Source organism: Microvirga sp. 3-52, assembly GCF_018383585.1.
Lineage (GTDB): Bacteria > Pseudomonadota > Alphaproteobacteria > Rhizobiales > Beijerinckiaceae > Microvirga.
This window is the reverse complement of the sequence record NZ_JAHAMK010000036.1, coordinates 1-44816: the sequence shown is the minus strand read 5'-3', so window position 1 is coordinate 44816 and position 44816 is coordinate 1. Positions and strand designations below refer to the sequence as shown.

28 protein-coding genes, 1 tRNA gene and 3 pseudogenes are annotated in these 44816 nt (G+C 61.7%); 12 read left to right on the top strand and 20 right to left on the bottom strand.

What is annotated here, in order from left to right:
• Positions 1-174 precede the first annotated feature (174 nt).
• The 5 genes and pseudogenes from KHP60_RS21215 (at position 175) to KHP60_RS21195 (ending at position 7119) form a co-directional block, all read left to right on the top strand.
• A complete protein-coding gene (locus tag KHP60_RS21215) occupies positions 175-999 on the top strand; it encodes an alpha/beta fold hydrolase (protein WP_213566287.1) in 825 nt (274 codons plus the stop codon).
• Positions 1000-1182: 183 nt separating this feature from the next.
• Positions 1183-1933 (top strand): annotated as a pseudogene (locus KHP60_RS21210) (IS5 family transposase).
• A gap of 706 nt (positions 1934-2639) precedes the next feature.
• On the top strand, positions 2640-3536 hold the full coding sequence (locus KHP60_RS21205; RefSeq protein WP_213566286.1) for a calcium-binding protein: 897 nt from the start codon (positions 2640-2642) through the stop codon (positions 3534-3536).
• Between the two features lie 837 nt (positions 3537-4373).
• Positions 4374-5390: a hypothetical protein gene (locus KHP60_RS21200; RefSeq protein WP_213566285.1), complete on the top strand. Its 1017-nt coding sequence runs from the start codon at positions 4374-4376 to the stop codon at positions 5388-5390.
• 640 nt (positions 5391-6030) lie between these two features.
• Complete coding sequence (locus KHP60_RS21195) at positions 6031-7119, top strand: site-specific integrase (RefSeq protein WP_213566284.1); 1089 nt, start codon at positions 6031-6033, stop codon at positions 7117-7119.
• Positions 7120-7217: 98 nt separating this feature from the next.
• Here the strand turns inward: KHP60_RS21195 and KHP60_RS21190 are convergent, their stop codons facing one another.
• Positions 7218-7853 carry an HNH endonuclease signature motif containing protein gene (locus KHP60_RS21190; RefSeq protein WP_213566283.1) on the bottom strand — a complete coding sequence of 212 codons (636 nt, stop codon included), beginning with the start codon at positions 7851-7853 and terminating at the stop codon, positions 7218-7220.
• A gap of 1358 nt (positions 7854-9211) precedes the next feature.
• On the opposite strand from KHP60_RS21190, the gene KHP60_RS21185 reads away from it, so the two are divergent.
• From KHP60_RS21185 to KHP60_RS21165, 5 genes are all read left to right on the top strand, one after another.
• Positions 9212-10801 (top strand): hypothetical protein, encoded by a 1590-nt coding sequence (locus KHP60_RS21185; RefSeq protein ID WP_213566282.1) that lies wholly within the window; start codon positions 9212-9214, stop codon positions 10799-10801.
• A gap of 134 nt (positions 10802-10935) precedes the next feature.
• Positions 10936-11124, top strand: a complete 189-nt coding sequence (locus KHP60_RS21180) for a hypothetical protein (protein WP_213566281.1) — start codon at positions 10936-10938, stop codon at positions 11122-11124.
• A gap of 11 nt (positions 11125-11135) precedes the next feature.
• A complete protein-coding gene (locus KHP60_RS21175) occupies positions 11136-11585 on the top strand; it encodes a hypothetical protein (RefSeq protein ID WP_213566280.1) in 450 nt (149 codons plus the stop codon).
• Positions 11586-11587: 2 nt separating this feature from the next.
• The gene (locus tag KHP60_RS21170) at positions 11588-11950 is read left to right on the top strand and encodes a plasmid mobilization protein (RefSeq protein ID WP_213566279.1); all 363 of its coding nucleotides are present in this window, start codon (positions 11588-11590) and stop codon (positions 11948-11950) included.
• Complete coding sequence (locus KHP60_RS21165; RefSeq protein ID WP_213566278.1) at positions 11947-13809, top strand: hypothetical protein; 1863 nt, start codon at positions 11947-11949, stop codon at positions 13807-13809. Before KHP60_RS21170 ends, KHP60_RS21165 begins: the two co-directional genes overlap by 4 nt.
• Positions 13810-14447: 638 nt before the next feature.
• Here the strand turns inward: KHP60_RS21165 and KHP60_RS21160 are convergent.
• The 3 genes from KHP60_RS21160 to KHP60_RS21150 form a co-directional block, all read right to left on the bottom strand.
• Positions 14448-14909, bottom strand: a complete 462-nt coding sequence (locus KHP60_RS21160) for a DUF995 domain-containing protein (RefSeq protein ID WP_213566277.1) — start codon at positions 14907-14909, stop codon at positions 14448-14450.
• Positions 14910-15121: 212 nt separating this feature from the next.
• The gene (locus KHP60_RS21155) at positions 15122-17083 is read right to left on the bottom strand and encodes a hypothetical protein (RefSeq protein ID WP_213566276.1); all 1962 of its coding nucleotides are present in this window, start codon (positions 17081-17083) and stop codon (positions 15122-15124) included.
• A 934-nt stretch (positions 17084-18017) separates the two neighbouring features.
• Entirely contained in the window at positions 18018-18248 is a 231-nt protein-coding gene (locus tag KHP60_RS21150; RefSeq protein ID WP_213566275.1) for a hypothetical protein, read from the bottom strand.
• Between the two features lie 235 nt (positions 18249-18483).
• Here KHP60_RS21150 and KHP60_RS21145 point away from each other — a divergent pair, with 235 nt between their 5' ends.
• Positions 18484-19266: a restriction endonuclease gene (locus KHP60_RS21145; RefSeq protein WP_213566274.1), complete on the top strand. Its 783-nt coding sequence runs from the start codon at positions 18484-18486 to the stop codon at positions 19264-19266.
• A 60-nt stretch (positions 19267-19326) separates the two neighbouring features.
• On the top strand, positions 19327-20037 hold the full coding sequence (locus KHP60_RS21140) for a hypothetical protein (RefSeq protein WP_213566273.1): 711 nt from the start codon (positions 19327-19329) through the stop codon (positions 20035-20037).
• 187 nt (positions 20038-20224) lie between these two features.
• Here KHP60_RS21140 and KHP60_RS21135 read toward each other — a convergent pair.
• The 16 genes and pseudogenes from KHP60_RS21135 to KHP60_RS21055 all read right to left on the bottom strand — a co-directional run.
• Positions 20225-20314 (bottom strand) — tRNA-Ser (locus tag KHP60_RS21135).
• A gap of 115 nt (positions 20315-20429) precedes the next feature.
• Positions 20430-28916, bottom strand: a complete 8487-nt coding sequence (locus tag KHP60_RS21130) for an Ig-like domain-containing protein (RefSeq protein ID WP_213566272.1) — start codon at positions 28914-28916, stop codon at positions 20430-20432.
• Between the two features lie 8 nt (positions 28917-28924).
• Positions 28925-30370, bottom strand: a complete 1446-nt coding sequence (locus KHP60_RS21125) for an HlyD family type I secretion periplasmic adaptor subunit (protein WP_213566271.1) — start codon at positions 30368-30370, stop codon at positions 28925-28927.
• Positions 30367-32553: a peptidase domain-containing ABC transporter gene (locus tag KHP60_RS21120; protein WP_213566270.1), complete on the bottom strand. Its 2187-nt coding sequence runs from the start codon at positions 32551-32553 to the stop codon at positions 30367-30369. Before KHP60_RS21120 ends, KHP60_RS21125 begins: the two co-directional genes overlap by 4 nt.
• Positions 32550-34214, bottom strand: a complete 1665-nt coding sequence (locus KHP60_RS21115; protein ID WP_213566269.1) for a peptidase domain-containing ABC transporter — start codon at positions 34212-34214, stop codon at positions 32550-32552. Before KHP60_RS21115 ends, KHP60_RS21120 begins: the two co-directional genes overlap by 4 nt.
• A 455-nt stretch (positions 34215-34669) precedes the next feature.
• Positions 34670-35632 (bottom strand): catechol 2,3-dioxygenase, encoded by a 963-nt coding sequence (locus KHP60_RS21110; RefSeq protein WP_213566289.1) that lies wholly within the window; start codon positions 35630-35632, stop codon positions 34670-34672.
• Between the two features lie 65 nt (positions 35633-35697).
• The gene (locus tag KHP60_RS21105) at positions 35698-36831 is read right to left on the bottom strand and encodes a 5-methyltetrahydropteroyltriglutamate--homocysteine S-methyltransferase (RefSeq protein ID WP_213566268.1); all 1134 of its coding nucleotides are present in this window, start codon (positions 36829-36831) and stop codon (positions 35698-35700) included.
• Between the two features lie 25 nt (positions 36832-36856).
• Positions 36857-37591, bottom strand: a complete 735-nt coding sequence (locus tag KHP60_RS21100; RefSeq protein ID WP_213566267.1) for an ABC transporter ATP-binding protein — start codon at positions 37589-37591, stop codon at positions 36857-36859.
• Positions 37584-38336: an ABC transporter ATP-binding protein gene (locus KHP60_RS21095; RefSeq protein WP_213566266.1), complete on the bottom strand. Its 753-nt coding sequence runs from the start codon at positions 38334-38336 to the stop codon at positions 37584-37586. Before KHP60_RS21095 ends, KHP60_RS21100 begins: the two co-directional genes overlap by 8 nt.
• Position 38337: 1 nt before the next feature.
• Positions 38338-39375, bottom strand: coding sequence for a branched-chain amino acid ABC transporter permease (locus KHP60_RS21090; protein WP_213566265.1), 1038 nt, complete (start codon positions 39373-39375; stop codon positions 38338-38340).
• A gap of 19 nt (positions 39376-39394) precedes the next feature.
• On the bottom strand, positions 39395-40249 hold the full coding sequence (locus KHP60_RS21085; RefSeq protein ID WP_213566264.1) for a branched-chain amino acid ABC transporter permease: 855 nt from the start codon (positions 40247-40249) through the stop codon (positions 39395-39397).
• A 69-nt stretch (positions 40250-40318) separates the two neighbouring features.
• Positions 40319-41598, bottom strand: a pseudogene (locus KHP60_RS21075) (ABC transporter substrate-binding protein); the annotation flags it as partial.
• A 38-nt stretch (positions 41599-41636) separates the two neighbouring features.
• A complete protein-coding gene (locus KHP60_RS21070) occupies positions 41637-42392 on the bottom strand; it encodes a GntR family transcriptional regulator (protein ID WP_249688996.1) in 756 nt (251 codons plus the stop codon).
• Entirely contained in the window at positions 42392-43366 is a 975-nt protein-coding gene (locus KHP60_RS21065) for a PDR/VanB family oxidoreductase (protein ID WP_213566262.1), read from the bottom strand. The genes KHP60_RS21070 and KHP60_RS21065 overlap by 1 nt, the downstream gene beginning before the upstream one ends.
• An 8-nt stretch (positions 43367-43374) precedes the next feature.
• Positions 43375-44457 (bottom strand): aromatic ring-hydroxylating dioxygenase subunit alpha, encoded by a 1083-nt coding sequence (locus tag KHP60_RS21060; protein ID WP_213566261.1) that lies wholly within the window; start codon positions 44455-44457, stop codon positions 43375-43377.
• A 163-nt stretch (positions 44458-44620) separates the two neighbouring features.
• Positions 44621-44816 (bottom strand): annotated as a pseudogene (locus KHP60_RS21055) (ABC transporter substrate-binding protein); the annotation flags it as partial.

The following is a 44816-nucleotide window of genomic DNA, read 5'->3' as shown; positions in this document are numbered from 1 at the left end:
CGGCTCAAGGCAAAAGCCCCACGTAGCCTTGAAGCCTTGGAGGCAGAGCTCAAACCAGCCCTCGACACCATCAGCGCAAAGGATGCTCAAGGCTGGATCAGGCATGCCGGCTATGCTCTACACTGAGACCAAAAGCGCTTTAGGCGATCAGACAGAAATCCATAAGGAGCCGCCATGAATGAACTCCGTCGCGTCGCCCTGAACGGCGATGTATTCGAATACTTCGATGTTGGGAATGGTCGGCCGATCCTGTTCCTGCACGGAGCGCTCGGTGACCTCAGGATCTGGCAAGGACATTGCGAGGCCTTGTCACCCCGCTACCGCTGCATCGGTTACACGCAGCGGTACTTCGGCCTCACGCCCTGGCGCGATGACGGCCCCCGGTTCGGCGTCACCACGCACGCCGAGGACCTCACTGCGTTCGTGGAGGCTCTCGGCCTCGCCCCAGTGTACCTCGTCGCTTGGTCCTATTCCGGTCATGTCGCCTTCCAGGCCGCGCTGCGGCGGCCGGACCTGTTCCGACGTGTGATGGTCTACGAACCGGGCGTGCCGAGCTATGTAACCGATCCGGTGGAACTGTCCGCCTTCGGGCGGGATGCCCAGGCTATCTACGGACAGATTGCTACCGCCGTAAACAATGGTGATCTGGAAGAAGCCGCTTGCCTGATGATCGACGGCTCCGGAGGAGACGGCTATTTAGACCGCCAAAGTCCGGAATACCGGACCATCGTTCGCGACAACCTTCACTCACTGCCGCGCCTGATGGCTCAGGAGACGCCACCGAAGATCACCTGCGAGGATCTTGCGGCATTGAGGATGCCCGTCTCGATCGCCCACGGTAGTCTAACGCGACCCGTCTTCGCCATTCCATCACGCGCGGCCGCACGGTGCATTCCTCATGCCCGGCACATGGAAGTACCAGGCGTCGGACATCTTTGGCCGCGGGAGGGTGTTCACGGTTTCGCGGCCATGATCGAGGATCTCGATGGCGCGACGTGAGAGGGGTGGCAGACAGTTGGTGGACTTTGCTGCCCAATGCCGGAGGATTCCCCCCGGCAGCTCAGAGTTGTGGAGTTCCTGAACACCGCTCAATGCTGTGCTAAGGCATGTGGACATTCAGGTGCCTTTGGGATTCCCGCCGTAGAGAAAGTTTGATTCGAGGCTGCAAACTGGAGGTCAGCTTTGAATCGGTTGGTGCTTAAGGACGAACAGTGGGAGCGTGTCGCGCCATTGCTCCTGGGAAGGCCGGCGATCCGGGTCGCACAGGCTCGGACAATCGGCTGTTTCTGGAGGCGGTGTTGTGGATGGTGCGCACCGGGGCACCCTGGCGCGACCTGCCCGAGGCGTTTGGCTCCTGGAACAGCGCGTTCCGGCGCTTTCGCCGCTGGGCCCAGGCCGGGATCTTCGAGCGGCTCTTCCAACTTCTATCCGGTGATCCCGATTTCGAGTACGCGCTCATCGATGGCACGATCATCCGCGTCCACCAGCACGGGACGGGCGCTAAAGGGGGACTTGTGGTCAGGCCATCGGGCGCTCGCGTGGCGGCCTGACGACCAGGATCGTGGCCCTGGTGGATGCGCTTGGCAATCTGGCGGACTTCCTGCTTCTGCCGGGCCAGCGTCATGACAGCGTTGGAGCCGATCCCTTGCTCGAGGGGCTCGAGATTAGCGCTCTGATCGCTGACAAGGGCTTCGACACCGATGTGCTGCGCCAGGAGCTCGATGCCCGTGGTGCGACCGCGGTTATCCCGTCCAAGGCCAATCGCGCGCGCCAGATTGCGTGTGACTTCGCCATGTACCGCTGGCGTCACCTGGTCGAGAACTTCTTCTGTGACTTGAAGCAGTTCCGCCGCATCGCCACGCGCTATGACAAGACCGATCAGAGCTTTGAGGCCATGATCTTTCTCGCCGCCCGCTTCACGGCTCTCAAATGATTGTCCACACGCCTTAGCTCGTCCAGCTATGGCGTTCGCGATTTGACGCATCCTCGAGCCATATGCGCATGATTTCTACGCCAAACCGTCGAGCGTGAATGTGTGTCGGTCTTATGAAAGGCTGTCTGACAAGGGTTTCGAGATGGAGTTCGATGCTCGTGTCAGGGTTGGTAACAGATCACACGCGAGAGGATGCTGTGCGGTCCCCATGATTGGAGGCTTCACAAATTCACCATCTGAGCAACGTCACGTCTTGGCAGGGCTCTGTGTGGTTCAGGCTGTTTCCCAGCAAACCTGACATCGCTCTTCGGCTCAGTTCTGCTTCAGAATGCAAAGGGACATTCTCCTGCGAGGCAGCGGCATCTCCCTTCTTGAGACCGGCGAAATGGTCGAACTCTTCTGATCCTGCCGAACCTATAATTTGAGGCAAAAAAGCGGAGATCCCATCTAAATATTCCGTCAATAGTCCAGATGCATTGGCAGCTAGTGAAAATACCTCTTCTGAATGTCTGTCCGAATCTCTGAATTCCAGCTACGTTTGTTCAAGCATTTAGCAGAATATGACTGATGAATATTATCATTTGTCGGCGCTAAGCGCACGGTTTTACTATGGCATACATACTAATGATCAAGTAATATAAAAGGTTTTAGCGCACGGATCTGCTGACTAAAGATTACTGCCGGCTGGAATTTAAAGAGGCAAGCAATGGCATTCATCATTGGAACACGTGACAGCGACACAATCATCGGAACGGCTCTCTCTGACATACTCGACAGTGGGGCCGGCAACGACTGGCTGGATGGAGGAGATGGAAGCGACATCTTATACGGCGGGGTGGGCATCGACACGACTTACTTTTCGTCTGACGCGGCCGTGACAGTTGACCTCGCCCGCAAAACGGCTGTTGGCCAGGGCTCGGACCATCTCTTCGGGATTGAGAACGTTGTCGGCTCATTCTCGGATGACATGCTGAGGGGTGACCGTAAGGCAAATAACCTGTCCGGGGGGTATGGCAATGATACTCTGATGGGCGCCGGCGGTGATGACTTCCTGAATGGCAATGTAGGCAATGACATCGTCATCGGTGGAACCGGTAACGATACCGTCGCCGGATCGAGCGGCAATGATCACCTGTATGGCTCGGCAGGAAACGACAGGCTGGATGGCGGGGACGGAAATAACACCCTGGACGGAGGAGACGGCAATGACACCTTGGGTAGCGCGCTTGGAACAGACTGGATGATTGGCGGAAGCGGGGCCGATACCTTCAGCTTCGGGCTGTATTCGTCTGGAACGACCTCTGCGCTGGTCAGCACGATAGCCGATTGGAGCGCGGCAGCTGACCGAATTGACCTAAGTATCGACGGAACTGCCTCGAACTATGGTGAGGCTGCCACCAGTGCAACGACTGTAGAAGCTGCCCTTACGAGCGCCGAGAGCTTCTTTGACAGTGCGACAATCACCCATGCATTCCTCTACAACCCGGGCATAAACAGGGGCTATGTCTTCTCGGACCAGGATCTAGACGGCACGTTTGAGATTGGCATTGTTATTGCCCAAGCCGGAACAGCAGCGGCGATGAATTACTGGAACATCGTCTAGACGCTTCCCTTAATCTGCCGCCCTGCATTGATCTTACCGTACCCCTCTCCCTGGTTCATATCGACGTCTTGGACCAGGATACCGCACGGGGTACCCCATATGGCTCGGTTGCGAGTTTGCGTATTCAAGTAGAGGCTAACCCAGCTGGGAAGATCATATATGGAGGGCTCGCCATGACCCACTTGCTTCGACCGAGCGCGCAACCAGCTGCTATCCCCCTGACCGGAATACGACGGCTTTTTAGCAGCTTTTTGGAGATGGGCCGAATGGATGGGCCACCATACCGCGCTCCAGGTTCCAACTGGCACTATGATGACTGCGACTAGTCGGGTGGGACATCGAGCGCGCATGCCCCGCACCGCCTCATGAACGCCGATCAATCCTTGCATCATCATTCGGCCTGATCTGCTCCACTTCCATTCACGCCTCGCGCGGCAGCCTCTCCAACCAGGTCTTTTCCTCTTCGTTCGCCCGAAGGTCCGCTGTCGATGATCCATTTGCACGTCCCAATGCTGGTACGGGAGCGCTGGATGTGCTTTTGCCTTCGACAGCCATTCGATCGAGTTGCCATTCTTGTCGCGTTGCGTGCCATCCAGTTGACGTTCGCAACGTCGGCAATCTCTAGCAGATGGTCCTTTCTCGGCAAAAATACTTGAACTGTCCGACACTGAGATCTGAAGAAGGCAAGCTGTGGATTCAGTCCGCACAGTCGCTCATTCAGCTTATGACTAAAGAGACACAACATAGAACTGGAGAGATGGAAACACGTCGTGACTTGAGTTCAGGGGCCGGGTAAAGTGCCACTATTGGAAGGTCATCAATAGATCTGGATTTTGCATGAAAGAAATTAGGACTATCAAAGTCGAGCGTGTGAAGAACTCACCTTCTGATTGGGACGCATTTGCGATCAAATGTAATGCATCTCATATGGAATTGAGCGGATGGATTAGGTTTCGACAAATTCGGAGTCACATACCGTTTCGAATCTACACATATAATATTTTGCATTGCCAAACAGAGCACTCGACAAAAATTGGTCAGTTCGCTGTGGGATTCGGGCTGAACAAGAGAATCTTTGCCGGTGGACTGCATCTTCTTCCCGAGTACCATGATGCCTGGCCGACATGCATGGAAATGGCACTGAACGAATTGGGACCCGGGCAGTATGTTTACGGTTCGGATTGGAGCTTCGAACCGCCTCGGGAACATTGCTTATCCACGTTAGCCGGCGTGACGGTCACAGACGTGCAAAGATACATGACAGAAGCGGTAGATTTCGCCCGCTGGAACTCTTGGGAGGACTATCAGAAGGCGATAAGCACAAATATCAAGCGGAGCGTAAAGAAAGCAAAGGATGAGTTGGAACCGTTTAAAATAGAAATAAAATATGGGATAACGTCGGCTGCACTTTTTCACAAGGTGTACTACGCAAAATTCATGATGTTGAGACGGAAGCTACACAAACTGAGAAAGCCCAGATTTTTACATTTTCTACTTCTATTGAATCCATCATACTATTTTATCAGAATTTTACTTACAAAAAACAAAGCTTTCTCGGCCATACTGTCTAAGAACCGGCATGTAGTCGCGAGCTTCAGTGGCGTCGAGGTAGGCAATGCAAGCTACTACTTTGAGGGTGGGACGATTGAATCCAACGGAGCTGGCTGGCTTCTGAACATGTCGTTGATGCACGATTTTTATATGCGCCATCCGACTGGTCGGTTCGTGTTGGGCTGCCAAGAACGCAAGGACGATCAATTTTCCGATGGGTGGGAAAGCTCTGTGCGCTATCGCCAGCGTGCTCGTGTGTCCGGCTTTCCGTGCAGCAGGGTGACGTTTACATTCTCCCGTTAAGGGCACCGCGGCTGTCACCGAGTGCTACCCTTGCAGCTTGTTACGATCATTCATTTCCTTATCTCTGATAAGCATATAACAGCGACGGTCTGAGGAGATCTCCCGGACGTCCGGCGCGATGGCTCAGATGTTGAAAGCGCACCTGTTCATCCAGTTCTGCCGGCGGGGATCTAACCTCGCCCCCTTGCCCCGCCAAGGTTGAGCTTCAGCCTCGGAGCCCCACAATGTCAGACCAACAATGAGGCCGAGCAGCCGTCGAGCCGCGAGGAATTGCGCAGAATGGCTGCCATAGCGCCCCGGTCTTTGCCATGCGAATCAGCGGGGCACTCTAGGCGAGCGCAATGCGGCCGGCACGGCGCTGTGACGTGCGACCCGGCGCACATTTTCACAACCGTCGAAAGCAGATGTTGTCGCTGCAGATGGGAAGGCCGGCGAGGTGGCCGCCTTAACAATAAAAATTTGAACTCTGTTTCAGTGACTTAGCTGCGGGGGATGGCGGAGGGGGTGGGATTCGAACCCACGGTGGGCTTGCACCCACGGCGGTTTTCAAGACCGCTGCCAAAGGCTTAACTTACAAAGGGAATTGACTGCGTTCGAGCTCATGTTGTCTATATGTTGCCAGAAAAGGGGCAGCATCAACATGGCAAGCTTTCGGCCGCATAAAGGGCGATGGACCGTTACGGTTCGAATCCCTGCTGAATTTCAAGGTCCAGTCGCCGCGAGGTCGATCTCGGAGACATTTCCGAAGAAGCGCGAGGCCCAGACATGGGCCGACGGTATCGAGACCGGGATCAAGCTGGGAACGTGGCGCGATCCGCGCTTGGAAGATCGGAAAACGTCGGGCAGATGCGAGGACCGGCCGCTTCGGGACACCATCCAGCGGTACAAGGATACGGTTACGCCGACGAAGAAGGGCGCTGCCAAGGAAGCCACTCTCCTGGAGCGTTGGATGCGCCATGAACTGGCAGACCGGCCCACGCGCACGATCGCTCGGTCCGATATCGCAACCTATCGAGACGAGCGGGTGCGGGCCAAAAAGGCACCGCAGACGATCCGGAATGAGATCAACACGCTGTCGGCGGTGTTCGGGTACGCCAAATCCGATTGGGGCTATGATCTCGAAAACCCAGTCCGAGATTTGCTGAGCCAACGGAAGGGCGTTCTTCCCAAGGCACGACCTGGGCGCGAACGGCGCCTTGTCGGCGATGAACAAAGCCGCCTCGAGAAGGCTCTGACCGAAGGAGGAGATGGGGAAGGAATGCTCGCTCTTTGGCGCGTCCTGTTGGACACGGGAATGCGCCTAGGCGAAGCACTTGGCCTCACCGTGGCCACCGTCCGCAATGGCGAAAGGAGTCTTCTCCTGCCGGATACGAAGAATGGCACGACCCGCGAGGTCCTCCTATCGGACCAAGCTTGGACTGACCTCTGTGACCACATACGGGGCTTGGACGATGATGAACTGCTTTTCCCTGGTCAGGGGGTAGTGGACTACCGATGGAAGTTGGCACGCGCTACGGCAAAGGTATCCGGTTTTCGTATTCACGACCTTCGCCATGAGGCGCTTTCAAGAATGGCCGCCCGTGGCGTCGACATCAAGACGATGATGTCCCAGTCGGGACATAAGACTCCGGCAATGCTCATGCGGTACCTGAATCCAACCCGGGAGGAACGGCGCCTCAAGCTTTTCGGGGAAAGCTCGTCGTACTTCCAACATCAAGTCGCAGCGTGAGGACCGTCACGGGGCGGTGCCTTGAGAAGCGTTCTCATGGCACCGACCGGCGGATCTCTCGGCATGCCTCTGACTGGCTATTCCCCGGTGTCAAAACCCTAGTCACCATCGTCGAGCATTCCACAGGAGAGACATCGCGCACCGTTCCAAGGACCTTTCGAGCCGCAGTGACCACAGTAGAAGCTACTATGCGGCTTCTCCTCAGTCGGGACGTAGCCTGTCCCTAATGGAGTCTGAACGACTCTGATCGCTCCGGAAGTGTAGAGAACCTTGAAGAATGGCGTAATGCGGAACTCTGGGTCGGCCGTGCCAAAGGTTTTGAACTCGATGATGTGAGAGCTGACGCGATCCCTGAGCGCCCTCAGGGCATCGGGCCGTGCCTTGGCGAACGCAACGATCAGAGGCTCCAAATCCACCAAATTCAAGGATTCGTCCGCGACCGATCGTTCCACGACATTCAACGCTTTTGCCAATGCAGCATCCGAGATGGCCTGGGTTGCGGCCTTCCTACACTTGTCGGCTTTGGCTCTCGCCTCTTGCAAGACGATTTGGAAGATAGGGGTGGCCTCGAAAAGGGTAGACCTCTTCTTGTTGTTGCACGAACTGCATGATGGCATCCAGTTCTCGTAGGAATTCAGGTCGAAATCAGACGGTAATCCATAACTGATCAAATGCCCGACCAATTCGCTGGGACGCGACAAAAGGTATTCGGGAATGATGTGATCAACCTGCATTGATCTCAGATCAACAGGCTTGCGACACAAGTAACATCGCTCTCCATGGACCTTATATATTGCCCATTTCTCAGCGGACGAAAAAATATAATCGGACATACTATCCGTTGCTCTATGCGGTATTGGGAGAGATCTTCCAGCCAGCGGAAGCGACGTTTGAGGACGCTGCGTATCATACCTCTCGATGTGCCGCCATCCTGAGCGGCGGAGCATGTAACAGGTACCAGCTCGGAATACCGAAAGCCCATGGCGAAATCCGTTGGCTTGTAGGACAACGTGTCCGGGTCGTGCTGGCCTTGGCTAGCACGACCCGGGCATATCCAGGTCGCCCCTGCGAGGGGCGTGAGGCCCTTGGGGGCCGGAGCCGGACCTCTTGGTCCGGGGGACCAGACACCTCTCTCTTGCAAGGAGGACGCCCACTCGGCATTTTCGTGCGCTACAAAAAGTGAGCTCTGTATGGCTTCCAAGCCCAAAGTGTCCAGGCCGCGTCGCGGCCGTCCGCCGAAGAACGGGAAGAAAGCGATGTCGCCTGCGGAACGTTCAGTTCGGCGCCGGGATCGTCAGGCTGCAACTGCGGCCCAAGTGTCTCAGACACGAATTTGGGCCGAGAAGGCAGTCGCATCTCTCTCCGAACTGGAGGACGCCGTCGAGGCGGCGGCCCTTCCCCCGGGGAGCGACATCCGAAGGGCGATCTCGTCCCTCCACTGGGAACTCAGGAACATCTCTGGATTGCTTTCCGACCGGCACAACGAAGGCATCGTCAGTTGGAGGAGGCGTTGTCGAGGGGAGCCGGAGTGATCTTGGGTCGAAGACGGCCGCCCGGGTTGACCCATACGCCGCCGAAAGCCAGCCTTGAAAACAGGAGCCCCCCGGTCTTCGCGCTTGCAGGCGCTCGCGGGGGGCGTGTGAACGAGGTCCATGATGATCACCGGCATCGCACGCGTCAAACCTGCCCGTCGTTCTGACGGGTGATTGCCAGGCTGGGACATACCCCCAGCCATACGACGCCTCCCTCTGATCCGAACCGTCAACAAAATTTGCATCGCCCGGGTGCAACCTCCGAGAGCGTTGCCGCCGTGCGCGCCAGCGAGGGCTGCCTTGGAGGGGCAATAACTGTTCCGCCAGAAATGGCGGCTCCACTGGCGTTTGACCCCTCGGAGTCTGACCGCCCATCTCCGGAGCTGGACGACCTTCGTTGTGTCCGTTCCGCCCTCAAGGAGAAGAAGAAGCCGAACGCTATCTTTGAGCACGATGGTGGCCGCTGGACCCTCGCCGACCGCATCCAGGTCTCCGCGAACCGCTTCAAAGAGGACGTCCGCCTCCGCAGGTGGGTGGCCGGGCGAGAGAACCGCAAGATCATGTTCGAGCTCACGACGGAGGTCGCCGACATCCTGGAGCACATGACAGGCGAGAGCTACCGTCGGGCCTCCGACGGCGCATGCCTCGTCGACCTCGTCACCGGCAGGGTTGTTGAGCAATCGGCCGAGCGCTGGAAGCGTCGGACCATTCTCCCCGCCGCATGGCACGAGATGCGCGGGCCGATCTGCCGTGACCTCGAGGCCTACCTCAAGGGTCACCCGCGTGGGGACAACGCCCGGTACGTCGTCCTGACGGGTGGCGAGCGCGTCACCATCGAAGGGCTCGCCGACCGAATCGACGAGGTCAGGATCCGCGTGAAACGGGTGGCCGAGGCACTCCGGGACATGGGCGTCGACGTTCTCCTCCGGGCGACCGAGTTCCCTTATGACCCGATCAGCAAGACGTTCCACGTCCATGTCAATTTGGTGATCCTTGCCGACAGGCACCTGTCCAAGGACGAGTGGAGCCTCTACCTCGCCACCCTCCGCAAAGCGAACGGTGGCTTTTGGATCAGGGATTGCGGCGAGTTGGAGAAGCCTCAGGAGGCCATCAAATATTGCCTGAAGGGCGAGGACCTTGAGCACCTGATGCAAGACATCGACGCCTTCGTCGAGTTCACGGAGGTCGTCTCCGGAACTCCGAAGAAGAGGGGACCGAAACTCGTCCAGCCTCTCGGTGCCTTCAAGGCATGGCGCAGAGCACTTGGGGACGCAGACCTCCGCACCGTCTGGGACAGCGAGTCCGACTCTGTGGTCATCGTGCCGGTCCGCAAGCGCGAGGCCAAGCCCGAGGAGACTCCGCTCGTTGACCCTGAGACCGGCGAGATCCTCGAACCCGTCGAGCAGCCGGAGGAAGAGAAGGAAGCTCCTCGCAACGTGCTGCGCGGTCTCATGTGGTCCCGCACCGCAACCCCGTGGGTCACGCCCCACGCGATCGTCGTGGGCTACGACCGGCAGACGTCACTCTGGGATATGGACTCCGACCTTCGCCAGGCTCGTGAGATCGCCATGCAGATCTTCGAGGACATTCATGGCCTCAAGCCTGTACAGGTGGCCAACATCACCGACCGCGTCAACGCGGCCGCCAAGGCGTGTCTCACGGCCGCTGAGCGGCCGGAACGCCGGGCGCAGGTTCGGGCCCTCCGGCGCGGCGACATCACACCTATGGCCTTCCCTGCGATCCTGAAGGAAGTCGCAGAGGCGAGGAAGAAGGCCAAGGCGGCGCCAGCCGCCAAACCGGCGACAGCCGGGACCCTTAGAGTTCACAACGGCACGTCAAGTGACGCGCACGCGGCGCTTGACGTGGTGCCTACTAGAGACCAATCGGCCGCTTGGCCGATGCTGAATTCTCTTCTGAGAGAGTTTCCGAAAGCGAAAATCGACGTCATCAAGCCCCCCTATGATCCTCCGGACGACTGGACCGAGCGGGAACGCTACGATCTCGAATACGAGGCGATCGTCGACAGACTTCGAGCGGAGATGAAGTCCCCGAAGGAGGCCAAACTCCCGAAGAGGGCGAAACTCAAGACCGATCCGACCGACCTATGGGCGACCGCACGCCTAGGTCTGAAAGGTCGGCACGCAGCCTGAGTTTGCGCCGGCGGAATGAGCCCGCAATCGTTCCATGCAGGGGAAGCCTCGAAAGTAAGCCAGCAGCGGGCGGTAGAACCGCCCGATCTGGCCAGGGGGCAAGCCCCCGTGGACCCCCAAGACAGGAGCCTCGAATGCAAGACGTCGAAATCACCCTCACCCTTCCGGCCGACCAAGCCGAAGCGCTCGCCGAGATGGCGAAGCGCTTCTCCTGGTCGGACGCTGACCAGCTCGCCGCGGATGACCGCGAGGCTCGCCTGATCGTCAGCGCCGTGACTGCCCTGCAAGCCGCTCTCCGCGAGCGCGGCTTCGCGCCGCGCTGATGGAGGCTGCCATGACCGATAAGCCCATCAAGATCCGAGTCCATGCGCCCACAGAGGCTATCGCCCTGCGGGTCGCGGCTCGTGTTGCCGGCGTGGACCGCCGCAACCTACGTGCCCGCCCAGCCCGCGATGGCGGTGCCATGTGCTACGCGACCATCACCGAGCCGGAAGATCGATACGCCGTCTCATGGGGCGTGGACACCATGGACGATATCGGCGAGCTGCTTTGGTGCGGCGGCAATGGGTACGCCGAGGAGTGCTACCTCTACCTCGGGCGCATCCTCGCGCTCACCTACGACCGCATGAATTCTGCCGAGCGTATGGCCCTCATGCAGATGCTCGTTCCCAAGCCCGAACACGTCATGAAGGAAGATTGCAGCCTCGAGGTGTTCGAGGAGTACCTGCCGCGCCAGGTCAACAATGCCCTCTATCCCGTCGACGACGAGGACGAGGACGACTGACCATGGGCTCCGAGAACCGCCGCACGTCGAAGCTCATGACCTTCCGGCTCACGCCGGAAGAGCATGCGGCCGTCGTTGAGGCGGCGGAGGCCCGCGGCGTCGGCCCGACGGCATGGGTGCGCCGTCTCGCGCTTCACGCAGCCGAGCAGCCCCTGCCTCCCATGACCGCGAAGAAGGATCGTCTCGCGAAGTCGGTCGACACCTTCGTCGGCGCGGTGAACAAGATCGGCAACAACGCGAACCAGCTCGCCCTGAAGGCCAACGCTGCCGGCGAGATCGCCACGGCAGCCGCCGTCGATGCCCTCGTCGACGAGCTGCGCGCGCTGCGTGCCGTCGTCCGTGCGACCCTCGAGGACGTGCCGTGAGCATCGGCGGCATCGTACGTCACGGACGTACCCGCCGAGACGCCCAGAATCTGGAAGCGCACTTGCTCAAGGACGCGAGCGAGGCGGACGTTGAGATCGTCAACAGCATCGCGCCGACCTTGAACGAGCTGTTGCAGGACATGCAGGTTGCCCGCGATGGCGCGGGCGCCGATGCCGCCTTCCTCCACTTCCATATCTCGCCCTCGATCTCGATGACGATCGATCAGATGCGTCGTGCCGGCGAGATCGTCCGCCAGCATTTCGGGGCGGTCGACCATCCCTGTGCGATGGTCCCTCACCGGAAGGACCGGATAGGCGGTGATGGAGACCTGCACGGGCATTTCGCGATCCAGCGGGCCTACGGCGGCAAGGTGATCCCGTCGGGCTTCGAGATCATCAAGATGGAAACGGCGATGCGACTGGTCGAGTACGAGTTCGGCGAGAAGCCGACCCTCGGCCGCCATCACGCGTCGAGCCTGAAATGGCTGCGGGCCAACGGGCGCGAGGACGTGGCCGACTGGCTTGAGGCCGCCCACGGTGCCGATCCCGAGAGGCCCCGCTCCGCGGCGTCACCGGCAAAGCGTCAGGGACTCAAGCGCAAGGGCGTGGAGCTGCCGGAGGCCAAGGAGCTCATCGCCCGGGCGTGGACGGTCTCGGACGATGCGAAAGCGTTCCGGAACGCCCTGCGTGAGCAGGGATTCGACGTCACCCCGGGCAAGAAGGACGGGGTCTTCGTCGTGACGCAGGACGGCATCGAGATCGGCTCCGTCGACCGTCTCGTGAAGGAGAAGCGTGCGGCCGTCGCCGCTCGAATGAAAGGATTGGATGATGTCGCAGCAGCAGAATTCCTCACCGGCCAGGTCCACCAAGCCGGCCCCGAAGGCTACCGAGGCCGAGTGGAAAATCTTTCAGGAAGCGAAGGGTGCCCACCAAGCGTCGAAGCAGGTGTTGGAACTCCTGGCCCCGTCGGAGGAGGGCGAGGAAATGCCCGATCCGTTGCAGGACGTGAAGGATCTCCTGACGCAGATCGCGACTGCGTTGGGCGCGCAGGAGCAGCGGCTCCAGAGCCTAGAGAATCATCTCGTCGCGATCCGCGAAGGGAGAGGGCGGCTTGGCAAGCACGGAGGCTCGCAGCAGTAGCTGGCCTGGCTCGAATGGACATCGCGGGCCTTCGTGCGCAACTCACGGAAGCCATGCGTCCGGCCGTCGACAAGGTCACCGAGCAACTCGACGCACGCGAGCGGGAGGCCAAGAAGACGTTCGCCTTCAGCAAGTCGCCCGTGGTGGAACCGGAGACGCTCCGGGATGCTCGTGAAAATCTCGCCAAGGCGCAGGCGGCTTCGACGAAGCTCTTCTACGCCAAGGGAAAGGATAGGGACGAGGCCGCGCGCCAACTCCTCCTCCTCGGCGAGAAGCCCACCGGCTTCAAGTCATGGATCACCGGCCGCACGGCGCGCTGGAAGCGCGATGCGGCTCCGCACCGGGCCGTGATTGAGGACTACGACGGGAGGAAGGCGAAGATCGAGCAGCACATCGAGACCTACGGGAACAAGATCAAAACCCACGAGGTGTCGTTCCGGCCGCAGCTCAACGACCAGCTCAGGAAACGGGAGGATGCGGCCACCAAGGCCAAGGAGGAATTCAAGCTCCTCGACGAGGCCCGCACGGTCCTGAAGGAGCATCCCGAGCTCGCGGCCGAAGGAGTGGAAGGGGTTCTCGCCGAGACCCGTAGGCGGCTCGACAGAAAGAGTGGCATCGACGGCGCTCCCGGGGCGAACGGCCAGAGGGTGGGTTTCCTCCCAGATGCGGCCCGACGTCGAACCGTCGAGGACGAGCCAGCGGCGCCCAGATTCCGATAGGGGATCATACCAGCCGACCTGAAGATGGGCTTGTACGGCCTTGGAAATGCATCGTTTTGTGGACAGGAGGCCCGTCACCCCCTTCTTTGGGCGCCTTCAATGGGTGGGAGCTACAATGATCGTCACAGCGTCAGGCCGTCGGGGCACGATGTTGTCCGCGGTATCGTTCCAGTTTCTAGGCGTCATCGTGATCGCATGGGCGTTCCTGGTTCCTATCCCACTGACGTTCCAGGTCCTAATCGCCTTGTTGGTGACGTTTATCAGACTCGCGGTCTCGCACATCCAGACTGCGATCACGATGGCTCGGAAAGAAGCCGAGGCGAGTTCATGGTTCAATGTGCTGGTCTTCCGTATTGCTCTGAACAAGGCACTTACGAACGATCGGCGTGGCGAGGTGCTCCAGGGTCATGTTCTGGGCCTAGCGGGCCTGCCTGATCGTATTCGCTTGGTTCATGGGTGTCGCCACCGCATGACCCATGGATGTCTCCTCGGCCCCGTGCAGCAAGCCACGGAAAGTGGTCTGTCACCAAGGTGTCACTTGGGACAGCGCGGGTGGCATCAAGCCTCCTGGAGTTCGTCGTGAGGAACCTCCTGCGGTCACGCGGAGGAGGTCACTTCGTCGGCATCAGCTCGATTACTTACCCGATCGACGCTTTGAAGGCGTTCACCCGAGGCGTCACGGAGTCGCCGGGCTTCACCCTGTTGGCCTCGTCCGCAGGGTTGGGCTTGGCCTGCCGGAAAAACCACCAATCGCCCTTCTTCCCGTTGGCCCAATTCTTGTAGATCGTTCCCTCCGCCTTCGCGTGGATGAAGCATTCCTCGTGGGTTCCGCTTCCGGCCTTGTTGGTCCATGTCCCGACCATGCACATCTTGTCCGCATCGACGGTCCACTTGCCCGTGCCGTGCACCAGGTCGCCCTTGCCCGGGATGCGCCCCATCCCGATGAAGGTGCCGTCTGATGCAAAGTAGAACCCGCAGCAATCGTCTTTCTGGTTCCAAGTGTTGCCCTCGTAGAGCGCACGCACCTCGGTGGCCGACAGTTTCACGGCCTTCGCGGGAAGATCCTTCGCGATGGCTCTTGCGAATGGCGCACCACCCATGATGACAGCGCCTGCCAACGCGAAGTGTGCTAAGCGGCGGAGCCGGACAATCAACGGCCGGCAAGAAGGTGGTGGCGCATTGGTTTCCTGCTTCATTTCAGTGCTCCTTTAATACACGCCCGAAGACGACAGCGGAGGGTGCGTCCCCGAGCGACCGGAAGCCTCGACCCCAGCACGAAGCGCTTGGTCGGGGAGATCCATGAACGCCTGCGTCATAGAAATAGGTCTCCCTCGTCTGTCGCTCGCGTGCCCACGATGCTGTAGACGTAGTACTTCACGCCGCCTCTCGAGACCGCACCGTCATATTCCAGGGCTGAAAGGGCCTTGCCCTTCGTCTGTGTCATGGACACGAGGCCACCCTCCCCGGGCATGCCGGGATCACTTGGCCCACCGACACCACCGGATAGCGCGAGTTTGTTCGAGATGTCGAAATCGATGCGGTTGTCCCTGTTTGGATCCGACAGTTTCGTGGTTGTCACTAGGAGGTCTTTCCGTCCGAAATTGCTGATTACGTCGTCCCCGAGGAAAAGGTCGAGTGCGGTGTCAAAGAAGAAGATGTTCTCCTTCTTGTCCGCCTTGTCGCCGGACAGCCGATCGTTACCGATCTTGCTTTCCTTGGCCCCGGCCGGGCGCACGCTCGCGGTCGCGTAGACGAACGAGTCGTCCCAATCCTTGCCCAGAAGACGCAGCCCCTTTGTCCCGTCCACACCCTTGATCAGGACGGTGTCCTTTTGCTTCCCGCTCCCGTCGAAATCCAGCAATCCGCCCTTGCCGAACGTGACGATCCCGTCCTTGTCCTTGTCCGGCAGGGCCTTCGAGGTCGCAAGGACGTCCACCTTCTGGAAGTTCCGGATCACGTCCTTTCCCGTGATCGCGCTCACGTCGAATGAAAATGTGTTCCGGTAGGAAGGACCGGAAAGGGTTTCGCTTGATCGGGGACTGCCATTGACATCCGTGACGCTGCTTAGGTCCAGGGACTGGTGGAGGGAGTGTGCTTCATATTGCTCGATTGCAAGCGCCTTCACCTTACCGGAGATATACTGTTCATAGGTGAGATTAAGTAGGTATCCGGCCGCGATGCCAGCGAAGACTGGCCAGGCGGCTGCCACCCCCGCTCCCACGAAGAAGGTCACGGCGCCTGAAGCGAATGCCGCGGTTCCAGCCTGCAACACCGAGCCAACGGCTTTGTCCAGCGCCTGCACCATGGCATCACGATTGGCATCGTGAATGATTTTCTCACGTTGTTCCGGTGTCGTTGTCGGATCGTTGGCCTTATCGATCTTGGACCGAAGTTGGCTCACAATGGCGACGTAATCGATGGTTGCTCCCGCGAAACTGGCAAAGGCACTCAGCTTTTGCGCGTATTTTGCCGCGTCCAACGCGATCTTGCTCTCTTTCCCGTGCTTGACGACTTCCAAAGCCGCATAGATGTCAGTCACCCCAACCCAATAGGAGAGAACGCCCTCCGCCCAGGCATATCCCCTCTGTTCGTCGCCCGGCTCGAGGCCGGCGAGGACCCGGTCCTTGATGTCGAATACGAATTCTGCCTGGGATAGGGTCGTACCCGATGGGCCGGTGACTGAAAGGAGCTTGTCCGTATTTGCGTGGCGCGCGTGGATCCACAGGTTCCCGCGGGCAACCTCCGCCTCGATCTCTTCATCGCGCAGTCCGACGATCGCAGGGAGGGTGATGTCCGTAGTGCCTCTCGGCACACGGACTGTCGGCACGGCTGCGGCTTCGGACTCCCATCCCGGGGTGTTCGGCGTGATCATGAGATCAATGTCGAAATCGACGGGTTGGGACAATTTCACTCGAACGCTTCCGGGGGGCTCGCCCTCCGTGATTTCAATTCTGCCGGGATCAGCTCCGGCAGAGGTAATGCTGAGGTCCACCTTCTCGATGAGGACGCCATAGTCGTTGTCCGGATCCGTGTTGTCCTCAAGGGGATCGTCCAGGTTTCGGAGCTCGAGGGAGGATTGGGAACCCATCACGATGAAATAGGGACGCATGTAGAGATCCCCTTGATCCCCACCGTAGCTGAAGCCCAGGAACTGGAATGCGTCCCTATTGTAGAAGAGGTCTTCCGAGCCAGTTGCCGGATTGTAATCGCCTGCAATGCTGATGCGAACGATGTCGCCGTCCTTGAAACCTAGAGAGGATAAATCGACGGACAAACTTCTCGATTGAGGGTTCATCTTTATGAATGGCATTGTCACCCCTATTTGATCTGCGCGGCAGGTCGGCGACTTGCGATTTCAGGTTACGTTCGCCCGTTGGTTTGCCCCTCCCTCACGAAACCGCCTTCCGGGGCAGATTCTTCGCGAGGGCGTCAGAATTCGTTCCTCATGGGCAGTTGTTGAACACGCCGCATCATCACTAGACCGCGGAAGCGTAGGCAAATGAGCATTGGGATAACGGCCAAGCTTCCTAGGTACAACCGAGGCGGTAGCAGGTCGCGGATCGTCCAAGCTTATGCAACTCTGCCGCCCCTTGGGCCATGTCGCGGGAGCCCTCGTAGATCCAACACGAGACCATCGCTCCGGGAGGATAAAAAGGTCTTGTGGTTATTGCTACCGAATGCCAGGTACAAGGCGCGCTGAGCAAGGGCTTGGCCCCCTTCCGAGAGCCCGACAGCCGCGGACCTCGTCAGGCATGAAATGCCGCTTGATGGATTCTTTCGTACCGGCGCAAGGAACAACCCTCCCTCAGCGAACCTCATCAAGAGAGTGGCAGGAGGTGTTCATGACGAAGAAGCGCAGGCAGCCGACGTGTGGCGAGGTTGCGAGGGCTAGGGCGCAGAAGGCTCGGCAGAGATCAAGGTCGGCTGGGCGGAGCTTCCTGGAAGGCGAGATCCTGTTCGGTGTCGTGCTCGTATCGTCCCTTATGGCGGGATTGTTGATGGCCCCTTTCCCTCGAAGACGACAGATCCCGCATGACGAGGTGATCCTCATCGTCCGGAACCGTCGCGAGGAAGGTGGGGATGACCGTCCTCCGAACGAGTACGAGTTGGGGGTGCCAAGTCCCTTCCGTCGCCGGGAGTTGGGGCAAGGGCGCTACTCGTCCCGTCCGTCGTATGATCGCTTGATGAAGGACCTGAGGCGGCCTGCTTCACGGTGTGAAGCGTTGAGTATCCTCTGCCAGCGTGTCGACGATCCAGAAACCCGGGCCTGGGTGAACCGTCGTGTTCATGAGGACGACATCAACCGACTCGCGATCCACGTTCGCCCGGGTGTACCCGAGTATATGATCCTCCAGGCATGGCGAGCCGAGGTCGATGCCGACTTGGCTGCTGCCGCGGTGGCGGCGGAAGGCGTCACTGATCTGAGGCGGATCGCCCAAGCCGTCGAATCCTTGAGGGGGGACGCTGTCCCGGGAGGCCCTCCCAAGGGTACCGCGCCTTCGACCGGATTCGTTCCCGATTTGGGATGAGGGATCATACCACCTGACCCCAAACACGCGCTGTACGGGGCTGGAAATCGCTCAAAATGTTGACGGGCAGGTCAGAAGCCATCAATCAGGCTTGCCCATCCCCTTATCGGGATCGGGCCGGAACCGCCTGCACGATGAGATTTGGATGCCGCGCCTGATAACGAGTCGAACCCCTGGAACTTGGCAGGAACTTGAGACAACAGTTCGGGACATCCTCCGGGAATGTGGGATGCAGGCCGAGTGCCAAGTCACCCTGACGCTTCCTCGAGGTAGCGCCAATATCGACGTGCTCGCGGAAGATCGGGTGGAGGGAATCGTTCACAAGATCATATGCGAGTGCAAGAATTGGACTGCGGCCATCCCGCAGCATGTTGTCCATGCATTCCGGACGGTCGTCCATGAGGCAGGCGCCAACCGGGGCTATATCATATCGAAGGCGGGATTTCAGTCTGGGTCAATCGAGGCTGCGAGCTCGACGAACATTGAACTTGTGACCTTCGAAGAGTTCCAGGATATTTTCTTTGAGAGATGGCTAAAGGCCCAGTCCTGGGCGCTCGAGAACAATTACGGCGGTTTCAATACTTACTATGAGCCGTTTGGTATTCCTGGCATCCACCGGCTTGAGGACGAAACGGAGATCAGGGAGTATCAGGAGATACATCGCCATTACCTGTATCTTGGCTTAATACTACCTTCGTTTTCGCCATACAGGTGGATAACTGGCGGCGCTTGGCCCACGCTCCCGTTCGATTGCACAAGGATCGAGGCGCATGGAATTCATGTACCTGAGGATATCAAGGCGGCGACCGCATACAGGGAACTCTTCCAAGCCTTGGAGGCTCACGTAGACGAAGGATTGCGGGCACTGCGCAAGAGGAACCCTATCACTCGCAACCAGCCCTATGACTCCATTGAACGGGACGATTGACGCGGCATGTCCGCAGGCCGCGTATTACTCGGATGAGCATCCTCCACCAGGGTTCCGTGAATGAAGCATATTGACGAGTTCGTCGACGAACGACAGCAGGCTTGGTGCATTCATTGCGGCGGATGGATCGCCGAACTGGATACCAATCGGGACCACGTCCCAACAAAGACTCTCCTCCATAAGCCTTTCCCTGAGAACCTTCCAGTCGTTAAAGTCTGCAAGGATTGTAATGAAGGGTTCTCCCTAGACGAGCAGTACCTCGTGGCGTTCTTGGGAAGCGTTCTCTCAGGGACGACCGACCCCAGTGCCCAATCAAATCCGGCAGCTAGCCGAATCTTACGGACGAATGAAAGCCTTCGAGCCAGGATTGAGCAGTCGAAAACCACGTACCGGACAATAAGTGGTGAGACCCGGCACGTTTGGAAGCCGGAGCAGATGCGGATTGACCGCGTACTTCTAAAGAACGCCCGAGGCCATGCGTTTTTCGAGAACGGCGAACCCATGTTGTCAGAACCAGACATCGTGTGGTCAAGGCCGCTCGAAACACTCACCGCCGAAGGACGGGACGCCTTTGAGGATCCTGGAGACAGCGGTTTCTGGCCGGAGGTCGGAAGTCGGATGATGACGCGGATCATGACTGGCCACGACCTCTCGGGCGGCTGGGTCATCGTTCAGGAAGGGGTCTACCGATACTCCGTAACACAAGACCCTGGGATCCGCGTCAGAATGGTCCTCTCGGAATACCTAGCCGCGGAGGTCTGTTGGGACTGAGCCACGAATCAGATCAGGTCAGAAACCTGCCGAAAACGCCTCCTGACGGGAGGACATCCGCAATTCGACCTTCTGCAACAACATGTGTGTTGCTTCCATGTTGTCGCGGAAAATTGCCATGCACGCAGTGCGTGCAGAAGTTCGTTATTCGCGTCAACAAGTTTTGCATATAACAACCAAAGGGTTATGGCGGAGGGGGTGGGATTCGAACCCACGGTGGGCTTGCACCCACGGCGGTTTTCAAGACCGCTGCCTTAAACCACTCGGCCACCCCTCCAGAAGCGGAGAAGATCGCTCTGGCACTAAGCCTTCTCTAAGGCCGCCGCCCCGGATCCGTCAACTGAAACGGCCCGCTTCATCAGGCAGAAATCCTCCGATTGCCCGAAGCGACCTCACGACCAATGGGACCGTGCGGTGTCGATCTGGAGATCGTCGATAGGTTGGATGTGATCGCCCGCCGGCTGGTCAAGGTCCACGGATGCGTGAGAGGCCGTCGTCGAGGCATCGTTGGCATCGATCTGCTCCGTCCATGTGCCGCCAGCCCCATGGCTCGGGTCCGTTACGCCGTCCGTCATCAGCAGAAGAATGTCGGAACCGGACAGATCCTGCGTGGTTCCGGAACCCGCATCAGCCGTGAGGCCAGTGGATTCCGGCTGCGATGGTGGGGGCTCATCCACGACGATTTCGACGGTTTTCGGCACCGAGGTGGCTCCGTCGCTGTCACGCAATGTCACTGAGATGCTGCGTGACCCTGCCGCAAGGCCGGACGCGTCTCCACTCTCCAGAACCAAGGACCCAAGCACGGCGGCATAGGTTTCCGGTCGAGCATTTCCGCTCAGGGTCAAGGTGCCCGCAGCATACCCACCACCTTCGATCTCGATCCCCGTATCGCCGATCACCATGCGCCCGTCCTCTATGTGGAGGGTGTAGCCATCGAAATCGAGCCGGTCGCCGGGCTGTCCGCCCGACAGGGTGACGGTCGCGCCGGCCAGGTGCGAACTGTCCACATCTCCAGCCTGCACGAGACCAATCGCCTCCGCCTGGTGCGACCCCGCCGGCGCATGGACCGGCGCCGTCAGCGTCAGTTCCGGCGCATCGTTCACGGCATTGATGGTCATCGTGAAAGACGTGGCCTTCGTGGCGGCTTGGCCCGTGACCTCGGTGCTTGTGGCTTGAAGGGTGAGGTTCAGAGTGCCGTTCCAGTCCTGCGGAGGAATGAGCTGCAGGCTGGCCAGATTACCGGCAGGCACTCTCCACTCGCCGTTGCCGAGCACCTCGCCGTGCGAAAGCCTGAAGTTCTCGGGGATCCCGAGAATGCCGACGGACAATGTCTCGGAGCCGTCCGTGTCGACCAGAGCGGCGGACAGATCCAGCGAGATTGCGTGACCCTCCGGCCCCGTCACATCATGTGCGGCAACCAACGGCGCATCCGCCACCGCATTCACGGTGATCGTATGGGTGCCGGTCACATCGCGGCTCACGGTAATGCCGTTGCCGGTGTCCGCAATGCTCGCCTTCAGGGTCAGCACAAAATCCGCATCGCTGTGCTCCGCGGGATTGACCCATACGAGGCCGGCACGCAGATCGGCGGTCGAAACCTGCCATGTCCCGTCCGTGAGCTGTGAACCGACACTCAGGCTCGCGCCGGCCGGCAGGCCTGAAACGTACGTGAATTCCGACCAGATCTCGGACCCATCGTTGTCCTGGAGGGTGAAAGTCGGGTTGAGCAGGATCGGGGTATCTTCCTGTCCCGAACTCGCACCATTGATCGTTCCTGGATCGACGAGCGGATTGACGCTGACCGTGAAATCCACCGCGGTATGGGCACTCGATCCCCCTGCACTCTCGGTGGCGATCCCGGTGAGCGTGAGAGTGAAACGTCCCGAGGCCTGCGGTGGCGGCGTAAAGGTCAGGCCATTGAGCTCCGCCGGCGTGAGAAGCCAGCTGCCGTCTGCCTGCTTCGTCCCCGCACTGAGACTCGCACCGACCGGCAGGCCACTGAGTACGAAGGTCAGCGTCTCGGAGCCGTCCGTATCACGCAGTGCGCCCTCCAGGCCCGTAAGGAGAATCGTCGTGTCCTCGCTGCCGGAGAAATCGACCACGGTCACTTCCGGGGCATCCGCCACCGCGCCGACCTCCACCCGGAAGGTGGCTTCGCTCGTCGCGGTGTCGTCATTCGTCTCCCGCGTGGTGGAGCGCACGGTGAGATTGAACGTGCCGGAAAAGTTCAGCGGTGGGGTAACCGCAAGGTGTGGCAGGTCTGACGGGGACACGATCCAGGTCCCATCGTCTTGGCGAATGCCATTTGTGAGAGTGGCGCCGGCCGGCAGGCCGGAGATGACCACCGACAGCACTTCGGAGCCATCCCGGTCCGTCAGGGCCGCCGAGAGGTTCAGGGCAATCGACTGGTCCTCGAGACCGGATGCGTCGCGAGCGCTCACAACAGGCGCATCAGCCACGGCATCGACCTGCACTCGAAACGTGTCGCGAGTGGTCGCCACCGAGCCGTTGTGAGTTTCCCGCGCGTGCGCCAGCATGGTGAGATTCATGGTCCCGCTCCAGTCGGCGGGCGGTATCAAGGTCAATCCGGCGAGCTGCGACGGCGCAAGCGTCCAGCTGCCGTCACCGTTGTTGATGCCCCTGGAAAGCCGCGCACCTTCCGGCAGCCCCTCGATGACGATCGAGAGGACTTCTGACCCGTCGGTGTCCGTGAGGCGGGCAGAGAGGTCGAGCCTGATGCTTCCATCCTCCGCTCCGGCCGCACGGTGCGCGGTGACGATCGGGGCATCGGCAGCCGGGGCGACCGCAATGGCGATCGTCCGGCTCGTAGTCTGCGTGTCCCCGTTGCTCGCTTCTCGGGTCGTCGCCTCGACCTTCAGTTCGAAAGTCCCGTACGTGTCCGCGGGCGGCACGAAGCGCAGGCTCGCGAAGTTTGTCGGATCGACCGTCCACTTTCCGCCTTTGACCGTGATGACACCGTCCCCCTCGAGACGGGAGCCAGGCGGAAGACCCGAGATGACGATCGACGTGACGCGCTCGCTCCCGTCGCGATCTCCCGTAGCGACGGAGAGATTCAGCGGAACTCCTGTATCTTCCACTCCCGCGGGCGGGCTGGCACTGATGGCGGCATCATCGGCGACTGCACGGACATTCACATTCAGTTGGGCCGTCGTAGTCTTCTGGCTGCCTGTGGCCTCCGTGGCGACCGCGACGACACTGAGTTTGATCGTACCTGCAAAATCGGCCGGGGGAGTCAGGGTCAGCTTATCCAGCTGATCAGGTCGCAGAACCCAGGCACCGGTCGCCGGATCCCTGACGCCGGCCGACAGCCGTGCGCCATCGGGCACGCCCTCGATGCGGATACCGAGGGTCTCCCGGCCGCCGTCCGTGTCGTCGATATCGGCCTTGATGGATAATCTGACGGTACGGTCCTCGTCGGTTTTTTCGTTCTTGACCTTCAAATCGGGAGCCTGCGCGACCGGCGCGGTGGGGCTCGTGCCCGACCCATCTCCGCCACCTGTGCCTCCTCCCCCGGGCGGAGCCGTGACCGTTACCGGAACCAGCTCGCTCCAGTCGGTTTGGTCACCCTCGCGCTCAACCCCCACCGCCGTCACAGTCAGATTGAAGCTTCCGGCAAATCCGGCAGGGGGACGGATGGTGAGTGTCGGAAGAGCCTCGACCGGAACCAGCCACAACTTATTGCCGGCCGGAACACCGGCCGACAAGGTCGCTCCATCCGGTACATTCCGAATCCAGATATACAGCGTCTCGGAACCATCAGTGTCGCCGGGGACCGCCGTGATGTGGAGCGGAATCCGGCCCTCATGCGGGTTGATGCTGGTGGGGCCGACGCCATTCGACGCCGAGAACGTCAGCACGGGTCGATCGGCGTCGCCGAGCGGATCCACAACCATCTGCCCGCCGATCGTAGCCCGCACGCCGCCCCGGTCCTCGATCGTCATTTCGACGGTCAGGGTAGCTGCCCTGTCGCTGTCGGGTGGCATGGTCAGTGTCACTCCGGCCATGTCATCGGCGGAGATCCGGTAGATTCCCTTCTCGCCGGCGATAACCACATCGCCATTCGCCAGTTTCAGAACCGCACCGCTGGGAATCCCGCTGATGAGAATGGCGCCGACAACCTTCTCCGAGTTGTCCCTGTCCCGCAATCCGGGATCGAGGCGCAGCTCGATCGGCTGATCCTCTGTTCCGTGCATGGTGCCCCAGTTGCCCGAGGTTCCGTCGAGACCACCGACCGCAGGGGCATCGACCACCGCCTTCACTTCGACGGAGAATGGGACGGGGGTCGTAGCCTGGTCACCGCCCCGCTCCTCCTGCGATACGGCGGTCACGGACAGATTGATGGTTCCCGAGAAGTCGGCTGGAGGCCGCAGCGTGGCCACCTTGGCCTCTTCGGCGGTCAAGGACCAGACACCTGGCCCACGATAGGTTCCATGAGAGAGGATCGCACCTTCCGGCACTCCCCTGATAACGAAGCTGAGGCTCTCGGATCCATCGTTGTCCGGCAGGGTGGCCGTGAGATTCAGCGCAATCAGGCTGTCCTCGAAGCCGTTGGCGCCGGTGACGTCCATGACGGGAGCGTCTGCCACGGCCCGTACCGTTACGGAAATATCCCGCGGCTCACTCTCAGCCCGGCTGCCGTTGGGTTCTGCCGAGATGGCTACCACCGTCACGGTGAAATCTTCGTCCGAATGAGCCGGCGGCGTGATGGTCAGACTGTTCACGAGGGACAGATCGACGAAGACGCTCCCGCCGACAACGGCGAGCGCCGCACCGCCTGCCCGCACTATCGCTCCATCGGGTATCCCTGTGATCCGGAAGCCAACGATATGCTCCGATCCGTCCTGATCAGTGGTCCAGGCCGCCACGTTCAGCGCAATGGCCGTGTCCTCATCGCCCATGGCCGGTGCGACGCGCAGTCCCGGTGCATCGGCGACGGCGTCGACTGTGACCTGGAAGGGCACCTCTCGCACCTCTGGCTTGCCGGTCGAAGCCTCTTTGGCGGTCGCTTCGATCTTCAGGTTCAGCGTGCCTGAGAAATCAGCGGGAGGCCTCAGGGAAACGCTTGGAAGATCATTTGCATCCACGAGCCAGGAGCCGTCAGCCTGGGGTGCCCCCTTCGTCAAGGACGCCCCTTTTGGTACGCCATGGATCCTGACGGTCAGGATTTCCGATCCGTCGGTATCGGCCAGCGAGGCCCTTAGATCGAGCGCGATCAGCTGATCCTCCTTCCCGAACACGTCCGCAGCGGTCACATTCGGAGCGTCAGTGACCGCTGTGACCTTGACGTCGTAGGTTCCCATCACCTCCTGGCTGATCGTCTTGCCGTTGCCTGTGTCGCTCAAGGTTGCCTTGAACGTCAGGGTGAAATCTTCATCGCTGTTCTCGCGGGGCATGATCTGCACTCGTCCCGCCCGCAGGTCCGCGGTGGAAACCGTCCAGACACCATCCACCAGCGTCGCTCGGCTGAGCGTCGCTCCGGTTGGCACGCCGAAGATTTGCGTGGTGCCGGACCACGTTTCCGATCCGTCTTTGTCAGGAGTTTGGAACTTCGGCCTGAGCGTGATCCACGTATCTTCGTCGCCCGTGACCGTGCCGCTGATGGTGCCGGTGTCCAGCACTGGATCGAGATTTACCGTGAACGATGCGGGGCTGTGAGCGCTTGGGGCGCTTCTGTCACTCTCCGTTGCAACGGCCGTGAGCGTCAGATTGATCGTGCCGGAGACGTTCGCAGGCGGTGTGAGGATCGCGCCCTCAAGCTGAGCTGGGGTGAGGAGCCAGCGGCCATCCGCTTGCTTGACCCCGACATTGAGTTTCGCGCCGGAAGGCACGGTGAGCAGGAAGCTCAGGCTCTCGGAGCCGTCGAGGTCGCGCAGGGCTCCGCTCAGCCCCTTGAGGACAACGGGCTCATCCTCGCGGCCGGAGAAATTCACCACCGTCACGTCGGGCGTATCGGCTACGGCGCCAACCTGAACGCGGAAGTCGGCGGTGCTTGTGGCGGTATCACCGTTGCTCTCCGTAGCGGTCGCCTCGATGCGCAGATCCATCGGCCCCGAAAAATCCGCCTTCGGCGTGAGCTTCAGAAGAGGAACCTCAGCGGGCGACACGATCCAGCTGTTATCCGACTGACGGACGCCGTGCGACAGGGAGGCCTCGGGAGGCACGCCGAAAATTGTGACCGATAGCAGTTCCGAACCGTCCTGATCCTTCAACAGCGCCGAAAGCCCGAGCGGGATTTCGGTATCTTCGTTCCCTGTGGCGCCAGGGGCGACGATCAGCGGCGCGTCGGCAACAGCCTCCACGTCGACCTTGAACGGCGCGCGGACGGTCTCCGTCGACCCATTGGAGGTTTCCCGCGCCTGAGCCACCAGGGTCAAAGCCATGCTGCCGCTCCAGTCGGCCGGCGGCGTCAGGGTCAGTCCGGAAAGCTGGGTGGGTGCGAGGGTCCAAGTCCCATCGCCATTGTCGATCCCGGCGGAAAGGCGTGAGCCGGCCGGGAGGCCCTCGACCACGAGCGAAAGGACCTCCGAGCCGTCGGTGTCGATCAGGGCGGACGAGAGATTCAGCGCAATCGGCTGATCCTCCTTCGTGGCTGCATCGTGCACGCTCACGTCGGGAGTGTCGGCAATCGCCTCGACGTGGACCTTGAATGGAGAGTCGGTTGTCGCCGTCACGCCGTTCGGGCTCAGCGAGGTCGCGCGAAGGGTCAGGTCGATCGTGCCGGAATAGTTCTCTGGTGGCAGTATGGAAAGATCTGCCAGATCGTCCGGATCCACCTGCCAGCTGCCATCAGCGGCACGGCTGCCATGCGACAGCGAGGCGCCCGCGGGAACCCCGATGATGCTCACCGATAGAACTTCCGATCCATCCGTGTCGGTCAGGGCCGCCGAGAGGCTCAGGCCGATCGACTTGTCCTCCCACCCTGATGCGTCAACGGTGTCGACCAGAGGGGCATCGGACACATCGTTGACCTGAACCTGGAAGTTGGCACTCCGCGTCTCAGTCGAACCGTTTGAGCTCTCGCGGGCGGTCGCCTGAAGTGTCAGGCTGACCGTGCCTGAGAAGTCCTTGGGCGGCGTGATCGAAAGACGGGACAGATCGGCGGCAGGCACGCTCCAACTGCCGTCAGGTTGCCGGGTTCCGTGCGAGAGCGATGCGCCAACCGGAACGCCGAGGATGCTCACCGACAGGATTTCCGATCCGTCGGCGTCGACAAGGGCGGCCGAAAGATCGAGCGGGATCGGCTGATCCTCGTCCCCCGACACATCGGCCGCCGACACCACGGGAGCATCGGCAACCGCGGTGACGGCAACCGTATGAGTTCCCGTCACCACCCGGCTGACGCCGATGCCATTCGCGCTGTCCGTCAGCGTCGTCGTCAAGGTAAGGGTGAAATCCTCATCGCTGTGCTCGGCCGGTCGGATTGTTACGAGCCCGGCGCGCAGATCGGCAGTCCAGACCTGCCAAACACCAGGCGAGATTTCGCTGCCACGATTGAGCACGGCCCCCAGGGGCAGGCCGGCGACCTGGGTGAACTCCGACCATGTCTCCGAGCCGTCCGCATCCGAAGTCGCAAAGGTGGGCTGGAGCAGGATCGTCGTATCTTCCGATCCCTCACTCATGCCGCCGACAGAACCGGCATCCACGACCGGATCGAGCCTCACCGTGAACGTAGCGGAGGAACGAGCGCTCGGCACGCCCGGCTCGCTCTCGGTCGCGATGGCCGTGAGCGTAAGGGTGAATTGTCCGGATGCCTGCGGGGGCGGTGTCAGAGTCAGACCCTCGAGCTGCGCGGGCGTCAGGGCCCAGCGCCCCCCACCGAGCGCCGTGCCGGCATTGAGTGTCGCGCCGGCCGGGACACCGCTGAGCACGAAGCTGAGGCTCTCGGAGCCATCCGTGTCACGCAGCGCGCCGCCGAGGCCGGCAAGGCTCACCGGCATGTCCTCCTGGCCATAGGCATCGGCGACCATCACGCCAGGCGCATCGGCCACCGCGTGCACCTGCACCTGGAAGGACGCTTCGACGATGGCCGTCGCTCCGTTCAGCTCCTGTGACGTGGCCTGCAGCTTGAGGCTGAAGGTACCCGAGAAGTTTGAAGGCGGAACGAGGGCCACATGAGCTAGGTCAGCGGGAGATATGCTCCAGCTGCCGTCGGATTGACGTGTTCCGTGCGTCAGAGAGGCTCCTTCGGGAACGCCGAAGATCTTGATCGACAGCAGTTCCGACCCGTCCGTGTCGACCAAGGCCGCCGAGAGATCGAGAGCAATCGCTTGGTCCTCCCACCCTTCCGCATCGGTGACCCGCACAAGTGCAGGAGAGGCCGCGATGTCCTGCGGTTCTTCCTGCGCCGGATCGTCCATTTCCGGTGGGGTGATCGTATCCTGCTCATCCGGCGACGGGATCTGCGTCGCCGCCGGCTCCGACACCGGCACGATCGGCGAACCCGGCACAGGCGAAGCATAACCGGACGAACCGCGGGTCGTTGCGATCCTCGGCGATGCGACGGAGTATGTTGCAGCCGATGAAACCAGAGCGGGCGCCTCTGGCAACGGGGCCTCGGGCGGCATCGATGTGCTTGGCTGGGCCGGGGCATCCAGCGTACCCAATGGCGAGGCCTTCAGACGGCGCGTCAGCTCTCCGGTAGCGGGCCCAAAGCCTTGCGACCCGCCCGAGCCTCCGCCGGACGGCGATCCCGGCACCATGCCGAAGGCTGCAACCGCCTCCGTTCCTCCGACGAGGTTTCCGCTGGCGCCGCCGTCGCCTACAGGAACCGTGCGTTGCACGGCACGCAGGGCGCGCAAGGCCTCCTCATCGACGACGCTGGCGTCGAATGGAATGGTCAGGTCGGGTTGCTGGGTCATGTTTGTGCTCAGCGCTCGTGGAAGGATGCCGCCATGGCCGAATAGATCGGCTTCAGCAGGTATTGCAGCACCGTCTTGGTGCCCGTGGTGATGTCCGCCTGAACGGTCATGCCGGCAACGAGCTGCGCACGACGCGGGTCGTGGCCCACATGCTGCTGCTTGAGCGCAATGCGAGCGCGGTAATGCGGCTGCCGCTGCTCGTCGAGGAAGGTACCCGCCGAAACGCGCTCCACGTGACCCTCAACGGAGCCGAAGCGGGCATAATCGAAGGCTTGGACCTTCACGTGCACCGGCTGACCGACCTCGATGAACCCGATGTCGCGCGGCATCAGCCGGACATCGGCCACGAGTTGCGAATCGAGTGGCATAATCTCGGCGACCAGCCCGCCGGGCGGCAGTACGGTGCCGGACCGATGAACCGCCAGACCGCGCACAAGGCCGCCGATGGGCGCGCGGAGCACGATGCGCTCAGCGCGGTCTTCGAGCTTGCGAACGACTTCCGACGTCTCGGCAATGTCCAGGGCGACACGCGCCGCTTCCTGACGGGCCTCGTCCACGGCGGCCGACTGCGCCTCCACAACGCGGGCCTCGGCCTCGGCCAGACTGCGTTGCGCCGTGGCTCGCTGGCCGATCAACCGTTCATGCTCGGCCTTTGCGCTCATGAGAAGCCGCTGCGCTTCCAGCACGGACAGGCGCGTCGTGAGGCCGTTGCGGGCAAGCTCTTCGCGGATCCCGAGTTCCTTGGAATGCAGCTCCATCTGCTCCTGCACGGCGGAGATCTGCCCCGCCAGTGTCGCCAGGTCGCCGCGGCGCTGCGCCACCTGCTCCTGCAGAACCGATACGCGATCGGCCAAAGCCCGCAGGCGTGCATTCAATGCGGCGCGCTGCGGCTCGACGAAGAGACCCGAAGTCAAGGGCACAACGGTCTGCCCATCCCCACCGGCATGGGCGATAATTCCGGCCGTCGGTCCCTGGCGGCTGCGGTCCATGGCAAGGACGTTGCCATCCGCGGCAGCAGCAAGGCGTTGCGCCTGCAGCTGAAGGGAGTCGAGCCGGTGCCGCGCCTGCGACAGTTCGGATTGAGCCACCGCATCGTTCATACGCAGCAGAGGCTGCCCTGCCTCGACCGTATCGCCTTCGTTCACAAGCACTTCCGCGACAATTCCGCCTTCGAGATGCTGAATGGGTGCGGGCGCAACCGTCGGGCTGATCTCGCCCACGCTGACTGCGACCTCCGGTACGTGGGCCAGGGCTGCCCAGGTCAGACCCGCGGCGACTAGGAGGCCGGTACCGAGCACCACGGTTCGCTCGAGGCCGCTGACGCGCAACTCTTCGAGCGCCAGCACGTGACCGTCGGGACGCGGCTGGCGGCTGGCACGCGGCAGGACGCGCCGGTCCACGCTCGGAGGCAGGATTTCGCCGTTGGCGGGCGATGTTGCGGTCTTGCTCATCATGCAACTTTCGAGCTGTTGGCAGCGGACAGGTTCGCGAAGGCGGCATTCGCCAGCGCTGGACCGACAGGTGTTCTCGTGGGGCGGGGCCCGACCGGAGCCGTCTGATGGTCGAGTTCTTCCACCTGTCCGTCACGCAGGCGCAGGACGCGATCGGCCAGCCGGATGTGGCTCGGCCGGTGCGTCGCCATGAGGATGGTGCAGCGGCCGCGGCGCGAGGCGATGACGTCGGTGAAAGCCTTCGCGCAGGCGTCGTCGAGGCCTGCAACCGGTTCGTCGAGCAGCAGAATTGGCGCGTCACGCAACAATGCGGCGGTGAGAGCGATGCGCTGCAGAATGCTGCGCGGCAGCCGGCCGCTCTGGTTGTCGCCGACACGAGTATCGAAACCCTGCGGCAGGGACTCGATGGCGTCCAGCACACCAGCCTCCTCGGCCGCCGCGCGCAGTTCCGCGTCGGACGCGCTGGGGCGAGCGAGACGCAGGTTCTGCGCTACGGTGCCGTACAGAAGACCCGGCGATTGCGGCACCCAGCCGATGCTGCGGCGAAGCACTGCAGGGTTGAAGGAACGCACGTCGTGGCTGTCGATCCTCACCAAACCGCCCTGTGGCCTGTAGAGACCCGCGATCAGCAGCAGCAGGGTCGACTTGCCGCTGCCTTCCGCACCAGTCACAGCTACGACCTGCCCCGGCTGGATGGCGAAGCTGGCGCCGGCCAGGACCGGCTCGGATTGCGGGAGATAGCGCAACGTCACGCGCTGGAACACAATGGCGCCCTGCTCGGGCGGCGCCATGCGCGCCTCGAGCGGCGGAGGCCGCTCGGTCTCCAGAACCATGAGCCCATCGACCTGGCGGATGGAGGCCTGGGTCTGCTCCCAACGGGAGAGCATGACGAAGCAGGTCTGCATGGGGCCGAGAATGCGCCAGATCAGCATCATGCCGGCGATCAGGGCCCCGGCTGTCATGGCGCCTGCCAGAACCGAAAGCACGCCCATGACGACCGCGGCCAGCCCCGACAGGGTGACGAGGGCCTGACTCGTCGCGAGCACGGAACCGGCGAGCGTGCTGACCCGTGCGGACGACACGGCGGCTGCAGCGGCGGCGGACGAATAGCGATCGATCCAGCGCTCCTCCGCTCCGACCAGCTTCAGGGTGCGAACGGTCTCGAGCGCTTCCACTGCCAGCGCTTCTCGCATCTGGTTGGCGCGGGCGGCCTGCTCGATCGCCAGTCGCATCGGTCCACGGGAAACCAGGAACAGGATGACGAAGCCCGCCGCCGTGCCTATCGGCACCAGCGCGATCCAGCCTCCCAGCACCAACATCAGGGCGGCAACCAGAAGGGTGAATGGCATGTCGAGCAGAGCGATGGCGAAACTGCCCGTGAGGAACTCGCGGATGGCCCCGAAGTCGCGCAGGCGCGACACCTGGGAGGCCGTCCCGGCCCGCTCCACCAGGGCGGTCGGCAACGACATGAGCTGCGTGAAGACGGCGCTCGGCACGAGCCGGTCGAGCCGCTCGGCAATGCTCAGCAGAGCGCGTTGGCGGATGGCACGGAAGGCGACCTCGAGAAGGATGGCTGCTCCTGCGCCCGCAACGAGCATGGGCAAGGTTTCCGGGCTGTACCCTGCGATCACGGTATCGAACACCGTCATGGTGAACACGGGTACGGCGAGACCTAGCACTGCCATCAGGCCGCTGATGCCGAGCAGGGCGGGCAGGTCGCCGCGGAAGCGTCGAGCGATGCCGCTGAACCAGCTCTGACGCGGGGCCCCAGCATCCGTGTCGATGACGAGCGTCAATGTGCCCCGCAGTGCATCAGGATCACAGGGCTGCACTTCACCGGTAGCACCGTCGAGGAGCAGGACCCGCCCCTCTTCGTCGCGATAGACGATCGCCGCCGCACCGCCCACCGGGAGCAGGATGGCGGGCAGACGCCTCGGATCCAGGGTGCCCCGCGACAGACGCTCCATCCGGGTCGGATAACCGAGGATCGCAAGGGTGTTCCGCACATCGGTCAGATCGATGTCAGGTTTGACATGCGGCAGAGCCGACAGAAGATCGTCCGCACTCCCGGGCCATTCCATAAGCCACAACATGGTGGAGAGGCAGCGGGCGAGATCGGACGGAGCCAGCAGATCGTCCGGCAGTTCCAGCGGCGCACGCGAGCGCTCTTCTCTCATCGGGCTCATGACACACGCTCCAGTCGGCTGTCCCGGATCGCATAGACACTATCGGCGATGCTCAAGGTGGATGGCCGGTGTGTGACGATAACCACGGTCACCCTGCCCCGCAGGTCCGCCAGCAGGCGGGCCAGCCGCGCATCGCTGTCGCCATCGATCTGGGACGTGATGTCATCGAGCAACAGAATGCGTGGTTCTTCCACGAGCGCACGAACGACGCCGATGCGCTGGGCAGCCCCACGTGGCAGCGGCGTGGCCGCCACGCCGACCTGGGTATGCCAGCCGCCAGGCAGAGCACTGGCGACCTGATCCAATCCCAGTTCCGTTGCCAGATGGAGGGCCAAGCTCTCCCGCTGCGGCTGGTGCATGGTCAGGTTCTGCAGCAGCGTGCCGCGGACCAACGCGGGATCCGGCGGCACCAGGGCGACCAGCCGGCGCGCCGGTCCGACATCGACCCGAGCGAGATCCTGACCATCGACACGGACATGGCCGCTGGTCGCCCTCAGGTCGCCCGCGATCAGACGCAGCAGGGCCGAACGTCCCGACCCGTTGGAACCCGTGATGCCGACGATTTCGCCGGGCTGCGCTTCCAGATTCAGACCATCGAACAGCCAGTCGGAATAGTGAGGATTGCGGAAGCGGACATCTTGCAGAACGACATGTCCCGCCGATATCTGCAGCAAAGGCCGGGCGGGGCTGCGCTCCTGCGGAAGCGCTCCAATCTCCGCCACGCGCCGCTTGCTCTCCTTGAGCGACTGGAGGCGCGACCACAGGGCGACGCCACCGAGCAGCGGCTGCATGGTGCGACCGACCAGCATCGTGCAGGCGCCAAGGCCACCGACGCTGAGCTGACCGTTCAGGACCATGTGGCAGCCGAAGGCTGCCACGCCGACGGTGGCAACCTGGGCCAGCAGCATGCCGCCCTCCTGCCCCATCGAGACCGTATGCGACAACCTCCGGCGCAGTTGGGCCGAGCCGTTCTGCAAACGCTCGTAGCGCCGCTCGAGCAAGGGTTCTGCACCCAGTACCTTCATGGAATGGATGCAGCTCAGGGTATCGAAGAGAAAGTTGAAACGGCGCTCCTCGGCCATGGCGAGGTTATGAGCGGCGCGGCGCACGCGGTGCCCGGTCAAGGCAGCCAGGAGACCAACACCCGCCAGAAGCGTCAGAGGCACCAGAACGAGGGGACCGGCCAGGTACCAGATGCCGACGAGGTAGAGCAGCGCGAACGGCAGATCGAGCATCGCCTGCAGCGCAGGGCCGGACCATGCCTCGCGTAGGGTGCCAATGGCCGAGAGACGCTCGGCGTAATAGCCATTGCCATGCGCCTCCAGCGCCGACAGAGGAGCGTTCAGCAGGCACTGCATGGCTTGACGATGCGCCTGCGCCTCTGACGTTGCGGCGACCCGGGCGAGCACCCGGCCGCGCACATGGCGCAACAGTGCCTCCAGCAGGACCGCGATGGCTACCGTTGTGGCGAGCACCGCGAGGGTGCCGACAGCCTTGTTCGGCAGGATACGGTCGTAGACCTGCAGCAGCGCAACGGGAAGAGCCAGCGCCAGCAGGGTAATGAGCAGAGTCGCTTCGAGCACCGGGATCAGGAACGCGATCCCGAAGCGGCCGATCAGGGCTCTGAACGGGCGTGTCAGCCAGGGGCCGGAGGAAGCCATCAATGGCGCCCCGGAAGAGACGGCAGACCGATCCATGATGTTACCAATGGCCTTTCGGCCCAGAAAATACTGACGATATCTTTGGTGAAAAATACCGGGCTCTCACCGGTATGGCGGGGCGGCATCATGCCTTTGGATCGTTCTCAGCTCAGTGAGCGCCCAATCCGCCATGTGTATCAGCATAGTGATACACTAGAATTCGGAAATATTTTCTTATAAGTCAACGCAATGTCATGCAGGACGTCGCGTTAATATTTTGGTAAAGTTAACGCTCGACGTTATTCAGGTTGCTGAGCAAGGTATCTGAAACCTTGCGGAAGTTTTAAGTCAAATTCTTAAAACGGCACTCAAACTCCCTCTGCCGACGACTCTGACCTGTCCTTGAACGCGGGTCGCAGTGCGAGACGATCTCCTCGCCTATCGCAAAATCTGCCGGATGTTTGCAACGGGTGATCCTAATCGTCAGGATCGACGGGAGGCGTTCCGTAGGTGTGGAACGACTCGACCGTCTTCATGCCCCAGGCCTGTCCCTTCTTGCGCTCCTCCTCCGTCCAGACGATCGGCTTCCAGTCCGGTGCGAGGATGAGGCGGGCGCCGGCGTTGCAGACCTCGACCCGGTTGCCCCCGGGTTCGTAGACATACAGGAAGAAGGTCTGCTGGACGGCGTGTTTGTGCGGGCCGGATTCGATGGGGACCCCAGCGTCCAGGAAGATGTCGGCGGCTCTTAAGACATCCTCGCGGCTGTCGAGGGCATAAGTCAGGTGATGGAAGCGCCCCTTTGCTCCGGTGTGGTCGCGGGTGAACGCGAAGTCGTAGCTCTTGTTGGTCAGGGTCATCCACATGCCGGCCTCGATGCCGTCGTTCTGGATGATCTGCTCGGTCAGACGGCATCCGAGATAGGTCTCGTAGAAGATCCGGTTAGCCCAGATGTCCGAGGCAAGACAGTTCAGGTGATCGAGCCGGCGGACATTGACGCCGCGAGCCGGAAAACGCTGCGCCTGGTTTTTCAACGCCGGTTTCAACTCGGGAGGAGCCTGATACCACTCGGTCTCGTAGTAGAGCTCGACAACGTGCCCATCCGGATCGCGGCAGAGGAAGGCAGGCCCGTGTCCGAGATCGCCCTCCGTCCAGCCGATCTCATAGCCGGATCCTCTCAGGGCAGCGACACGACGCCCCAATGCCTGCTGACTGCGGGCGCGGAACGCCATGTGGCCCATGCCCGGCTTCGTCGATGCGGTCAGTTTAAGCGAGTGGCGCTCATAATCGTCCCAGCCGCGAAGATAAACCGATTCGCCCTGCCTGCCGCTCTCCGTCATGCCGAGCACATCGATGAAGAAGCGCAGGCTTTCTTCCGGCTTCGGCGTGAGCAGTTCAAGGTGACCGAGATGGGCCAGGTCGAGCACCGGTTCGTCTTGCATCATGATGTCTTTCGCGCACAACAATGGTTGCGAGGGAGCCCGGAAGAGCTCCCTCGCCTGCCCGGTCAGGCGGCTTTTTGGGCTCCGGAGCCAGGGCTGCCCCACACCTCTTCGGCGATCTCGACGATCATGCGCAGCTTGGCCCACTGCTCGTCCTCGGCAAGCGTGTTCCCCTCCTCCGTGGAGGCAAAGCCGCATTGCGGCGAGAGGCAGAGCTGATCGAGATCGACAAATTTCGTCGCCTCTTCGATCCGACGCTTGATGTCGTCCTTCTTCTCGAGAATGCCGGTCTTGGAGGTCACGAGCCCGAGAACGACAGACTTGCCCTTCGGCAGGAAGCGCAGGGGCTCGAAGCCTCCGGCACGGTCCGTATCCCACTCCATGAAGTAGCCGTCGACCGGCATGCGGTTGAACAGAACTTCCGCCACAGGCTCGTATCCACCGGACGCGATGAAGGTCGAGCGGAAGTTGCCGCGGCACAGGTGCATGGTGATCGTCAGATCATCCGGCTTGTCCTTGAGCGCCTCGCGCACCATGCCCGCATAGATCTCAGGCTGCTTCTCCGGATCGTCGCCGCGCTGGCGCAGCATCTCGCGTTGCTCGGGGTCGCAGAGATAGGCGAACGAGATGTCGTCGAGCTGGAGATAACGGCAGCCGGCGTCGTAGAAGGCATGAACGGCTTTATTGTAGGCTTTGCCGACATCCGCATAGAAGTCGCCCATCTCGGGATAGACGCCCATGTTCATCATCTTCCGCCCACCGCGGTAGTGAAGCATGCTCGGGCCTGGAATGGTCATCTTCGCCACGCGATCCGTATTGTCCTTCACGAACCGGAAATGGTCGATCATCGGATGATGACCGGAGAAGCCGACCTTGCCGGTGACACGCAGGGCCTTTGCAATGCCGACGCCGCCCTTGAAGTTCATGCCGGAATCCGCCTCGATGGAGGTGACGCCATCGAGATGCTCCAGGAAGTCGAAATGCCAGAAGGCGCGGCGGAACTCGCCATCCGTCACCGCCTGCAGGCCGATCTCCTCCTGACGCTTGATCAGGGCCCGGATCTCGCGATCCTCGATCTCCTTCAAGGCCTCATCCGAGATTTCGCCGTCATGATGCTTGTGGCGCGCCTCCTTCAAGGCGGCGGTCCGGAGCAGGCTGCCGACCATGTCGGCGCGGAAAGGCGGTTTTGTGCGTTGCATAAGCTGTTCCTCCAGGTAGGTTGTTCTAATGCGCGGCAGCGCGCGCAGCCTTTTTCTTGGCCGTGACACCAAGATGCTGCTCAAGAGCTGCCGGATCCTCGATGAGGGACCGGCTCGAACCGGCGTGGACGATCGTTCCGCGGTCGAGAATGACAGCGTTGTCGGTCACGCCCAGGATTTTCTGAGCGTGCTGTTCCACGACAATGGCTGACATGCCCTCCCCGCGGATGATTCGCTTCAGGGCCGCCAGCAGCTCCTCGATGATGATCGGCGCCAATCCCTCCGTCGGCTCGTCCAGCAGCATGAGCTTGGGATTTAGCACGAGCGCGCGAGCGATGGCCAGCATCTGCTGCTCGCCGCCGGAGAGCTGGTTGCCGAGATTAGAGCGCCGTTCCTTCAGGCGCGGGAACATCTCGTAGACCCGGCTCACGTTCCACGCTCCTGGACGGGCCACGGCGGTGAGGTTTTCCTCCACGGTCAGTGACTTGAAGATGTTGCGCTCCTGCGGCACCCAGCCGATGCCGGCATGCGCCCGCTTGTCGGGGCGCGTCGTCGTGACGTCCTGACCGTCGAGCATGATGGAGCCGCTGCGTTGGCGGGTCACGCCGATGATCGTGTTGAGCAGGGTCGTCTTGCCGGTGCCGTTGCGGCCGAGTACCGCCAGGGATTCCCCGGGCTTGAGGGAGAGGTCGATCTTCGAGATCACGACCGCCTCGCCATAACCTGCGGAGACTTGGCTGAGCCTCAGAAGATCACTCATCGACGCTCTCCCCGAGATAGACGGCCCGGACCCTCGGATCGGTCGATACCTCCTCGACACTGCCTTCAGTGAACAGGGCGCCGTTGACCAGAACCGAGATTCGATCGGCAAAGCTGAACACCAGATCCATATCATGTTCGATCAGGAGGACCGAAACATCCCGCGGCAGGGCCGCCACCGTGGCAAGCAGTTCGTGCCGCTCGGCCTCCGGCACGCCGGCAGCCGGCTCATCGAGAAGCAGCACGCGCGGCCGGCACGCAAAGGCGACGGCGATCTCGAGAAGGCGCTGCTTGCCATAGGCCAGGTTCGAGGTGCGCTCATCCAGGACATCGGTGAGGCGGAAGCGCTGAGCGATCTCGACGATTTCGTCAACGATCTCGCGCTTGCTGCCGATCACGCGCCACCAATCGCGCCCTCCTCCAAGCCGCTCCGACACGGCAAGGCCCAGGGTCTCGAGGGGCGTCATCGCCGGAAAGAGCTGGTTGATCTGGAACGTGCGGGCGAGACCGCGCTGGACCCGCAATTCGGGCCGCAGCCGCGTGATGTCGTCGCTTTCCAGCAGGATCTGCCCGGATGTCGGCGTGAGCACGCCCGTGAGGAGGTTGATGAACGTGGTCTTGCCGGCGCCGTTCGGTCCTATCAGAGCATGGCGGGCGCCCTGCTCCAACTTGAACGACACGTTGTCCGTGGCCACAAGGCCGCCGAAGCGCTTGATGAGACCTCTGGTTTCAAGAGCGGCCGCCATATCAAACCTCCCGGGCTGTCGTTGTCGGCAAGGGTTGTGGACTATCCGCCACCAGGCTGCGTCTCGAGCGCGGCCACAAGGCCCGGACCCGATCCGTCAGCCGCTCACGCCCTGCGAGCACGAGCAGGACGAGGATCAAGCCGATCCAGAACTGCCAGTATTGCGGAGTCCAGGCCGAAAGAACGTCCTGCAGCACCTTGAAGACAACGGCGCCGATGAGCCCGCCATAGAGATAGCCGACGCCGCCGATCACAAGAACCAGCATCACGTCGGCGGAGCGGTGAAAAGCAAGGACGTCGAGGGAGACGAATTGCGTCGTCTGCGCCAGCAGGGCGCCGGCGACGCCAGCATAGGCGGCTGCCAGCGTGTAGACTGCCACAAGGCGACGGTTGACCGGGATACCCACTGCGCGGGCGCGGAGGGGATTGTCGCGGATCGAGCGCAGAGAAAGGCCATAGGGCGACACGACGATCCTGCGCGCAAGAACGAAGAGCACGAATGTCACCACGAGGCTGTAGGTGTAAGCGACCGTCCCGAAAATATCGAACTCGAACAGGCCGAGGATCGGCCCCATGCTGATGCCCTGAAGGCCGTCGGCGCCGCCGGTCAGCCATGACATCTTATTGGCCAATTCACCGAGGACGAGGGCAACGCCCAGCGTCACCATCAGCTTCGTCAGGTCCGAGCCTCGCAGGACGAGGAAGCTGGTGGTGAATCCAAGGATCGCCGCAGCGATCGCCGCAACGCCCAAGCCGACAAGAGGATCTCCCACGCCGTTCCTCGCGAGAATGCCGGCCGCATAGGCGCCCAGGCCGAAGAACGCGGCATGTCCCAGGGACACGATGCCGGCATAGCCGAGGATCAGGTCCAAAGAGAGTGCGAAAAGACCGATGATCGCGATCTCGTTCAGAATGAGATGGCGCTCAGGCAGAAAGAACAGGGTCGCGGCCGCTACCAGCCAGAAGGCGATCTCGCCCACGCCCCATCGTCCCCTTCGGCTGAGAGCCGTCCTGACATTGTCGGCAGTATTGGACTGCATCGGCTTGTTTCCTATCGGCTCAGCGCGCACGGGCGAACAGCCCCTGTGGGCGAAGAACGAGAACGACGATCATGAGCGTGTAGATGACGAAGGCACCCAAGCTCGGCACGTAGTACTTGCCGGCCACGTCGGCGATCCCGAGAAGCAGGGAGGCCACGAACGGGCCGGTGATGCTCGTTGTCCCGCCGACGGTGACGACGATCAGGAAGTAGATCATGAACTTGAGCGGAAATGTCGGATCAAGCCCCAGGATCTCCGCACCCAAGGCTCCTCCCAGGCCCGCCAGGCCGGAGCCGACCGCAAAGGTGGCGGCGAAGATCACGCTCACATTGATGCCGAGCCCGCGGGCGACGCGCGGATCGTCCACCGCGGCCCTCAAGCGGCTGCCGAACCGGGTTTGCGTGAGGATGAACTGCAGGGCGACCACGAGAACGCCGCAGACGGCGATGATGAAGCTTCGATACAGGCCAACCTGAATGCCCAATATCTCGACACGTCCTTGAAGCCAGGTCGGGATCTGAATCATCTGCTGCTGCGATCCCATGGCGTAATCGACCGCAGCCACGGCCATGAACACAAGACCGATCGAGAACAGCACCTGATCGAGATGGCTGCGCGAATAAAGCTGCTTGTAGAGCGTCCGCTCGAGCACGAGCCCTGCAAGAGCCGGCACGATGAAAGCCAGCGGCAGGGTCAGGAGGAACGGCACGCCATAGCGGTTCATCAGAACGGCCGTCACATAGCCACCGGCCATGGCGAAGGCGCCATGAGCCAGGTTGACGAAATTCATGAGCCCGAGCGTCACGGCAAGCCCGCAGGCCAGCACGAACAGCAGCATGCCGTAGGCGATACCGTCAAAGAGGATGGTCAGCACCGTTCTCTCCAGGAAACGCGAGACAAGCGCCGCCTCCTGGCGGCGCTTGTCTCATGGTTGTCAGTTGGACTTTGCGGCTTTCACCGGATCCTTGACGTTCGGGATGGTGGCGAACTCCACATTGTAGAGCTCACCGTCCTTGCGCTCGACCTTGCGCACATAGATGTTCTGGATGATGTCGCGGGTCTGCGGGTCGATGGACACCGGACCGCGCGGGCTCGTCCAGCTCATTCCCTTCATGGCATCGACCAAAGCCTGGCCGCCGGCACCGTTGGTCTTCTTCAGGCCCTCGTAGATCAGGTGCATGCCGTCGTAGCCGCCGACCGCCATGAAGTTCGGCCGCATGCCGTTGTTCGCCTTCTTGAAGGCCTCGACGAACGCCTTGTTCTCCGGGCTGTCNNNTTCTTCAGGCCCTCGTAGATCAGGTGCATGCCGTCGTAGCCGCCGACCGCCATGAAGTTCGGCCGCATGCCGTTGTTCGCCTTCTTGAAGGCCTCGACGAACGCCTTGTTCTCCGGGCTGTCGTGAGCGGCGGAATAATGCTGGGTCGTGATCGCACCGAGCGCCACGTCGCCCATGTTGTTGAGCAGATCGTCATCCGTCACGTCGCCGGGGCCGATCAGCTTGATGCCGCTCTTGTCGAGACCACGCTCCACGAACTGCTTCATGAACTGGGCACCAATGCCGGAAGGCACGAACACGAACAGGGCATCCGGCTTGGCATCGGCGACCTTCTGCAGGAAGGGCGAGAAGTCCGGGTTCGCGAGCGGCACCCGCAGGTTCTCCACCTGTCCGCCCTTCGCCGTGAAGGCTGAGGTGAACGCTTTCTCGGCATCGATGCCCGGACCGTAATCGGACACGAGCGTGGCGACCTTCTTGATGCCGTTCTGCGCAGCCCAATCGGCCATCGGCACTGTGGCCTGCGGCAGGGTGAAGCTCGTGCGCACGATATAAGGTGAGGCCTCGGTGATCGTGGCCGTAGCCGCGGCCATCACCACAGCCGGAACCTTCGCCTGGGTTGCGAGCGGCGCCGGGGCGAGAGCCAGAGGCGTCAGGCCGAACCCTGCCATCACGGCGATCTTGTCGTTGACGATGAGCTCCTGGGCCAGGCGCTTGGTCACATCGGCCGTGCCGGTGTCATCCTTGACGATGAGCTGAATCTTCTTGCCCGCGACCGTATCACCCTTCTGCTGCATGTAGAGCTTCGCGGCCGCCTCGATCTGGCGGCCCGTCGAGGCGAAGGGACCCGTCATCGGCAGGATCAGGCCGATCTTTATCGTCTCCTGGGCCGAGGCGGCCCCGGTCAGGGCAAACACGGCCGCGGCCCCTAGAAATGTGCGTCTCAACATGTTTCCTCACTCCCTCTTTGGCTTTTTAGCCATTCACCTCAAGCGCGGATGCGCCGTTTGATGAGCGCAGAACCCGGCACAAGGTCCATGTCCCTCTGGTTTGAAAGCGCTCTTTCCAGATTCCGATGGGCAATACGTGCATGCTCCCGCATGATCGCCTCGGCCCGGCTCCCCTCGCGTCGTTCGATGGCGGTCAGGACGCAGCGATGCTGATCCTGGGCCACGGTCAGGATATGATGCAACTCCGGCGACCGCGACTGAACCGGTACCAAGGCGCTTGCCGAGGCGAATGGCAGGGCACTCGCCCGTTCGAGCTGGCGTGTCAAAGGCGGCGAGTCGGCCATGTCGATCAGGATCCGGTGAAACCGGGCGTTCAGCTCGACATATTGCGAGAGGTCGACCTCGAGCATCTCACGGCGGATCACGTCGTCGATTTCGTCCAGGCATTCGGCGGCATTGAGGAGCGCCGAGCGGCTGGCACCGTGCTCGGCTGCGAGACGCGCCGCCAATCCCTCGAGAGTTCCGCGAATTTCGATGGAAACGAAGACTTCCTTTTCGGAGAATGCCTTCACGGCAAATCCGCCGGATGGAATCGCCTCCAGCAATCCCTCTTCCTCAAGCCGGACAAGAGCCATCCGAACTGGGGTCCGGGACACTCCGAGCCGCTCGACCATCTGTAGCTCGGACACCCGCTCGCCAGGGTTCAACGCGCCACGAAGAACGAGCTCGCGCAGGGCAAGCTGCGCCTTCACGGTCTGCGAGAGCGAGCGGTCGCTGGCTTTGTCCATGGTCATCAGGCAGACCGATCCGCGGTGTCGATGGTGATGCTGCCGCCAGCGACCCGCGAGACGCAGGTGCAGAGTTTGGTATTGGCAGCCTTTTCCTCGTCGCTGAAGAACACGTCGCGATGGTCGACGATGCCGTCGACCTCCAGGATGTGGAGCGCACACAAACCGCACTCGCCGCGCCGGCAGTCGGAGATCATGCCCACGCCTGCGGTCTCGAGAGCATCCAGCATGGTCTGGTTCTGCGGAACGTCGACCACGAGGTTGAGGCGGGGAATGTTGATCTTGAAGGGCTGAGAAGCGAAGCGACCGCTGTTGCCGAAGGTCTCGAACCTCAACTGGTCGACCGGACGGCCGCTCTGCTGCCATACCCGCTTGGCTGCCTCCAGCATGCCGATCGGGCCGCAGACATAAAGCTCGCCGCCCGGCGCAAGGCGGGCGATCTCGCGTTCGAGATCCACCCTGCCCCCGTCCTCGTCGACGAACATCTGCAGCCGGTCGCCGATGCGCTCGCGCAGCTCGTCGGCGAGAGCGGCATCCTCTCTGCGACGGCAGGCATAGAGCATCCGGAAATTGGCACGGATATCGGCGAGCGCGATCGCCATGGTGAAGATCGGCGTGATGCCGATGCCGCCGGCCAGCAGCAGATATTCCGGCCGTCCCCGGCCGAGATCGAAATGATTGCCCGGGGTCGAGATGGTGAGTTGGGCTCCCGGCTTCAGGCTCCACATGTAGGCGGAGCCGCCGCGGCTGTCGCCGAGGAGCTTCACCGCGATCCGGTAGACGCCATCCGTACAGGGCCCCACGATCGAATAGGATCGCACGTCCGGCCGCTCGCCGATCTGCACCGTCACGTTGATATGGCTGCCTGGCTTCGGGATGACGAAGTCTCCCGAAGGCTCGATCTCGAAGAGCCGGATGTCGGGCGTGAGATCCCGTGTCCGGAGCAGCTTCGCGGCCCGCCAGTCGAGTTGCTCAGCCATGGTCGAACCTACTCGGCCGCCTGGCTCGGCACATGAGGCTGCGGGCCGTATTCATCGTCCAGCATCCCGTCGATCAGCTTGCGCGCCCAGAGTGCGCCGGCGTCGATGTTGAGGTTGTAGAACGGCATCCGCGGATTTCTGTCGATCGCGATCTGCTGCGCCTCGAGCACCGCGTGGTCCTGATCGTAGACGCCCTTTCCTTCGTTGACATGGGCCTTGTTGATGTCCCGGGTCAGCTGCTCGTCGTCCTTGCGAAAGGTTCGCACGAAGTTCCAGAAATAATGGCAGGTCTTGTCCGTCTCCGGCGTGATGGCGGCCAGGAAGGCTCCGTTGACGCCCTGCGAGCGGTCACCTTCAGGAGCGCCTGTCCCGGTCACGGCAACGCCCACGTCGCCGACGACGATAGACGGCGCCTGGAAATAGATGATCTGCCAACGGTCCACATGCTCGCCCGGCCGATCGAGCTGCTTGGCCCAGAATGGTGGCGGCTCGATATTGATCATCCAGCGCGTGACCGTCGCCGTGCGGTCCGTATGCGTGACGTCGAACGGCGCACTGGTGATTGCCTCGTCGCCGATGCTGCCGGCATGGACATAGGTCTCGTGAGTCAGATCCATGAGGTTGTCGATCACGAGACGGTAGTCGCATTTCAGGCTGTAGAAGGTGCCGCCCTCGCCCACCCAGTCGGTGCCGTCGTTCCAATGGAAATCCGGAATCTTCGCCGGATCGGCCAGCGCGGGATCCCCAGGCCAGATCCAGACGAGACGATGCCGCTCGGCGACAGGATAGGAGCGCACGCATGCCGACGGGTTGATGGTCTTCTGCGCCGGCATGTAGGTGCATCGGCCTGCCGAATTGAAGACGAGACCGTGGTAGCCGCAGATCACCTGGTCGCCTTCGAGGCGTCCCATGGAAAGCGGCAGCAGCCGATGCCAGCAGGCGTCCTCCAGGGCAGTGACTTGGCCATCCGTGCGGCGATAGAGAACGACGTCCTTCTCACAGATGGTGCGTGCTGCGAGCTCATGCCTGATCTCATGGCTCCAGGCTGCGGCATACCAAGCGTTCAGAGGAAAGGCTTTGGCGTGCGTCATCTGTTTTCTCCCTAAGACAGGTTGTATACAGACAATGGGCTGAAGCAACTATACTTGCGGCTAATGCTGTGGTTCTACCGAGATATCCAGGCCGATATAGCTCAGCATGTATACATGCGAGAAAAGCGCCATCTCTCGACGGCGCTTTCGGCAGGCGTTGAACTCAGTTGGACTTTGCGGCTTTCACCGGATCCTTGACGTTCGGGATGGTGGCGAACTCCACGTTGTAGAGCTCACCGTCCTTGCGCTCGACCTTGCGCACATAGATGTTCTGGATGATGTCGCGGGTCTGCGGGTCGATGGACACCGGACCGCGCGGGCTCGTCCAGCTCATTCCCTTCATGGCATCGACCAAAGCC

Bases quoted from the DNA above. Each gene is read 5' to 3' on its own strand.
- KHP60_RS21215 (WP_213566287.1), top strand. From the start codon at position 175: ATGAATGAACTCCGTCGCGTCGCCCTGAACGGCGATGTATTCGAATAC.
- KHP60_RS21205 (WP_213566286.1), top strand. From the start codon at position 2,640: ATGGCATTCATCATTGGAACACGTGACAGCGACACAATCATCGGAACG.
- KHP60_RS21200 (WP_213566285.1), top strand. From the start codon at position 4,374: ATGAAAGAAATTAGGACTATCAAAGTCGAGCGTGTGAAGAACTCACCT.
- KHP60_RS21195 (WP_213566284.1), top strand. From the start codon at position 6,031: ATGGCAAGCTTTCGGCCGCATAAAGGGCGATGGACCGTTACGGTTCGA.
- KHP60_RS21190 (WP_213566283.1), bottom strand. From the start codon at position 7,853: ATGCAGGTTGATCACATCATTCCCGAATACCTTTTGTCGCGTCCCAGC.
- KHP60_RS21185 (WP_213566282.1), top strand. From the start codon at position 9,212: ATGTTCGAGCTCACGACGGAGGTCGCCGACATCCTGGAGCACATGACA.
- KHP60_RS21180 (WP_213566281.1), top strand. From the start codon at position 10,936: ATGCAAGACGTCGAAATCACCCTCACCCTTCCGGCCGACCAAGCCGAA.
- KHP60_RS21175 (WP_213566280.1), top strand. From the start codon at position 11,136: ATGACCGATAAGCCCATCAAGATCCGAGTCCATGCGCCCACAGAGGCT.
- KHP60_RS21170 (WP_213566279.1), top strand. From the start codon at position 11,588: ATGGGCTCCGAGAACCGCCGCACGTCGAAGCTCATGACCTTCCGGCTC.
- KHP60_RS21160 (WP_213566277.1), bottom strand. From the start codon at position 14,909: ATGGGTGGTGCGCCATTCGCAAGAGCCATCGCGAAGGATCTTCCCGCG.
- KHP60_RS21145 (WP_213566274.1), top strand. From the start codon at position 18,484: ATGCCGCGCCTGATAACGAGTCGAACCCCTGGAACTTGGCAGGAACTT.
- KHP60_RS21140 (WP_213566273.1), top strand. From the start codon at position 19,327: ATGAAGCATATTGACGAGTTCGTCGACGAACGACAGCAGGCTTGGTGC.
- KHP60_RS21130 (WP_213566272.1), bottom strand. From the start codon at position 28,916: ATGACCCAGCAACCCGACCTGACCATTCCATTCGACGCCAGCGTCGTC.
- KHP60_RS21125 (WP_213566271.1), bottom strand. From the start codon at position 30,370: ATGATGAGCAAGACCGCAACATCGCCCGCCAACGGCGAAATCCTGCCT.
- KHP60_RS21120 (WP_213566270.1), bottom strand. From the start codon at position 32,553: ATGAGCCCGATGAGAGAAGAGCGCTCGCGTGCGCCGCTGGAACTGCCG.
- KHP60_RS21115 (WP_213566269.1), bottom strand. From the start codon at position 34,214: ATGGCTTCCTCCGGCCCCTGGCTGACACGCCCGTTCAGAGCCCTGATC.
- KHP60_RS21110 (WP_213566289.1), bottom strand. From the start codon at position 35,632: ATGCAAGACGAACCGGTGCTCGACCTGGCCCATCTCGGTCACCTTGAA.
- KHP60_RS21105 (WP_213566268.1), bottom strand. From the start codon at position 36,831: ATGCAACGCACAAAACCGCCTTTCCGCGCCGACATGGTCGGCAGCCTG.
- KHP60_RS21100 (WP_213566267.1), bottom strand. From the start codon at position 37,591: ATGAGTGATCTTCTGAGGCTCAGCCAAGTCTCCGCAGGTTATGGCGAG.
- KHP60_RS21095 (WP_213566266.1), bottom strand. From the start codon at position 38,336: ATGGCGGCCGCTCTTGAAACCAGAGGTCTCATCAAGCGCTTCGGCGGC.
- KHP60_RS21090 (WP_213566265.1), bottom strand. From the start codon at position 39,375: ATGCAGTCCAATACTGCCGACAATGTCAGGACGGCTCTCAGCCGAAGG.
- KHP60_RS21070 (WP_249688996.1), bottom strand. From the start codon at position 42,392: ATGACCATGGACAAAGCCAGCGACCGCTCGCTCTCGCAGACCGTGAAG.
- KHP60_RS21065 (WP_213566262.1), bottom strand. From the start codon at position 43,366: ATGGCTGAGCAACTCGACTGGCGGGCCGCGAAGCTGCTCCGGACACGG.
- KHP60_RS21060 (WP_213566261.1), bottom strand. From the start codon at position 44,457: ATGACGCACGCCAAAGCCTTTCCTCTGAACGCTTGGTATGCCGCAGCC.